Annotated in this window: 84 protein-coding genes, 1 tRNA gene and 2 pseudogenes (1 of these 87 cut by a window edge); 32 read left to right on the top strand and 55 right to left on the bottom strand. The window is 62.1% G+C overall.

What is annotated here, in order from left to right; genetic code table 11:
• The 35 genes from AC07YR_RS04275 to AC07YR_RS04105 all read right to left on the bottom strand — a co-directional run.
• On the bottom strand, positions 1-1329 hold the 5' portion of the coding sequence (locus tag AC07YR_RS04275) for an APC family permease (RefSeq protein ID WP_494733171.1). 648 nt of this gene lie to the left of the window's left edge; only the first 1329 of its 1977 coding nucleotides appear in the window; its start codon is at positions 1327-1329; its stop codon lies beyond the left edge, outside the window.
• Between the two features lie 124 nt (positions 1330-1453).
• Positions 1454-1579, bottom strand: coding sequence for a hypothetical protein (locus tag AC07YR_RS04270; RefSeq protein ID WP_494733170.1), 126 nt, complete (start codon positions 1577-1579; stop codon positions 1454-1456).
• Positions 1580-1596: 17 nt separating this feature from the next.
• Positions 1597-2334, bottom strand: coding sequence for a hypothetical protein (locus AC07YR_RS04265; protein ID WP_494733169.1), 738 nt, complete (start codon positions 2332-2334; stop codon positions 1597-1599).
• Positions 2335-2380: 46 nt separating this feature from the next.
• Entirely contained in the window at positions 2381-3118 is a 738-nt protein-coding gene (locus AC07YR_RS04260; protein WP_494733168.1) for a hypothetical protein, read from the bottom strand.
• Positions 3115-3390, bottom strand: a complete 276-nt coding sequence (locus AC07YR_RS04255; RefSeq protein WP_494733167.1) for a hypothetical protein — start codon at positions 3388-3390, stop codon at positions 3115-3117. Before AC07YR_RS04255 ends, AC07YR_RS04260 begins: the two co-directional genes overlap by 4 nt.
• On the bottom strand, positions 3387-3704 hold the full coding sequence (locus tag AC07YR_RS04250; RefSeq protein WP_494733166.1) for a hypothetical protein: 318 nt from the start codon (positions 3702-3704) through the stop codon (positions 3387-3389). Before AC07YR_RS04250 ends, AC07YR_RS04255 begins: the two co-directional genes overlap by 4 nt.
• Positions 3701-4126, bottom strand: coding sequence for a hypothetical protein (locus tag AC07YR_RS04245; RefSeq protein WP_494733165.1), 426 nt, complete (start codon positions 4124-4126; stop codon positions 3701-3703). The genes AC07YR_RS04250 and AC07YR_RS04245 overlap by 4 nt, the downstream gene beginning before the upstream one ends.
• Positions 4107-4256, bottom strand: coding sequence for a hypothetical protein (locus AC07YR_RS04240; protein WP_494733164.1), 150 nt, complete (start codon positions 4254-4256; stop codon positions 4107-4109). Before AC07YR_RS04240 ends, AC07YR_RS04245 begins: the two co-directional genes overlap by 20 nt.
• A complete protein-coding gene (locus AC07YR_RS04235; protein ID WP_494733163.1) occupies positions 4253-4537 on the bottom strand; it encodes a hypothetical protein in 285 nt (94 codons plus the stop codon). The genes AC07YR_RS04240 and AC07YR_RS04235 overlap by 4 nt, the downstream gene beginning before the upstream one ends.
• Positions 4534-4671, bottom strand: a complete 138-nt coding sequence (locus AC07YR_RS04230; protein ID WP_494733162.1) for a hypothetical protein — start codon at positions 4669-4671, stop codon at positions 4534-4536. The genes AC07YR_RS04235 and AC07YR_RS04230 overlap by 4 nt, the downstream gene beginning before the upstream one ends.
• Positions 4661-4933, bottom strand: coding sequence for a hypothetical protein (locus tag AC07YR_RS04225; protein WP_494733161.1), 273 nt, complete (start codon positions 4931-4933; stop codon positions 4661-4663). The genes AC07YR_RS04230 and AC07YR_RS04225 overlap by 11 nt, the downstream gene beginning before the upstream one ends.
• Positions 4934-5289: 356 nt before the next feature.
• Positions 5290-5493 (bottom strand): hypothetical protein, encoded by a 204-nt coding sequence (locus tag AC07YR_RS04220; protein ID WP_494733160.1) that lies wholly within the window; start codon positions 5491-5493, stop codon positions 5290-5292.
• Complete coding sequence (locus AC07YR_RS04215; protein ID WP_494733159.1) at positions 5486-5743, bottom strand: hypothetical protein; 258 nt, start codon at positions 5741-5743, stop codon at positions 5486-5488. The genes AC07YR_RS04220 and AC07YR_RS04215 overlap by 8 nt, the downstream gene beginning before the upstream one ends.
• Entirely contained in the window at positions 5740-5979 is a 240-nt protein-coding gene (locus tag AC07YR_RS04210) for a hypothetical protein (protein ID WP_494733158.1), read from the bottom strand. Before AC07YR_RS04210 ends, AC07YR_RS04215 begins: the two co-directional genes overlap by 4 nt.
• Positions 5976-6305, bottom strand: a complete 330-nt coding sequence (locus AC07YR_RS04205; RefSeq protein WP_494733157.1) for a hypothetical protein — start codon at positions 6303-6305, stop codon at positions 5976-5978. The genes AC07YR_RS04210 and AC07YR_RS04205 overlap by 4 nt, the downstream gene beginning before the upstream one ends.
• Positions 6302-6748, bottom strand: coding sequence for a hypothetical protein (locus tag AC07YR_RS04200; RefSeq protein ID WP_494733156.1), 447 nt, complete (start codon positions 6746-6748; stop codon positions 6302-6304). Before AC07YR_RS04200 ends, AC07YR_RS04205 begins: the two co-directional genes overlap by 4 nt.
• Entirely contained in the window at positions 6735-7175 is a 441-nt protein-coding gene (locus AC07YR_RS04195; RefSeq protein WP_494733155.1) for a hypothetical protein, read from the bottom strand. Before AC07YR_RS04195 ends, AC07YR_RS04200 begins: the two co-directional genes overlap by 14 nt.
• The gene (locus AC07YR_RS04190) at positions 7172-7381 is read right to left on the bottom strand and encodes a hypothetical protein (protein ID WP_494733154.1); all 210 of its coding nucleotides are present in this window, start codon (positions 7379-7381) and stop codon (positions 7172-7174) included. The genes AC07YR_RS04195 and AC07YR_RS04190 overlap by 4 nt, the downstream gene beginning before the upstream one ends.
• Entirely contained in the window at positions 7378-7755 is a 378-nt protein-coding gene (locus AC07YR_RS04185; RefSeq protein ID WP_494733153.1) for a hypothetical protein, read from the bottom strand. The genes AC07YR_RS04190 and AC07YR_RS04185 overlap by 4 nt, the downstream gene beginning before the upstream one ends.
• Positions 7752-8210 (bottom strand): hypothetical protein, encoded by a 459-nt coding sequence (locus tag AC07YR_RS04180; RefSeq protein WP_494733152.1) that lies wholly within the window; start codon positions 8208-8210, stop codon positions 7752-7754. The genes AC07YR_RS04185 and AC07YR_RS04180 overlap by 4 nt, the downstream gene beginning before the upstream one ends.
• Before the next feature lie 154 nt (positions 8211-8364).
• Positions 8365-8437, bottom strand: a tRNA-OTHER gene (locus AC07YR_RS04175).
• Positions 8438-8867: 430 nt separating this feature from the next.
• On the bottom strand, positions 8868-9173 hold the full coding sequence (locus tag AC07YR_RS04170; protein WP_494733151.1) for a hypothetical protein: 306 nt from the start codon (positions 9171-9173) through the stop codon (positions 8868-8870).
• On the bottom strand, positions 9170-9361 hold the full coding sequence (locus AC07YR_RS04165; protein WP_494733150.1) for a hypothetical protein: 192 nt from the start codon (positions 9359-9361) through the stop codon (positions 9170-9172). The genes AC07YR_RS04170 and AC07YR_RS04165 overlap by 4 nt, the downstream gene beginning before the upstream one ends.
• Entirely contained in the window at positions 9358-9600 is a 243-nt protein-coding gene (locus AC07YR_RS04160; RefSeq protein ID WP_494733149.1) for a hypothetical protein, read from the bottom strand. The genes AC07YR_RS04165 and AC07YR_RS04160 overlap by 4 nt, the downstream gene beginning before the upstream one ends.
• A gap of 162 nt (positions 9601-9762) precedes the next feature.
• Positions 9763-9954 carry a hypothetical protein gene (locus tag AC07YR_RS04155; protein ID WP_494733148.1) on the bottom strand — a complete coding sequence of 64 codons (192 nt, stop codon included), beginning with the start codon at positions 9952-9954 and terminating at the stop codon, positions 9763-9765.
• Positions 9954-10199 carry a hypothetical protein gene (locus AC07YR_RS04150; protein WP_494733147.1) on the bottom strand — a complete coding sequence of 82 codons (246 nt, stop codon included), beginning with the start codon at positions 10197-10199 and terminating at the stop codon, positions 9954-9956. Before AC07YR_RS04150 ends, AC07YR_RS04155 begins: the two co-directional genes overlap by 1 nt.
• Positions 10196-10432, bottom strand: a complete 237-nt coding sequence (locus AC07YR_RS04145; protein WP_494733146.1) for a hypothetical protein — start codon at positions 10430-10432, stop codon at positions 10196-10198. The genes AC07YR_RS04150 and AC07YR_RS04145 overlap by 4 nt, the downstream gene beginning before the upstream one ends.
• 1 nt (position 10433) lies before the next feature.
• Positions 10434-10724 carry a hypothetical protein gene (locus AC07YR_RS04140; RefSeq protein ID WP_494733145.1) on the bottom strand — a complete coding sequence of 97 codons (291 nt, stop codon included), beginning with the start codon at positions 10722-10724 and terminating at the stop codon, positions 10434-10436.
• Positions 10721-11104 carry a hypothetical protein gene (locus tag AC07YR_RS04135; RefSeq protein ID WP_494733144.1) on the bottom strand — a complete coding sequence of 128 codons (384 nt, stop codon included), beginning with the start codon at positions 11102-11104 and terminating at the stop codon, positions 10721-10723. The genes AC07YR_RS04140 and AC07YR_RS04135 overlap by 4 nt, the downstream gene beginning before the upstream one ends.
• The gene (locus AC07YR_RS04130) at positions 11101-11316 is read right to left on the bottom strand and encodes a hypothetical protein (protein ID WP_494733143.1); all 216 of its coding nucleotides are present in this window, start codon (positions 11314-11316) and stop codon (positions 11101-11103) included. Before AC07YR_RS04130 ends, AC07YR_RS04135 begins: the two co-directional genes overlap by 4 nt.
• 88 nt (positions 11317-11404) lie before the next feature.
• Positions 11405-11602, bottom strand: coding sequence for a hypothetical protein (locus AC07YR_RS04125; RefSeq protein ID WP_494733142.1), 198 nt, complete (start codon positions 11600-11602; stop codon positions 11405-11407).
• A gap of 202 nt (positions 11603-11804) precedes the next feature.
• Positions 11805-12239, bottom strand: a complete 435-nt coding sequence (locus AC07YR_RS04120; protein WP_494733141.1) for a hypothetical protein — start codon at positions 12237-12239, stop codon at positions 11805-11807.
• Between the two features lie 3 nt (positions 12240-12242).
• Entirely contained in the window at positions 12243-12485 is a 243-nt protein-coding gene (locus AC07YR_RS04115; protein WP_494733140.1) for a hypothetical protein, read from the bottom strand.
• A 103-nt stretch (positions 12486-12588) separates the two neighbouring features.
• The gene (locus tag AC07YR_RS04110; protein WP_494733139.1) at positions 12589-12966 is read right to left on the bottom strand and encodes a hypothetical protein; all 378 of its coding nucleotides are present in this window, start codon (positions 12964-12966) and stop codon (positions 12589-12591) included.
• A complete protein-coding gene (locus AC07YR_RS04105) occupies positions 12963-13184 on the bottom strand; it encodes a hypothetical protein (protein ID WP_494733138.1) in 222 nt (73 codons plus the stop codon). The genes AC07YR_RS04110 and AC07YR_RS04105 overlap by 4 nt, the downstream gene beginning before the upstream one ends.
• 830 nt (positions 13185-14014) lie before the next feature.
• On the opposite strand from AC07YR_RS04105, the gene AC07YR_RS04100 reads away from it, so the two are divergent.
• Entirely contained in the window at positions 14015-14374 is a 360-nt protein-coding gene (locus tag AC07YR_RS04100) for a hypothetical protein (RefSeq protein ID WP_494733137.1), read from the top strand.
• Between the two features lie 384 nt (positions 14375-14758).
• On the opposite strand, the gene AC07YR_RS04095 is transcribed toward AC07YR_RS04100, so the two are convergent.
• On the bottom strand, positions 14759-15043 hold the full coding sequence (locus AC07YR_RS04095) for a hypothetical protein (RefSeq protein WP_494733136.1): 285 nt from the start codon (positions 15041-15043) through the stop codon (positions 14759-14761).
• A 383-nt stretch (positions 15044-15426) separates the two neighbouring features.
• Between AC07YR_RS04095 and AC07YR_RS04090 the strand changes: the two genes are divergently transcribed.
• The 26 genes from AC07YR_RS04090 to AC07YR_RS03965 all read left to right on the top strand — a co-directional run bounded on the left by AC07YR_RS04090 (position 15427) and on the right by AC07YR_RS03965 (position 38730).
• The gene (locus AC07YR_RS04090; protein ID WP_494733135.1) at positions 15427-15891 is read left to right on the top strand and encodes an HNH endonuclease signature motif containing protein; all 465 of its coding nucleotides are present in this window, start codon (positions 15427-15429) and stop codon (positions 15889-15891) included.
• Between the two features lie 923 nt (positions 15892-16814).
• Entirely contained in the window at positions 16815-17288 is a 474-nt protein-coding gene (locus tag AC07YR_RS04085) for a pyrophosphohydrolase domain-containing protein (protein WP_494733134.1), read from the top strand.
• A complete protein-coding gene (locus AC07YR_RS04080) occupies positions 17285-17545 on the top strand; it encodes a hypothetical protein (protein WP_494733133.1) in 261 nt (86 codons plus the stop codon). Before AC07YR_RS04085 ends, AC07YR_RS04080 begins: the two co-directional genes overlap by 4 nt.
• Before the next feature lie 466 nt (positions 17546-18011).
• A complete protein-coding gene (locus AC07YR_RS04075; protein WP_494733132.1) occupies positions 18012-18272 on the top strand; it encodes a glutaredoxin domain-containing protein in 261 nt (86 codons plus the stop codon).
• Positions 18265-18516 (top strand): hypothetical protein, encoded by a 252-nt coding sequence (locus AC07YR_RS04070; RefSeq protein ID WP_494733131.1) that lies wholly within the window; start codon positions 18265-18267, stop codon positions 18514-18516. The genes AC07YR_RS04075 and AC07YR_RS04070 overlap by 8 nt, the downstream gene beginning before the upstream one ends.
• 350 nt (positions 18517-18866) lie before the next feature.
• Positions 18867-19298, top strand: coding sequence for a phage terminase small subunit (locus AC07YR_RS04065; protein WP_494733130.1), 432 nt, complete (start codon positions 18867-18869; stop codon positions 19296-19298).
• 11 nt (positions 19299-19309) lie between these two features.
• Positions 19310-21001 carry a terminase large subunit domain-containing protein gene (locus AC07YR_RS04060; RefSeq protein WP_494733129.1) on the top strand — a complete coding sequence of 564 codons (1692 nt, stop codon included), beginning with the start codon at positions 19310-19312 and terminating at the stop codon, positions 20999-21001.
• Between the two features lie 8 nt (positions 21002-21009).
• Positions 21010-22482 carry a phage portal protein gene (locus tag AC07YR_RS04055; protein WP_494733128.1) on the top strand — a complete coding sequence of 491 codons (1473 nt, stop codon included), beginning with the start codon at positions 21010-21012 and terminating at the stop codon, positions 22480-22482.
• Entirely contained in the window at positions 22469-23647 is a 1179-nt protein-coding gene (locus tag AC07YR_RS04050; protein ID WP_494733127.1) for a VG15 protein, read from the top strand. Before AC07YR_RS04055 ends, AC07YR_RS04050 begins: the two co-directional genes overlap by 14 nt.
• A gap of 15 nt (positions 23648-23662) precedes the next feature.
• The gene (locus tag AC07YR_RS04045) at positions 23663-24193 is read left to right on the top strand and encodes a hypothetical protein (RefSeq protein ID WP_494733126.1); all 531 of its coding nucleotides are present in this window, start codon (positions 23663-23665) and stop codon (positions 24191-24193) included.
• A gap of 64 nt (positions 24194-24257) precedes the next feature.
• The gene (locus tag AC07YR_RS04040) at positions 24258-25418 is read left to right on the top strand and encodes a hypothetical protein (RefSeq protein WP_494733125.1); all 1161 of its coding nucleotides are present in this window, start codon (positions 24258-24260) and stop codon (positions 25416-25418) included.
• A 9-nt stretch (positions 25419-25427) separates the two neighbouring features.
• Positions 25428-25877, top strand: a complete 450-nt coding sequence (locus tag AC07YR_RS04035) for a hypothetical protein (RefSeq protein WP_494733124.1) — start codon at positions 25428-25430, stop codon at positions 25875-25877.
• Positions 25871-26227 carry a hypothetical protein gene (locus AC07YR_RS04030; RefSeq protein ID WP_494733123.1) on the top strand — a complete coding sequence of 119 codons (357 nt, stop codon included), beginning with the start codon at positions 25871-25873 and terminating at the stop codon, positions 26225-26227. Before AC07YR_RS04035 ends, AC07YR_RS04030 begins: the two co-directional genes overlap by 7 nt.
• Positions 26227-26643, top strand: coding sequence for a DUF5403 family protein (locus tag AC07YR_RS04025; RefSeq protein ID WP_494733122.1), 417 nt, complete (start codon positions 26227-26229; stop codon positions 26641-26643). Before AC07YR_RS04030 ends, AC07YR_RS04025 begins: the two co-directional genes overlap by 1 nt.
• Positions 26640-27152 carry a hypothetical protein gene (locus tag AC07YR_RS04020; protein WP_494733121.1) on the top strand — a complete coding sequence of 171 codons (513 nt, stop codon included), beginning with the start codon at positions 26640-26642 and terminating at the stop codon, positions 27150-27152. Before AC07YR_RS04025 ends, AC07YR_RS04020 begins: the two co-directional genes overlap by 4 nt.
• 43 nt (positions 27153-27195) lie before the next feature.
• Positions 27196-27972, top strand: coding sequence for a phage tail tube protein (locus AC07YR_RS04015; protein WP_494733120.1), 777 nt, complete (start codon positions 27196-27198; stop codon positions 27970-27972).
• A gap of 8 nt (positions 27973-27980) precedes the next feature.
• Positions 27981-28175 carry a hypothetical protein gene (locus AC07YR_RS04010; RefSeq protein ID WP_494733119.1) on the top strand — a complete coding sequence of 65 codons (195 nt, stop codon included), beginning with the start codon at positions 27981-27983 and terminating at the stop codon, positions 28173-28175.
• An 86-nt stretch (positions 28176-28261) separates the two neighbouring features.
• On the top strand, positions 28262-28609 hold the full coding sequence (locus tag AC07YR_RS04005; RefSeq protein ID WP_494733118.1) for a phage tail assembly protein: 348 nt from the start codon (positions 28262-28264) through the stop codon (positions 28607-28609).
• 125 nt (positions 28610-28734) lie between these two features.
• A complete protein-coding gene (locus AC07YR_RS04000) occupies positions 28735-29067 on the top strand; it encodes a hypothetical protein (protein WP_494733117.1) in 333 nt (110 codons plus the stop codon).
• Entirely contained in the window at positions 29060-33283 is a 4224-nt protein-coding gene (locus AC07YR_RS03995) for a hypothetical protein (RefSeq protein WP_494733116.1), read from the top strand. The genes AC07YR_RS04000 and AC07YR_RS03995 overlap by 8 nt, the downstream gene beginning before the upstream one ends.
• Positions 33284-33298: 15 nt before the next feature.
• Positions 33299-34264 (top strand): hypothetical protein, encoded by a 966-nt coding sequence (locus tag AC07YR_RS03990; protein ID WP_494733115.1) that lies wholly within the window; start codon positions 33299-33301, stop codon positions 34262-34264.
• On the top strand, positions 34261-35703 hold the full coding sequence (locus AC07YR_RS03985) for a Gp37-like protein (protein ID WP_494733114.1): 1443 nt from the start codon (positions 34261-34263) through the stop codon (positions 35701-35703). Before AC07YR_RS03990 ends, AC07YR_RS03985 begins: the two co-directional genes overlap by 4 nt.
• A 2-nt stretch (positions 35704-35705) precedes the next feature.
• Complete coding sequence (locus tag AC07YR_RS03980; protein WP_494733113.1) at positions 35706-36620, top strand: hypothetical protein; 915 nt, start codon at positions 35706-35708, stop codon at positions 36618-36620.
• A 7-nt stretch (positions 36621-36627) separates the two neighbouring features.
• Positions 36628-37167, top strand: a complete 540-nt coding sequence (locus AC07YR_RS03975; RefSeq protein ID WP_494733112.1) for a hypothetical protein — start codon at positions 36628-36630, stop codon at positions 37165-37167.
• A gap of 9 nt (positions 37168-37176) precedes the next feature.
• Positions 37177-37377 carry a hypothetical protein gene (locus AC07YR_RS03970; protein ID WP_494733111.1) on the top strand — a complete coding sequence of 67 codons (201 nt, stop codon included), beginning with the start codon at positions 37177-37179 and terminating at the stop codon, positions 37375-37377.
• A complete protein-coding gene (locus tag AC07YR_RS03965) occupies positions 37378-38730 on the top strand; it encodes a GDSL-type esterase/lipase family protein (RefSeq protein WP_494733110.1) in 1353 nt (450 codons plus the stop codon).
• Here the strand turns inward: AC07YR_RS03965 and AC07YR_RS03960 are convergent.
• Positions 38727-39488 (bottom strand): SGNH/GDSL hydrolase family protein, encoded by a 762-nt coding sequence (locus AC07YR_RS03960; protein ID WP_494733109.1) that lies wholly within the window; start codon positions 39486-39488, stop codon positions 38727-38729. The two genes, AC07YR_RS03965 and AC07YR_RS03960, sit on opposite strands and share 4 nt — an antisense overlap.
• Before the next feature lie 215 nt (positions 39489-39703).
• On the opposite strand from AC07YR_RS03960, the gene AC07YR_RS03955 reads away from it, so the two are divergent.
• The 5 genes from AC07YR_RS03955 to AC07YR_RS03935 are packed head-to-tail and all read left to right on the top strand — an operon-like array spanning position 39704 to position 42166.
• Positions 39704-40147 (top strand): hypothetical protein, encoded by a 444-nt coding sequence (locus tag AC07YR_RS03955; RefSeq protein WP_494733108.1) that lies wholly within the window; start codon positions 39704-39706, stop codon positions 40145-40147.
• Positions 40144-40545 carry a hypothetical protein gene (locus AC07YR_RS03950; RefSeq protein ID WP_494733107.1) on the top strand — a complete coding sequence of 134 codons (402 nt, stop codon included), beginning with the start codon at positions 40144-40146 and terminating at the stop codon, positions 40543-40545. The genes AC07YR_RS03955 and AC07YR_RS03950 overlap by 4 nt, the downstream gene beginning before the upstream one ends.
• A gap of 8 nt (positions 40546-40553) precedes the next feature.
• Positions 40554-41459 (top strand): hypothetical protein, encoded by a 906-nt coding sequence (locus tag AC07YR_RS03945; RefSeq protein WP_494733106.1) that lies wholly within the window; start codon positions 40554-40556, stop codon positions 41457-41459.
• Positions 41459-41716 carry a holin gene (locus AC07YR_RS03940; protein ID WP_494733105.1) on the top strand — a complete coding sequence of 86 codons (258 nt, stop codon included), beginning with the start codon at positions 41459-41461 and terminating at the stop codon, positions 41714-41716. Before AC07YR_RS03945 ends, AC07YR_RS03940 begins: the two co-directional genes overlap by 1 nt.
• A gap of 3 nt (positions 41717-41719) precedes the next feature.
• Positions 41720-42166, top strand: coding sequence for a hypothetical protein (locus AC07YR_RS03935; protein ID WP_494733104.1), 447 nt, complete (start codon positions 41720-41722; stop codon positions 42164-42166).
• 84 nt (positions 42167-42250) lie between these two features.
• On the opposite strand, the gene AC07YR_RS03930 is transcribed toward AC07YR_RS03935, so the two are convergent.
• The 18 genes and pseudogenes from AC07YR_RS03930 to AC07YR_RS03845 all read right to left on the bottom strand — a co-directional run.
• Positions 42251-42514: a hypothetical protein gene (locus AC07YR_RS03930; protein WP_494733103.1), complete on the bottom strand. Its 264-nt coding sequence runs from the start codon at positions 42512-42514 to the stop codon at positions 42251-42253.
• Complete coding sequence (locus AC07YR_RS03925; RefSeq protein ID WP_494733102.1) at positions 42511-43017, bottom strand: hypothetical protein; 507 nt, start codon at positions 43015-43017, stop codon at positions 42511-42513. Before AC07YR_RS03925 ends, AC07YR_RS03930 begins: the two co-directional genes overlap by 4 nt.
• 5 nt (positions 43018-43022) lie before the next feature.
• The gene (locus AC07YR_RS03920) at positions 43023-43592 is read right to left on the bottom strand and encodes a sigma-70 RNA polymerase sigma factor region 4 domain-containing protein (RefSeq protein WP_494733101.1); all 570 of its coding nucleotides are present in this window, start codon (positions 43590-43592) and stop codon (positions 43023-43025) included.
• 57 nt (positions 43593-43649) lie between these two features.
• Positions 43650-44861, bottom strand: coding sequence for a hypothetical protein (locus tag AC07YR_RS03915; protein ID WP_494733100.1), 1212 nt, complete (start codon positions 44859-44861; stop codon positions 43650-43652).
• Positions 44858-45307 carry a hypothetical protein gene (locus AC07YR_RS03910; RefSeq protein ID WP_494733099.1) on the bottom strand — a complete coding sequence of 150 codons (450 nt, stop codon included), beginning with the start codon at positions 45305-45307 and terminating at the stop codon, positions 44858-44860. The genes AC07YR_RS03915 and AC07YR_RS03910 overlap by 4 nt, the downstream gene beginning before the upstream one ends.
• Positions 45304-45540 carry a hypothetical protein gene (locus tag AC07YR_RS03905; protein ID WP_494733098.1) on the bottom strand — a complete coding sequence of 79 codons (237 nt, stop codon included), beginning with the start codon at positions 45538-45540 and terminating at the stop codon, positions 45304-45306. The genes AC07YR_RS03910 and AC07YR_RS03905 overlap by 4 nt, the downstream gene beginning before the upstream one ends.
• A 99-nt stretch (positions 45541-45639) precedes the next feature.
• Complete coding sequence (locus AC07YR_RS03900; RefSeq protein ID WP_494733097.1) at positions 45640-46236, bottom strand: nucleoside/nucleotide kinase family protein; 597 nt, start codon at positions 46234-46236, stop codon at positions 45640-45642.
• Positions 46233-46418, bottom strand: coding sequence for a hypothetical protein (locus tag AC07YR_RS03895; RefSeq protein ID WP_494733096.1), 186 nt, complete (start codon positions 46416-46418; stop codon positions 46233-46235). The genes AC07YR_RS03900 and AC07YR_RS03895 overlap by 4 nt, the downstream gene beginning before the upstream one ends.
• Positions 46415-46675 (bottom strand): hypothetical protein, encoded by a 261-nt coding sequence (locus AC07YR_RS03890; protein WP_494733095.1) that lies wholly within the window; start codon positions 46673-46675, stop codon positions 46415-46417. Before AC07YR_RS03890 ends, AC07YR_RS03895 begins: the two co-directional genes overlap by 4 nt.
• Before the next feature lie 148 nt (positions 46676-46823).
• Positions 46824-47042 carry a hypothetical protein gene (locus tag AC07YR_RS03885; protein ID WP_494733094.1) on the bottom strand — a complete coding sequence of 73 codons (219 nt, stop codon included), beginning with the start codon at positions 47040-47042 and terminating at the stop codon, positions 46824-46826.
• A gap of 11 nt (positions 47043-47053) precedes the next feature.
• Positions 47054-47737, bottom strand: coding sequence for a toprim domain-containing protein (locus AC07YR_RS03880; protein WP_494733093.1), 684 nt, complete (start codon positions 47735-47737; stop codon positions 47054-47056).
• 34 nt (positions 47738-47771) lie between these two features.
• Positions 47772-47867 (bottom strand): annotated as a pseudogene (locus tag AC07YR_RS03875) (hypothetical protein); the annotation flags it as partial.
• Positions 47868-47965: 98 nt separating this feature from the next.
• The gene (locus tag AC07YR_RS03870; protein ID WP_494733092.1) at positions 47966-48496 is read right to left on the bottom strand and encodes an HNH endonuclease signature motif containing protein; all 531 of its coding nucleotides are present in this window, start codon (positions 48494-48496) and stop codon (positions 47966-47968) included.
• A 266-nt stretch (positions 48497-48762) separates the two neighbouring features.
• On the bottom strand, positions 48763-48981 hold the full coding sequence (locus AC07YR_RS03865) for a hypothetical protein (RefSeq protein ID WP_494733091.1): 219 nt from the start codon (positions 48979-48981) through the stop codon (positions 48763-48765).
• A gap of 11 nt (positions 48982-48992) precedes the next feature.
• Positions 48993-49544: a RuvC family protein gene (locus AC07YR_RS03860; protein ID WP_494733090.1), complete on the bottom strand. Its 552-nt coding sequence runs from the start codon at positions 49542-49544 to the stop codon at positions 48993-48995.
• The gene (locus AC07YR_RS03855; RefSeq protein WP_494733089.1) at positions 49541-49828 is read right to left on the bottom strand and encodes a hypothetical protein; all 288 of its coding nucleotides are present in this window, start codon (positions 49826-49828) and stop codon (positions 49541-49543) included. Before AC07YR_RS03855 ends, AC07YR_RS03860 begins: the two co-directional genes overlap by 4 nt.
• Positions 49829-49836: 8 nt before the next feature.
• Positions 49837-50565, bottom strand: coding sequence for a DnaB-like helicase C-terminal domain-containing protein (locus AC07YR_RS03850; RefSeq protein WP_494733088.1), 729 nt, complete (start codon positions 50563-50565; stop codon positions 49837-49839).
• A 138-nt stretch (positions 50566-50703) separates the two neighbouring features.
• Positions 50704-50979: pseudogene (locus AC07YR_RS03845) on the bottom strand (translation initiation factor IF-3); the annotation flags it as partial.

Raw genomic sequence — 50979 nt, 5'->3', positions numbered from 1 at the left:
GAGCATCCGGCGGCGAACGGTCTTGTCCCGCGCCAGTTTGAGTTCGCGCCCCCAGTGCCGGACCATGCCCAGCTGGCTTGCGGTGAAGGAGATGAAAACGCCGACGATGTAGAGCTGGATGAGCTTGGTGACGTCGGCGTTGAAGGCCAGGATGAGCACCAGGGCGCCTGCGGCGAGGGCCAGGACGCCGTTGCTGAAGGCCAGGCGGTCACCGCGCGTGCGCAGCTGGCGCGGGAGGTAGCCGTCCTGCGCGAGGATGGATCCGAGGACCGGAAAACCGTTGAAGGCTGTATTCGAGGCAAAAACCAGGATGACGCCGGTTGCGGCAACCACGATGTAGAACAGCACCGAGCCCGGTCCGAAGATGGTCTGGGCGATTTGGCTGATGGCCGGGCTCTGGATGTAGCCTTCCGGCAGCGGCTGCCCGTTGACCAGGAATTCCGTGGCCGGATCCAGCACAATGTGCACCTTGGTGGCGTTGGCGAGGTAGATGATGCCGGCGAGCATCGCGGAGGCGATGACGCCCAGCAGCAGCAGAGTGGTGGCGGCGTTCTTGCTCTTGGGTTTCTGGAAATTCGGAACACCGTTGCTGATGGCTTCCACACCGGTCAGGGCCGCGGCGCCCGAGGAGAACGCCCGGAGCAGCAGGAAGGCGCCGGCAAGCCCCACCAGCCCCTCATCGAACCCGGCCGCCGGAACTATCGTGAAGTTCGCGGACGGGGCCTCGCCCAGCTGGCCGGTCGCCGCCTGGAAGACGCCGACGGCGGTCATGCCCAGGATGGACGCCATGAAGATGTAGGTGGGAACGGCGAAGACGCTGCCGGCTTCCTTGATTCCCCGCAGGTTCACCAGCGCCAGGATGACTACGCCGATAGTGGCAATCAGTGCCTGCTGGCCGTGAAGCGAGGGGACCGCGGTGGTGAGGTAGGTTGCCGCGGACGACATCGAGACGGCAACCGTGAGTACGTAGTCAACCAGCAGCGCGGATGCCACGGTCAGTCCCGCGTGCTTGCCGAGGTTGACGTTGGCTATTTCGTAGTCGCCGCCGCCGGACGGGTAGGCGTGGACGTTCTGTCGGTAGGAGGCCACCACCGTGAGCAGCACCACCATGACGGCGAGGCCCACCCACGGTGAAAAGGCAACCGCGCTCACGCCCGCCAACGCCAGGGTCAGGAGGATTTCGTCGGGCGCGTAGGCCACCGAGGAGAGGGCATCTGAGGCGAAGACCGGAAGCGCGATCCGCTTCGGCAGCAGGGTGTGGGCTAGCCGGTCGTTCCGGAAGGGCCTCCCCACCAGCACCCGCTTCACGGCATTCAATATTGTCAGCACGATGTTTCCTCGAGACTACATAAGAGCTCCACTGCTATGGAGCACTGAAGCAACCCTACGACATTGCTCCGGCGTAAGCTCCGGCAGGTCGTCAACGACGCGGTCAATCATGGCCTGCATCTGGTCACGACTCAATGCGTACCTCCAAGTTGCGGTGCCACTCAAGGTGCTCGCCCTCCCACATCCACGGCACGACGGCCCAGCACGTGCGGCAGATGACCTTGGCCTCAGCGAGACCCTCGTCGTCCATAAACTGCTCGTCGCGACTCATGCCGCCACCAGCGTTGCCGTCAGTAGCTCGGCCTCCACGTGAGCGCCCCACTGAGATGCCATCGCATCCCCGATACCTTGGAACGTCCTGCTGCGTTCTTTCCAGCGATTCGGCCCCGGGCTCATCATGTGAACCTTGTGAGTCTCCGACTTCGGAAGTGTCTTGAACTGCTCATAGACGTTGTCGGTCGATTCGAGCGCCGGCAGATTCTTCAGTCGGAAGCCGGTTCGCTTCGTTTCGAGATGGCCGAACTGCCAGGGCTGCACGAACTGTGTCGCACGCCCATTGACCCGCTCGATGCCGTGACCATGCATGACCGGATTCTCGACTGCGATATGCGGGACATCCGCATTCCACAGCAGATTGAAGAAGTCGGCAGCTTCCTGCATGTTGGCCCAGCGCTCCGCGTCAGGGACGGGAGTGCGGCCAGTCAGTGGCTTGCCGGTAACCGCTAGGTGACTAGCCTTCTGCTCGGCCGTCCAATCCATATAGAGATGCTTGGCGCCAGAGTTGCTGAGATACGTGCATGGCGGGTGAGCCACCATCAAGTCCCAATCCTGCTCGAGCATGTCGCGGACATCTCCGACATAATGCTGCGCGCCTGAGCGCTCACTCTCCAGCAAATCGCAGGACCAGGCATCCCAGCCACGAGCCGCGAAGGCGTCGCGAACGACGCCACTATATTCGCAAGCCACCAAGATGCGTGGCCTGTAGGTCAACGCTGCGTCAGTCACGCAGTCCCCCTTTGGGCATAAGAAAAGCCGCCCTCTTCGAGGCGGCTCAAGTTGTATGTTGTTGTGGCCAAAGCTGCTCAGCAGCCCCTGGCCCGTCGCCGAAACGGCCGCCGCTCAGATAACTGCCGCGATTGACTTCACCCAGCAGCGCGACGAATCCCGCGCCCAGCTTCATCGCAACCACGCCAGCCAGCGGCGTGCTGCGAATGTCGGCCACGTCGCCCGTGCCCTTCAGCTTGCTCAGCCTGTTCAGCACGCCAACCATCAGCGTGGTGCCGGCAACCGGGTCGCCAGCCTCCCCTGCTAGATCGTCAACGCGAGACCAGATGTTGTCGTATTTGCCACTGGGGTCAGCGTCATGCAGATGCCCGAGTTGCTTGTCGCCGTAAGCCACCACCAAGTTGCCCCAGGTAGCCGCCCCCGTCTCGGGGTGAACTCCAGCAACTGCCTCCGAGTGAAGCGCAACCCCGACCCTCGCATCAGCTGCCCTACTCGACTTGCGAAGGGCCGTACTCAACTCAGCAGCATGGTCGCGGGTGATGGAGAGGCTGATCGACTCGGGACTAGGTAGTAGCCCTTCGATGACTGCCACGCCGCGACCGGCTGCGTACCTGCCACAGCCGTAGGCCAGCAGCATGCCGGCGGACAGGTCGGCACTCGGCTGGTACGCCAGCATCACGACCGGAGGATGCTCGATGCGAGCAGCTTCCTTGGAGATTTCGACGGCATTCGTCAGCAGATTCGCTAACGTGATCGGATTGATGGAGAGGCTGACGCTGGTCAATGAACGCCGTCAATCAGCGCATTGAACTCATCCCGCGACAGGCCGGCGGCTTGCGGCGGTAGCGAGGCGGCCAACTGCTTTTCGCAGTAGGCGTCGATGATCTCCATGGCGTCATCCGCCGACCCCTCGAAGCCGATGCGGAAGCCTTGGCCGTAGTTGATGACAACCATGCCGGTCGGCTTGCCGTCGAGGTCCATGTCGTCCTCGATGCCATGAATGGATGTCAGCGAGATGCGGGCACCCGGGAAGGCGATTAGGTCGTGGTAGCTCATGCGTCCACCAACTCGGCGTCGTGGCGAGCAGACAGCTGCTGCAGGGTGCCGTGCCACGAGTGGCCGGCCTGGTCACAGTCGTCGATGGTCATCGCCAGCTCGTAAGCAGACGGCGTCGCGATGTCCAAAATGATGAGCCAAGGCTCGATGCCCAGCAGTCGCGCCGGGTCGTCTTCGGTGAGCAGCTCGTCAATGATTAGCTCGAGCACGCGGTCATTGAGGGTTAGCATGCTGGCTTCGTCATTCAGCGGGCGGATGGCCCACTCGAAGGCGTCGAGGATGTCGCGGTCAGTGAACTGCAGTCGCGGGCTCATGCTGCTGCCTCGGGAGTGAACAGGAAGGTGACGTCCTGAAATCCGAGCTGCTTGATTGCCGTCGGCGAGACCGACTCATCGGCGCTGGCCTGCAGCGCTGCCTTGAGCTTCAGCAGATTGTCAGCCTGGCGATTCTCAGATGCAGGCGAGCCGGCGTTCGGTGCACAGTAGAACTTCAGCTGGTGATACCCGCCCTTGATGCCTGCGGGGACGTCGTCACTGGCGACGGGCTGCCCTGCGTCCAGGCGCTTGCGGATGATGGTGCTGAACTGGCGGAACCCTTCTGCATGATCTTCCAGCCACGCGTCGCGGGAGCCCTCCAGCTTCTCGTCGAGCTCCTCGGCGCGAGTAATGGCCTTGCCCTCCAAGTCGCGCAGCAGGTTGTCGATGCGAGTGATTAGGTCAGATGTCTTGAACTTCAAGGTGATTCTCCCCCTGCTTGATGTATTCGGTCGCGTCTAACGCGTCCAGCTCTTGGATGGTCAGCGCCCGCCAGGGGCGCCGCATGATCTCGGCTAGCGAAATGGTTGCCTGCGTGACATCGATGCTCACGGCCGCACCTTCACGAATCGCTTGAAGCTGGCGTCAATGAGGGTCGGCTTGCTTGGCGTGCCGTAACCCGATGAATTGCTGACGTCGACGCGCAGCTTCGTGGGCACGTCGGTCATGTAGTCAGAGCCCCGATATGCGGGCTTCTGGTGGGCCGGGACAATCTCGATGACGTAGCCGACGCGCAGGCCGCTGCTGCGGCCGTCAGTGGCTGCGTAGGCGATCTCGTCACCCTCTCGCACCATCTCGCCGCGAAGGTCAATTGCGTAGTCGTCCTGGCTCATCCCGTCACCGACTTGGCGTAGTTGACTGCCAACTGCTCAACCGCGAACTGCTTGAATTCCGAAGCGGTTAGCACATTCCAGATGCCACTCTTGGACTCCCAAACCGTTGCCCACGGTTTCTCATCAAGCAGCATGATCTACCTCCAACGAGTCGGCTACGTCCATGCCGATGTCGTTCGCAATGACCAGCGCGTCGGCTACTGCCGTGCGGCGGATGTCAATCGGATGGTCGGCCGGCACATGCAGCGTGTGGCCGCCGATGGAAAGCATGTAGGTGTTGCGGCCGTCGAACGCGACCGATTCGAGGTGGCCCATGACCGTGACCCCGTCAATGGACTTGGCTTGTGCGAGCTGCCCGACGTTTCTGAGCTGAATGCCCGAGGCGATGATCTTCATTTGATTCCCCAGTGGTTACGAAAAAGGGAGCCGCCTGAGTGCGACTCCCTGGTGTTACGTTGCTATTCGTGGCGGCAGCAGCATCTCGCTACCCCGCCGCTTTCTGTATCGACGATGGCGCCGCAAGCGGGCCACGTCACGTGATCTTCATGCTGCTGGCCATGAAAGTGGCCGCAATGGTTGCAGTGCCGCATCGTTGAGGCCTCTCGGCTACTTGTTGGCTTCGAGCCACTCGTTGAGATAGTCGCGCAACTGCTCAACCTCGAAGGCGTCGAGTATGGAGTAGCGACCTCTCGTGGATATCTCGAGGAAACCGTCGCCCGGCCATGCGTTGATGTCGCGACCCCGCAAGACCGTCACTTGATGCCCGTCACGTCGACAAACCTTGGCGCCTTGGTGTAGTTGGCGCGTTTCTTCGCTCGCTCCTGGCGGGTAAGTGACGTCCACTCGGCAACCGTCAACTCCCAGGCGCTGATGATCTTGAGCTCCAGAACCGACATCGGCTGCTCGGTTGCTGTCGGGCGCGGCCGGGACGGCCTGCGCCACAATGGGCTAGGCATCCGACTCCTCCTTGAAGTAGTCATGAAGCCGGCCAACGAAGTCGCGGACCTGTTCCAGCGTCCCGTCAACTCTCGCCGCGTCAACGATGCAGCTCAGCTGCAAGTGGCCATAGGCGCCCAGTTCATCGAAGCCGCGTACTGCGCCGTGAAGGAACGATGCCTGCTCGACGTTGTCCCAGTCGAAGAAGTGGCGGCCGAGCTCCCAGTGATTGATTTTCGTCGAGGTCTCAACCTCGATTGCCGCCGTCACTTACCCAGCTCGTAAATCTCGTCGCGGAGTATGGAGATGCGCTCTTTGCCGTTGGCAATGGCCGTTCCGGCCGCGTCCAGCTCCTTGAGCGCATCCGCGTAGCGCCCCAGGTCGGAGGCCAGCTTGTGTGTTGCCTTGTGAAGGTCGGCATACTTCCAGCCGATCAGCCACCAGTCGGGCTCGTTCTTTTGCTCGTCGATCATGGTCAAGCCGGTGTTTTCGTCCTGATTGCTCACTTGGCACCCCGCGTCTCGATGCCCTTGATGGCCTCGTCGATAGCCTCCCAGTCGACGGGCGCCGCTCCCTGCGGGTCCGGCGAGTAGAGGTAGTCAAGGAAGCCGGAGCGCGTCTGCGCTTCGTTGCGACGGTTAGCCTCGGCAGATACCTGCGCATAGGTCCCAACCAGTGGCCGGAATGCTGTCGGCACGAGCGGAAGCTCGTTCAGGCGGCCCTCATGCTCGGTCAGCTTGCCGAATGACTTGATGAGTCCGCGCCGTGACGCCGCCAACTCGTACACTGCCTCGCCCTTTGATTCGGGCGTCGGCTCAATTACTGCGTTCATGCTGCAATCCCCTCAATTGGAAACAACCAGGCTCTCGCCGTGGCCTTCGCTTGTTGCAATTCGTCACGCGACCATCCGAATCGGTCGCTCGTTACTGCTGGCAGCGGGCTGGTCATTCGGCGCTTGTCGGGCCTCGTGATTAGCTCGGCCAGCGGCGTGCGGCCACCGGCCTGAAGCCGGGCGTACTGCTTGCCGTCGACTTCCGCCGTCTCGTAGCCCTTGGCCTTCAAATCAATCGCCCGCGCCCCGGCACGAGTCACTACGCGCCCGACTTTCGTGACCTGGCCAATCAGAAACCAGTGACCGGGATACCGGCGCAGCTCCCGAATAACGCGGCTCAGTTGCCCCTGCTTACTGTGCTCGTCATACTCGCCGCCGAAGTCGCTTTGATACCCGTCAATCAGGCTCAGGACGCGCTTCTGTCGGCCGCTAAGCTGCTTCAAGCTTCTGCCCTCCGACCAGCCATTCGTAGGCTGTTACGCAGGCGTCTGACAGCTCGGCGATAGTCCATCCGAACTCGTCGCTCTTCAGCATCGGCAGCGGATCGTGGTAGCTGGTCGGCCTCTTGCGAGTGACCAAATCTGACAGCGGCAACCCGCTGGGATCAGCGAGCCGCCCGTAGATTTTATTGTTGACGGTCTCCGCCTCGAAGCCGTTCCTGCGCATGCTGCGCTTGTCGAGGCCGACGGTGATCGCGTTGCCCGTCTCTGTGTAGCGCATCACTTCGCCGACGATGAACCAGCGGCCAGGGTTAGCTTCCAGCCAGCCAGCTGCCAGCGTTGTAGCCTCCCCTGCTCCGCCGTCAGAGCGGCCCTCGTTATGGCCGGCAGCGCACTGCTCAACCAGCGACAGGATGCGGTAAGCCGTCACCTGACGACCTCAAACCAGTCGGCGGACTCGATCTTCATTCTTGCGGCCGGCGTGATGGTGCTGACGACCTTGGCCACCCAGTAGCCTTCTTCTTGCACGATGTAGCTAGCGGCATAACCCTTGACCTCTGCCAACTCGAGCCATTCGGGGAATGCCGGGCAGTTGCCACCAGGGCGGCGCGAGCGGAATGTGGTTGCGAATTTCATGACTGCGGCTCCGGTTCGTAAAGGACCGTTGCGGGGAGCGGAATGTCAACGCTATCCATCCAGATAGGGCCGGCGTTGTGGACCTCGCAGACGCTCGCCCACGGCTCAACATTGTCCCCATCGCTCACCCATGGCGTGCCATCCCGATCGAGGATGGCCGACTTCGCCGGCAGCGCGTCCAGCTCCTCGGCGGTCGTGATGGCGCGGGGCTTCCGGTAACCAGCGGCGAGGAGGTGTTCCGCGACCGCCTCCACGGGGGTGCCGCGCTTGATGCACGTCGTCGGTTCGTCGCTGGAATCGTTCTGGTTGTAGGAGAAATCGGCATCGCCTAGAGTGTCGGCCAAATCCTCAAACTGTTCGCCTCGGCTGCTCATGCCGCCGCCATCACAGCGTTGCTCTTGCAGGTCAACGGAGGCACCGGCTGGAAGTAACGCTCCAGCGTCGACTTGGCACTCATGTACTGGCCGACCAACCGCTCACCTTCCCGCTGATCGCGGTTGCGCTGCGCCTCGATGAGGAGCGCGTCTATGCGGTGAATCAGCGCCGTGTTGCGGGCGACAATCTCGCGGATGGCGGCAGAATGCTGCTGCTCTTTCCGAACTGCGTCCATGCTAAATCCGCTGCACTCAGCCTTTTTGCTGTAGGACGCGGCCTTCTTGCCGGGCTCACTGGTCAATCCCAGCATGCGCCTGGTCTGGCTGCGGATATTGCGAAGTACCCGGTTGTCCGACGGCGTCAGGCTAGTGAAGTATGGCGCTCCGTTTGGCAGGATGTATTTCACGTGGTCACTGCCAGTATGCCCTTCGCGGACAGCTCCAATCGAAGCCATGTACTCTTCTACTTCTCTTGACAAACTACTCATTTTGATAAGCTCCCCAGCTCTATCGGTGTGCGGCAATTTGCCGCCGTGCTGCGGAACGCGGACTGATTGCGCTCCGTGCAGTTGCTAGATGCCAGCCTCCGAATGGGCGGGTGGCATCTCGTAGGCCGCGCGAGAATCGAACTCGCCTCACTGCCGCCGTCGCGGCGTCCCGTCACCAGATGGGATAACGGCCTATCGCATGGCTAGAGCTCCATGCAAAATGCCACCCGGTTATGAGTGGCATTGATCCTGTTATGAAGTTGTTTTGATGGGCTACTCGTCGCAGCATCCGGCCGGGCCGAATGAGTATGCGGACTGTTTGCGCTTCGGGTCCCACATGACGGAGCAGTTCCCGTTTGAGCATGTTCGGCGCTCGACCCTCGCGTCCCGCTCGTCGAACCACGCGGACACTTCGGGGCTGTTTTCTCCGAATGGATTCTCGTCAGTGGGCGCAGGGCCGGGGAAATTGCGGATCAGGTCAAATAGGCGCCTGTCCTCGTTCCTTCGAACCCTCAGGTGGTCATACCGTCGCTTGCTCATGGAACCAGCACCCCTGCCAGCCAGATGACCGGAAGGCACAAGACGAATGCTGTGCAGCAGATCATGAACTGCTCCCAGCCGGCCCTACGCAATCCAGTCACTAGCCTTGGCCTCGCGCCATTCACGAGCCGCCTTCGACTCTGTGACCGGGTTATTGAGAACTGCTTGCAGGCTGGCGTGAAACTCCTTCTCCGGTTCATCGACGATCATCTCGACGGCAGCCTCAGCAGCCGCCAGCCATCCAGCTGCCGATTCGTTCGACTCAGCGTGCAAATCGAACTCGTAACCCCAGAGGCTCTTGGTGTGAGCCGCGTAGAGCCGCTGGGCTAGCTTGTCGATGTTGACCTGGCGCCATGTGGGCCGCTCGTATTCGGTCGGTTGGATCGTCATGCCGCTTCCTCCCTGATGCTGTAGTTATTGAGGCCCAACTGCTCTGCTACGCGCTCGGCGCGCTCCTTGCTGGCGAATACCGCGCCTACGGCAAAGTCGCGGCCGACGTCGATGATGAACACCGGGTTGCCGGGCGTCGGAGGATGCTGACGCGGCGTGCTGAGAATCTGCTGCTCGATCTCGTTCACGACTGGCCGCCGATCAATGCCAACAGCCGCTTGCCGTCGCCCTGATTGAATGACTCCCGAGCCGCTTCGCGCTCAGTCGGGCTCAGCCAGCCGAGGTCGGTCAGCCGGCTGAAAAGGATTGCGCGGCCGTCCATTGCGTCATCCGAGTCCGGGTTGAAGATGTCGTACTCAGTCGCCACGGTCTGGATGGTGGCCAGTGCGTCTTGAAGGTCAATGTCGATGGCCGCAAATGCGCCCATGGCTAGCTCTCTTTCGTTTCAGTTGCTTGTGCTACCGGCATTGCCAGCAGATGTGATTGATGGAGCGCTCGCGATTGTCGGCTTCGCGCTCGGCTTGGTAGTCGGCGCATGTTTTCTCGCCGTGAGTGTCTTCGCAGCGGTGGCAGTAACGCTCCGGTGGCATTACAGCCAGCCGCGTGAGTAGCCAAGCTGCAGCAACTGCCCGTAAGCGGCCACCGCGTCGGCCGGTGCCTTGGTTACGTCGATGCCCTGGAAGCCGTCGCCGTTGCGGCTAATCGCCCCGCAGACTGCAAACAACTCGTTGTAGCGTCGAATGTCGGCCACGAAGTGGGCCGGCGCAGCTAGTTGCAGCATCAGGACTCCTCCGCATTCAGCAACTCGGCGCGGGTCAGTGCGCCAGCTTCAGTCAGCCAGATCATGTCGCCGTTCTTGTCGCTGTAGTACTCGTAGGGGCCACCGACGCGGCCCTCAACATTCCGCAGTGCGAACCAGTTGCGCCGGCCGGACCCGTTGTTGCCGACGGTCCAGGAGGTTAGATTGCTCTGCCGCTCGATGTTCAGCGCCCGGTGTCGCTCTGTCAGGCTCTCTCTAGTGCTCATGCTGCTATCTCCAGTTCGGGTTGAATGTGCTCATGCCGACTGCCGTCGGCTACGCGGTGCAGGTAGTCCTGGTGCTCAGAAGTGGTTTCCCATACGCCGTCATTCCAGCGGTGCAACCACCACCAGCCGCGAGTTGGATGCTTGTCCAACAACTCCCACTGGCCAGCGCTTCCGCCGCTTAGGTTGCAGGCGACGGCCATGCCTGGCTTGATGTCCGCTGCTTTCAGTGCCATATCACGCCGCCTTTGCCGTTGTGAGCGCTTGAAACTCTTCGATTGTCCAGAGTCGCGGGCAGGCTTTTACGCGCCGTCTACCGCCGTTGCTGATGGTCGTTCGAGCCAGCGCCTTCAACAACTTGAGATCGTCGGTAACCGCTGCATTGAAGAACAGGCGAAAGCTGGTGCCGGGGATGGTGATTACGTGAGTGTGGCTGGCGTTCGGCTCCAGCTTGGCAACCGGGTGACCAAGTGGGGCGGACGCGGGACTGGTGTAATATCCATCGCGCTTAGTGTTCCAAGTGCTCATCGTTCCGACTCCTCTTCTAGCAATTCGATTAGCGGGCTCATGTCGGCCCGCAGTTGGTCTAGCACCTGGTCATATAGCCGCTGAGCTGCCTTGGCGCTGAAGCGGGTAGCGGCGTAGCTCCCGAGCTCTCTGCTCGGCATGCCGAATCCGTGGCGGCTTGCTGCGAATCCGCCCTCAAACCGCTCTTCAGAAGTGGAGAGGGTCACACGGTAGCTTTTTGACTCGGCGTCATGTCGCACGGAGAACGTCAGCTTGACGCCGTAGCCGCTGTCGTTCGGCGACTCGCCTAAGCGGTGGAATCCTTCGACGGCGCGGCCCTCAACTCTGGCGGTGCGGGCGAATGAAAGCAGGGCATTCAGCGCCTGCTGATGCACGTTCACCGGACCTGATCCTGATAGAACGCAATGCAGTCCGCGTTGCCGGGATCGGGCAGGCCTGCCCCATACAGCATGGTGGCGACGACTTCCAGGAGTCCGGCCGGGTCTTCCCACCTGTCGGCGGAGCCGAGGAGGATCGCGATGTTGCGGAGTGTGGCCGACTCGCGATCTAGTTGTGCGTCGGTGCGGTCGGGCCATGAGTTTCTAGTTGCCATGATGCTTGCCTCTCGTTTAATTGTCCCCACCCTGGGAACGACAAAGCCACCAGGCATTGCTGGTGGCTAAGTTGCTGCAAGGGTGCTGTTATGCCATATCGTCAAGCGCTTTCGCTGCACGTTCTCGCGACTCGGCGCCCTCGTAGACGAGCCGGCCCCGCTGCCATGCGTCAAACGTCTCTTGCGGCGCATAGCGGACTCGAATAGTGCCGAGTAGCCGCCCGTCGCGGTAGACGTTTGTTGTTGCGGGATCCTTGCTATCCGCGACTAGTTCAATGTTGCTCATGCTCTTACCTCTCCAAGAACTCGTACCGTTGTCAGTGGCAACAATGCGGCATCCGCGATTTGCTGCCAGCTACAGCCCTCTTCGAGGGCGGCGGCTATCTCTAGTCGCAGGTTGCCTGATGCGGCGTTGTCAGTGCTATCCAGCGGCTGATGGAAGCGGAACTGACGCCCTGCCGCCCGGAGGAATATCCAGGTGCTAGGCGTCATGCTGTGGCCCGCTCCGCTGCTTGCTCCCGGGCGATGAGCTCTAGCAGCTTGCTGTCATAGCTGCCGGCTTCGGTATCGCGAGGGTCCACAGTGTCCAGCCACTCTTCAGCCGCTGCCAGTGCCGCAGGGTAGCGGCGCTCCAGCTCGCCGGACGTTGCCCAGTGAGCCTCTCGCTGACTCTTGGTGTCCGTCCGGTAGTCCGTAGCCTGATAGCCGCGCAGATCGGCTATCAGGCTCTCCGTGGAGTAATCCTTGACCATCTCCCGCAGTCGCCTGCCAAGCTCGACGCCAAGTTCGACCATGACGCGGCTCTCGGCTTCGTCGCGGTTCGGCTTGGTGTCCAGGTCATCAGCCGCCTGCATCAGCATGCCTAGTGGCATGGCGCGGACCTTGGCAGTCAGTTGGGCTCTAAGGGTTGCTGAGTTGCTCATGGCCTATGCCTCTTCCAGGTTGTCGGCGAGCCACGTTGTGGCCAGCGCTTGCAGTTGCTTGGTGGTCAGGTAGACGGGCTGGAATGACGTAGCCGCCTGCAGTCGGTTGTCTGTGATTGTGTCGATCTCCACGCCGGTATCGTCCAGCGTGATGTAGACGCGGGCTCCGCGCTGCTGGAATGTGTAGCCGCCGCTGTGCTTGATTGTCGGTAGCGGGGTGAAGTGGCCTTGAACTCGCTTGCTCATTGTCTTGCCTCTCAGTTGCTTGGTTGCTTAGTTGATTGGCCGGTATGCCATGCCTAGCGAGGGGACGCGGAGCGTCCCACTCCCAAAGCAAGATGCACCGGAGCTATGCCCGCTGCGCTGCGACCATGTGGAATGCATGGAAGAGGCCGGGGAAGTTGTTGGATTCAATGGCGAAGTATCCGGGCGTGAACTGCGGAGCGCTGCCCTCGTATGCGGCGAAGTACTCCGGGGCCGTTGTGAACTGGCCGCTAGGTGCGGGCTCAGTGGGGAACCTGTTGCGGTAGGAGTCCCACGCGTCCGCTTCCAGCTGCGCAACAGTCAAGCCGCGCACTCCGCTGGGCTCGGAAGCGGTGGACTCCGCTACGCTCTCGGCTATCGGCGCGGCTGCTGTAGCGGAGGGAATCAAGCTGCCCGCTAACAACAGCAGGGCGACCAGGATAGCCGCCAGCGATGCGCAGTTGACCTGCTCGCGGCGGTTCATGCCGTCACCATGTCAATGCTGTAGACGGCGCCGGCGACTGTGACTGATTCGCCCGGCTTGATCTTGCAGGCTGTCTGCGCGGTGCGCTTGTCGCCGTATCCGTTGTCGTAGATCGAGTAGCTAAGGAACAGCTGCGCGTCTCTCAACGTCGGGTGAACATGTTCAATGACGCGGCCCGAAGGGTGCGCGGCTGTCAATCTAAGTGCTTTCGTTGCCATGGTGCTTGCCTCTCGTTGTGATCGACTGATCGATCAGTGGAAGTCAAAATAAGAGGAGGGCCGCATTGCTACGGCCCTCCTGGTGAGTATTGACTGATGAATGTTAGCCACGTAACAAATAGCTGCGCGGCCTTTGAATTGAGTTCATTGTTTGCCTATTCAGTTGTTATTCAGTTGTGGTTATGCAAGCGACTAGTCGCCGTGCCGCGTCCTGGCTAAGTGAGGCCAGCTACTCAATCCCGAGACCGGGGAGAGACGAAGTCTGAATTGACGGGCTACCAATTATGAAGTTATGTCAATGACAAGTCATTGATGTGTAATTCGGTGAATTGAATGCGACAGACAATGTTTACTGCCCTGCATTCAATTCGAATTCTAATTTCACTGCCGATCAAATCCCTTTACCTAATTCTGTAACATGTCCGCTTTATCGCGACTATTCTCATGTCCCTGGAATCGTGCAACTCATGTAGCCTTTATCCGCTCTTCAGCGTGGGCCGGAGTCGTATCTTCGATTTGATCCGTTGATTATTTAGTTCTCAAACAACCTGCCGTTTCAGTTCCGCTTATCCCTGGGGACTTGCTTTCCTGCCGGCCTTACCTGTCTAACTGTAATCGATTGATCGATCACCGTCAACCTGGCTGCTTCGCTTAGCTGGAGAGTTTGGCTGTTAGCCCTTAGCTACCTGCTTCGCTTGGCTTGTTCCTGCCCTGCTGATAACTCCACTGTAGTCGATTGATCGATCACTGTCTAGTGGCTGAGCACGAGAGTTGAAAACTAGGCAGCTCACTGATCGATCAATAGCCTAGTTCCGCGTTACGCTGGTGTCATGGAACCTACAGAAGTGGCACAACTGATAGCCAAGACTGGGCTACAGAAGAAGGAGATAAGCGAGCTACTCGACATACCGCCGGCTACTCTCAACCGTTACAAGAATGGCGTGGGCCACATGCCAGAGGAGAAGCTAGAGGAGCTGCGTAAGCTGGCCGGCGGAGCCAGGCCAGCGCTTAGGGCGCTGGGCACACGTAAGCCAGCTGCAGCTGTACTAGCAGAGGTGCCAGCTACGGCCCTGATAGAGGAGCTGGCAAGGCGTGCGCGTGCCGGGCGTATCAGTGAGCCTGGTGCTGGCAGCTTAGATGCACGTCGTCCACTTAGGGCGGTGGCGTTCACTGATGTTGCCGACGACTAGACCCGGGCCGTTGCCGGCCACCATCCAACCAGCCACATGAGGCGAGCTACTAACACCAACGTAGCTCGCCTCTTCTATGCCCACTGCGTGCCTCCCTGCCGCGTGCGGATAGCAAAGTGGCACCCACTCCCACACTGCCACTGCCAGGCGCTTAGAGGGGCTGTTGCGGGCTTCTCAGCGGCAATTGCGTGGCAGGGGGTGGGGGGAGCCCCCCGAGCGCGCCGGCGCCCCTCCCCGGGCGTCACAGCGCCTGACTGATTGTACGGGTTCCAGAGTCTGCGAACTGAGCGCCTCGACCCCCATTCCGGCACTCACTCCCAGCTTATGGCTGCGAGGCTGCGAGAGGTGGTGTAGAACGCCGCTGAGCTACCAGTGAGCGCAGTACTAGAACTCCTTTGGGCAGGCAGTGGACGCAGCGTAGTCGATGATCGCGTCCTGATCGGCGGACGACAGCTTGGATTCGCTGGCTCGTACCGCCATCTTGTCGATGGCCTTCTCGTCGCTCATCTTCGCCAGGTCAGAGCACAGCTGGTCGGCCATTGCCCGGCCTTCTGCGGCGCTAACGGAGGTCACGTGCAGCGCAGGCGCCGCCTTCGGCGCGCTGCAGGCAGAGAGGCAGCAGGCGGCCAGCAGGAGTGTCGCAGCGGCGGTCGACGAGAGGCGTTTCATGGGCTGATCGTAGCCTATACTCAACCGTTACCAACTCGTTACATTGGTTGATGTCGGGTTTCCCAGAAAATGACTCCCTTATCCGAGTAGAGAGTAAGTAGTTAAGAGAGTTGCGAGTTGCCAGCAAGGTTCAGCAGGCGGTGGGCGAAGCCCACTAAGCCTGTCTGCTTGTTGAGTTCAACAGAGTAACTAGCTAGCCCTTCAAGCCTCCGGGCTTCGCCCTCGGCTTGAAGCTACTGCTGACTGATTATCAGACCTCAGCCATTGCGAGTTGATTTGTCCTCGCCCATCGACCGCTTGCCTTGTCAGGGGCAAGAGCCTGCAGACGGATTGATCCCCGTCGTGGCAGGCATTTTTCATGTCCTACTGACATAGGAGATTCAATGACCTTTGCCCTTAATGACAGCCGACTACCTGCCCGCTTCTGGAAGAAAATCTCCCTGGCGCCAGGCGGATGCTGGCTCGTAACGAGGGGCCTGAATGGCCATGGCTACGGTCAGATATCCATCGACCGAATGGCATGGTATACGCACAGACTGGCCTACGAGATGCTGGTAGGGCCAATCCCCGATGGACTCTACATCGACCACCTTTGCCGCAATCGGGCGTGCTGCAACCCGGCCCACCTCGAGGCTGTAACGAACGGCGATAACGTCCCGCGAGGCGAGGCGCCGTCAGCGAAGTTTGCACGAGCCACCCATTGCATCCATGGCCACGAGTTCACTGATGACAACCTCGTAAAGTCGAAACTCCCCCATCGGGCATGCCGGACATGCTCGCTTGGCTACTGGGCCGCCGCAAACGCCCGCCGCAAGGCGGAGCGAGGGGCGCTAGCACTAGCCTGCTAAATCACCACCGCCGACTCAACCCCTCGGGGCCGTCGGCCCACCTAACCCGTCAGCGGGTTGATTCCCTGCTCAATGCTTGCTGGACCGGCGCCCTCTCCGCCGCAGCTTCCCAGGCATGTTGGTTGAATCCCCGCTGACGTTTACCAGCCAGCGCCACATGGGCGGCCGTAGAGCCGCGTCCATAGCCTGGTTGCCCCATCCCGTAGGAGTGACTGCGGAGCAGCGCAATGAGGCGTGCTCACCGGCTCCTACGGGTCTGAATTGACCGGCACCTCTGCCCAGCAAAGCGACTCGTCGCAACGCTGGTGCAAGCGCATGGCCGTCAAGGCCGGAGTAGCTAACCGGGACCGGGTCACACGATGCTGTCGCGTGGGTCTTCGGTCGACAGCGAGCTGAATGAGGCGCCACCAGGCGCTTGGCATATGCGCCCGGGTTCGAGTCCCGGGCAGCTCACGCTTGGGCGAAGGTGACGATGCCCATGGGAAGCACAAATGAGCGTGCGAAGGGTGACGACCCGAGTTCCCGAAAATAAGTGTCGCGGTAGAGGTTGCGTCCGAACCAGCGGGCAAGTTCCGGGTGCAACTCCCGGCAACCTTACGAACGCCATGCTCAAAGGCGTGCCACGCCGGCAACGGTTCCAGATGTGGCGAATATATGAGCGATAGCGAACGAGCTCCCTGGAGGTCACTATCTCCCGCGCAGGGTCACGCGCAATGGGCTCGCCGTGAGGCGCCTACTGAGCCGGCAAGTCACCGCGACCTGAAATCGCGTTGATGATACTACCGGCTTCCATTCTTTTGAGAGGGAATTAGAAGTGTTGACTTACAAATTCATTTGGTGGTTCGCAATTGCCTATTTCAAGGTGCAATTGAAGCGACTCTTCCGCATCAAATAGATTCACAATTCGCTTGAGAGGGCGGCAATTGACTACTGAACGACGCACAATAGAATTCCACGAAGCATTCGGGCATCCGGTACGCAGCAATCCCACGACGCTTTCTCGCGAAGAGGCCACGCTTGCGCTGGCCTTGATCGAGGAGGAGTTCTGGGAGCTGGCCGAGGCGCTATTCCCGAATGCCAAGGGCATCTACCTGGCCAGCCACGAGGATCACGAGACGCTTTCCGGCGAACTCGCGCTTTACCCCCACGCTTACAAGTACGAGCCGGACCTCATCGAGTCGGCCGACGCAGTCGCCGACCTCGACGTTGTCATCAACGGCTTCGGCATTCGCTCCGGCCTCGACATGCAGTCACTGAGCCGCGAGGTGTTCACCAGCAACATGAGCAAGCTCGATGCCGACGGCAAGCCGATCTACCATCCCAATGGCAAGATCGCGAAGAGCGACCTCTTCAAGCAGCCGAACATCGCAGCGGCCCTCGGCCTGGTGAACGCATGATCGCCCCGAGCGTGGGTCGCATCGTCCACTACCACTCCTACGGGACGCCGGGCGGAGAGTATCTGCCAGAGCCTCGCGCGGCCATCGTGACCGCCGTCAAGCGAGTTGACCGCAGCGGCGGAGCGCCGCCCATTTGGCACGCCTCCCTCGCTGTCCTGAATCCGACCGGCATGTTCTTCAGCGAGAACGTCTGGCACTCGGAAGAACCGAAGCCTGGCCACTGGTCCTGGCCACCCCGCGCCGTCGCAGCCGTATGAGCGACTCCGCGCCCCGAAGGCAGATCGTCCTCGTCACCGAGGGTGGCGCCGTCATAGGGCCATATGAGGTGACGCAGCTCGAGCAGTATCGGGTCGGCGTTGACATCGACCAAGTCACAGTGACCGTCAAGGGCGCTGATTGAGCTTCGAGCACTACCTCGCGGCATCGAACCAGTCTTGCCACTGGGCAAGCTCTCGCTGCGCCGCTAAGCGCCTACCAGTGTTCCACCGGGGCATGTAGCCGGGTGGCGCCAGTGGAGGTCCGCCATGGTCGCCCCTGTCGCTCGTAGTTGTCGTCATGAAGCGCACGAAAAGTAGGGCGACCAGCCCAATTAGCGCGAGCTGCCAGTTCGCAAGCAGCAGCCAGAGCACTGGTAGCACCACAAAAAGCGCTATGAGAAACATGGCGCAACTATTCCACAAGCACCGCCCCGCACCAAGGGCTCTATGCCCGAGGAGGGCTCACTTGTCTCCAATTGTCATCTACTCCAAGAAGCCGTGCGTCCAATGCACTGCTGTCTTCCGCTCCTTTGACAAGGCCGGCGTGGAGTACGAAGTACGCAACCTGCCTGATTACCTCGATGAGCTTGAAGCCTTCAAGGCCGCTGGCCTGATGCAGGCGCCCATCGTCGAATCCCCCCATGTCGAAACGTTCTCTGGCAACAACATCAACCTTGTCAAGGAGATTATCGCGGCCGTCAAGGCCGCCGAGGAGCCCAGTGAGTGAATCGACCACGGAAGTCCTGATCGTCGACAACATGCACGAAGCCAGGCTGTATCGGGACCAGTTCTCCACCCGACAGGTCGTCCCGTCGCGCATGGCCAGTCAGCGACTGCGCGGCTGCCGGCTTGAAGCGATCCATATCTCCGAACTCGTCGCCCATCGCGGAGTGACCCTCGATGCCGACAAGGCCATTGCTTATCACATCGAGCTTGGTGCAGAAGTGCGGTACGCGCACCCCGACAGGTGAGTGGCGGGTGGGCTGGCTCCGACCGCAAGAGCAGGCTGCCGGCCGACTGGCCACTACTCCGGCGAATCGTCAGGGAGCGCTCAGGCGGTCGTTGCGAAGTCGTCAAGAAGAACGGCCGCCGCTGCTTCGACAAGGCGACCGACGTTGACCATATCGTCCCGGGCGACGACCACTCGTTGAGCAACCTCCGAGACATCTGCACCTGGCACCACGCCAAGAAGAGCAGTCAAGAGGGCAACGCCGCACGGGCTGCCCTGCGAGCACAGCTCAAGCACCCCGTAGAAGCGCATCCGGGGATCATCCAGGGGCCGCCAAGGCCACCCGCAAACAAGGGCTTCTAAGGGGGCGACATGGCTGGGCCGATTCCAAAGAGAGACGCCGAGCGTACTCGCCGCAACAAGGAGCCCGAGGGCAACGTGAGCCTGGCGAAGGGCACCGCCCTTGGTGGCGACCCATTCCCGGTCAAGGACCACTGGCACGAGATGGCCAAGGAATGGTACTCGTCGCTGTCCGACTCCGGCATTGCCGCGTTCTACGAACGCTCAGACTGGGCCACCGCGATGATCGTCGCCGAGGAGCTCACTCACTACTTCAACACCTCCACCTCGCGCCGAAGCGCGCAGATGCTCACCGCCCTGTTCTCCATGATGACGTCACTCGGCGCCACCGAAGGTGACAGGCGCCGTATGCGCATCGAGCTGGAGAAGCCGCAGGCTGCGGTCCAATCCACCGGCGTCACCGAGCTGGCCAAGTACAAGTCAAAGCTCGGCGCCAAGAACTAGCCGCCGAAGGGGTGAGCGCAATAGCCGAGATTGACCTCGAAGGGGTTGAACCCTCGCTCGAGGCAGCACTCGAGCTGTTCCCGCCCACCGACATCGGGCCGCTCTGGCAGAAGGATGCCGACGGCAACTGGCTCCTCCCCGAGATCACACTCGGCTGGCAGGTTCTCGGCTGGTGCGCCGAGTGGCTACAGATGCCCGACGGTAGTCCGTGGATTTTCACCGATGAGCAAGCTCGCCTCATCCTATGGTTCTTCGCCATCGACGAGCGCGGCCGCTTCAAGTACCGGCAGGCCGTCTACCAAGCCCTCAAAGGCTCTGGCAAGGACCCTGTCGCCGCCGTGCTGTGCATCGTCCACCTGATCGGCCCCTGCATCTTCAGCCACTGGGACGAAGATGGCGAACCAATCGCCAAAGACCACCCGAGCGCCTGGGTGCAGATCGCGGCCGTGGCCAAGGGCCAGACCAAGAACACTATGAAGTTCATCCCCTCGCTCCTGCCGGAGCGGACGCGAATTGCTTTCGGCAATGTTGACGTCCAGAAGGAAGTCATCTACGCCTACCATGGCCAACGCTTCCTCGAAGTCGTGTCGAGCGCCTCGCGCTCTCTCGAAGGCAACCGACCAACCTTCCTTATCTGCAATGAGACCCAGCACTGGTTGCCCTCACAGGGTGGCGTGGATCTCTACGAGACTGCCACTGACAATGTGCTGAAGACCGGCGGACGGTTCATCTGCATCACCAACGCCTACGAGCCTGGTGAAGACTCCGTCGCTCAGCGCATCCGCGAGGAGCAGGAGAAGGTCTGGGCCGGTACGTCTACCGATTCAGGCTGGCTTTACTGCTCTCGTGAGGCTCATCCTCAGAGCCCCCTGTCCACTGCGTGGACCCCCTACATCCTCCAAATTGTGCGCGGCGACTCCGTCTGGCTCGACATCGAGACCATCGTCACCAAGATGAATGACGGTGCCAACCCCGCCAACCGCTTCCGCCGCATGTTCTACAACCAGATCACTGCAGCCAGCGACTCGCTCATTGGACCGAGTGAATGGGACGGCGCGCTAGCGGCCGGCCAGTGGTACGGCGACAAGCGTGACCTGAAGCCCGGCGACGAGATCACCCTCGGCTTTGACGGTGGCAAGACTGACGATGCGACGGCCCTTGTGGCCACTCGAATCAGCGACAAGACCATAATCCCCCTCGCCATCTGGCAGCGCCCTGACGGCGCCGCAGGCGACGGCTGGCATATCAACGAGGCCGAGGTCGATAGCGAGGTTCACCTCGCATTTCAGACCTACAAGGTGCGGGCGTTCTACGCCGACGTCGCGCTCTGGGAGTCCTACATCGCCAACTGGTCAGAGGCCTACCGCGAGCTGCTGCTCATCAAGGCCAGCCCGCAGTCAGCGACCGGCTTCGATATGCGCGGCAATCAGCAGAAGATCGCACGCGGCGTGGAGGCATTCATCCAAGCCGTCCTCGACAAGCGGATCAAGCACAACGGCCACAAGCTGCTCAGGACTCACGTCCTGAACGCCAAGCGCCGACGCAACCGCTTCGGCCTCACCTTCGCCAAGGAGAACGCAGAGTCTCCCCGCAAGGTTGACGGCCTCGCCGCCGCGCTTCTCGCGGTCATGGCCATGAACGACCTCATCGAGTCCGGCAAGCAGCCTGCCCGCCAATACTCCCGCCGACTCGTCCAAAGCTAGGAGACCCATTGCCACAGGGCAACAATATCGAGACGGTCGCCGTCGATGTGGCAAGCAGCCTCAAGGACCGCATCGACGAAGCGCTCGGCACAATAGCTCTCGACAGAGATGCTCACCTGCTCAATCAGGCATACCTCAATGGCGTGCATACGCTGCCGAAGATTCCGACGTTTGCGACGCCTGAGATTGTCGAGCTGCGCAGACGCGCAGTCTTGAACCTCATGTCGCTGCTAGTCGGCATTCCGGCGCAGATCAGCTTCGTTGACGGCTTCCGCCGCGAAGGCGAGCAGTTCCCGAAGGAATGGCAAGCCTGGCTGCGCAACAACATGGCCTCCAAGCAGACGGCCATCTATCGCGCAGCACTCACCTACGGGGCGTCCTACGTAGCACTCGAGGAGCTGGGCAAGGGCAAGCCAAAGTACGCACTGCTGTCCACCAAGGACACGGTCGCGTTCTACACGGACCCCGTAAACGACCAGTATCCGCTCTACGTCGTGACAGTAAAGTCACACCCTAGCGATAAGGCCGAAGGCCGAATCGTCTACTACGACAACGAGCGAACAGTCCACTTCCGCACCACGAAGGATGGCCAGCGGACGGTGGTCGTCAATGGCGACATTCCCCATGCGCTGGGCTACTGCCCAGTCGTGCGCTACGTCTGCTCCCTTGATGATGAAGGCTCTGTTCGCGGGGTTATCGAGCCGGCGATCCCGGTCCAGGACCGCGTCAACCAAACGGCCTTTGACCTACTGGTCACGCAGACATTCTCCTCCTTCAAGGTCCGCTGGGCCGCCGGCCTGGTCGGCGAGCCAATGGTCAACCCGGATGGCTCGTTCATGCTGGACGGCGAAGGCCGTCAGCAGTACAGGCCGGTCGAGGTCTCCCAGTCGCGGATGCTCTCCGTTGACGACCCGCAGTCGAAGTTCGGAACGTTGGACGAGACGCCGCTTGACGGCTTCATCTCCGCCCTCGAGGCAGCCATCAAGCAGTTCGCGGTGATCGGCCAACTGCCTCCCCACTCACTGCTGGGCAACATGAGCAACCTAAGCGCCGAGACGCTGGTCGCTGCCATGGCGCAGACAATGCGATTCGGCCACGTACTGAAGACCTCGTGGGGCTCCTCTCACCAGTCGCTTATGCGCCTGACTGCAGCTGACATGAACCTCGGCGAGAAGGCGGCCGACGACTTTACGTCAGAGGTTCGCTGGCGCGACATGAGCGACAACACGCTGGGCGCTGTCATTGACGGACTCGGCAAGGCTGCGACCATGCTCGGCATCCCGCAGCGAGGCCTCTGGAGCCGCGTGCCAAACACCACCACTCAGGAAATCAAGGAGTGGGAGGAGATGGCCGACGAGCAGCAGGCTGAAGCTGTTTACAACGCCGCCGACCCTGTAGCCGCAAGCCGCCGACAGCAGCCAGCCACTCCGCGAATCCCGACCCCCGCCGAAGTGTTCAGTACGCCAAGTGGCAACGCTTAGCGAGATAGAGGCCATCGAGGAAGCCCACCGCGCCGCACAAGCGCGGCTGGGCATCATTAGCGCCTACCTCGCCTTGGCCGACTGGAACACCGTAAGCGCCGTAGCTGCCGCTGAGACGGCCGCAAGCTGGCTGGCCCGGTCTCTGCGCATGATCTTCGGAATACGGCGCTACAGCAGGCGTATAGCGCAGTCCCACTACCAACTGGCGCGGGCGCTTGAAACCGGCTACACGCTGGGCCTTCCCGAGTACGCGACGGACAGCACGCCGATCACCCTCGACGGGCTCCGCCGCCACTACATTGACCTGCTGCTCGAGATCGCCACCCTTGATACCGAGCGGCCGGAGGCCAACCCCGAAGGGGCTTGGCTCCACGACCGGCTGGCCGAAGAGATGGCGGCTGCAGAGCACGACGCTAACCGCCGCAAGATTCGGCTCGAAACCTCGACACTCGATCCCTACATCCAAGACCTGCTAGACGCAGCGGAAGCGGATCGGGACATCGAGGTTGACGAGTTCGAATGGCTCGACGACCTCACGGAAGAGGAAGTCGACGCCGCTTTCGGCAAGCTACTGAAGGTCAACGCGATAGACCTCTCAAAGGATGCTGCGGCCACCGTTCGCAAGAACGAGGAGCTCACGCCCGAAGAGGCGCTGGCTGAGATTCAGGACCGCCACGCTAACGCTGGCGCCATGGGCGCGGGCAAGGTCGACAAGTATGGCATTAGCGCAGGACGCGATGCCATCAACGACGCCATCAACAGCGACGGCCGGGTTGAAATGTTCGCACGCAAATGCGGACCAAACCCCTGCCACTTCTGCGCCATGCTCGCCTCTCGCGGCTTCGTCTACACCAAGAAGACGGGGTCGCTGACCAAGCGCTCCACGACTGTCGCGGGTAACGCAGGCAACTTCGAGGAAGGCCTAGACGGCCGGCCTCTGGATGTCCGCAAATTCCACGACAACTGCCACTGCACCATTATCAGTCGATGGGATTTGCAGTCGAAGCTTCCCGAGCAGAACCAGTTCTTCAAAGAACAGTGGCCGGAGGTCACTAAGGGTCTCGGGGGAAATGCCGCCATGAACGCATGGCGCCGCTGGATATACGCACGCCAGCGAGACCAGCTCGACGCACTGCGCGTCAGAGCCAACCAACCCACTTCATAAGTCCCAGGAGGACATGTGTCAGGCGAGAACAACGCGGCGCCCCAGGCGGGCGCCATTGAGCAGGAACCAGCAGCCCCTTCGTCAGAAGCCCTCGCGGGCTTGCCCGACGAGTTCAAGTGGCTGGCCAAAGAAGTCACCACCGCCCGGAACGAAGCGGCTCGCTACCGCACCGAGCGCAATGAGCTGCGCAAGAGCCTTGATGGCGCTGTGACAGCCGAAGACTTCGAGGCCGCCAAGACCGAATGGGACGGCAAAGTCCGTGACCTCGTGCGTCAGCAGATCATCAAGGATCACAAGCTGCCGGACGACCTTGCGGAGCTGCTCAAAGGCGATGACGAGGCCGCCCTTGCGGAACACGCCGCCAAGCTCGCCAAGTACGTGCCAAAGGAAACTCCCGAGCCGACAGAGCCTGTCGCTCCGGTGGAACCGGAGGCGCCTACGCCGCCGCCCCTGCCTCCTGTAGGCGGGCGCGACCCGGGAACTTCCGCAGATGACGTCGACCCGACCGACCTGGTCAAACTGGCGAAGTCGCAGAACTTCCACTAGTCCCCCACACAAAGCTCAGCCCCGTACCTGATGGTGCGGGGCTTCTCTATTTCTAGGAGATCGCATGGCCGTTGGTCAGCACACCGTAGTTAAGCCCGAAAAGATTGCAGCAGCAGCTGTAGTCGCCATCGGCGAAGAGTCCGTACTCACCAAGACTGTCGAACGCCGTTCGTTCGACGAGTTCAAGGGTGCAGCCGGCGACAAGATCACCTTCCGCGTCGAAGGTACGCTCCCCGTTCGCACGTACGAATGGCGCAATGACCGCGCCGACCAGATCGTCACAGACACCTACGTCGAGCAGACGGTCGACCTCACGGTCGAGCCCAACAACGACTACTCCGCCGTTGCGCTCATCGACGAAGCTCTCGAGTTCGACTTCGCAGGCGCCTGGGGCAAGCTGTTCAACGCTCAGATCAAGGCCGTAACCGGCGGCCTCGACCGCCGCGTGCGGGCACAGGTGCTCAACGCACCCTACGAGCGCATCATGGCTCTCGTCGCCTCCTCGGCCAACAAGGCCGCTGCACACGCCGACGGTGAAGACCTCGTCTTCAACTTCTTCTCCGACGTGCAGGCAGAGCTCAAGGCCCTCCGCAACCCGGACACCAACGTCGTTGCCGTAGTCGGCTCAGGCTGGGCCAACCTGCTTCGCAAGGCGTCCAAGTCCACCAAGAACGAAGGTACCGGCGACGGAGCATTTGCTTCCAACGTCATCGACACCTTCGCCGGCATCACTGCCGTGGAAGACCCGACGCTCGCCAAGAACGAGGGCTACGTCTACGCAGCCTCCGCAATCCTGCTGTTCACCGCCGCACCGAAGGTGCCGCTGGGCGCCGTCAAGGGTGCTGTGTCCAACCAGAACGGCTACGCGCTGCGCTGGATTCAGGACTACGACGCAAGCCGCCAGATCGACCGCTCCACGTTCAACTCGTGGATCGCGACCGGCGTTACCAAGGACAACCTGCGCCAGATCAATTCTGACGGCACGCAGGAAATCGTCTCCACCTCGCAGTACTTCGTGCGTGGCATCAAGATCGTCCTCGCGGCCGATGCCACTGCTGCAACCGCTGCTGAGATCAAGCCGGGCGACGCCAAGGCTCGCACCAACGGCAGCCTCGGCTCCTCCGCCACCTCCGACCTGGCCAAGGTCTACAACGACCAGCCGTTCGCTGGCACGCTGCCCGCTGGCGATCCGTTCACCATCGGCCACGACGTAGCCGTTCCGTAAGGAGCTTGAATGGAGCCTCTAGGCACCGTAGCAAAGGTCGCCGCCCGCGTGGGCGAGACGATCACTACGCCCGAGGAAATCGGTCTGGCCAACGCCATGCTCGAAGAGGCCTCTGCTCAGGTTCGCTTCTACGGTCTCCCCTGGGAGAACCCTGACGCCGCACCGGCTGTCGCTGTCACCATTGCGGTGGCGGCGGCAGCCCGGGGCTACCAGAACCCGAGTGGCCTCAAGATGGAGCGCGGAGACGCAGTCTCCATTGACGTTGACATTGACTACCGCAAGGGCGCCACGCTGACGGCCGGCGAGATCACCATGCTGAAGACCTTCAGCTCGCGTGGCCGCGTCATCAGCGTTCCACTCAGCAACCCCGACCGCTTCGTTGCGACCTCGGATTCCGCTGGCGCAGTGCAGGGCCATCCAGAGTACCTGTATCTAGACGCTTACCCCCGCCCATGGTGAGGTCACGGCTTCTGGATAGGGGCAGGGAGACGCTGATTATCTACGTCGAAGAGGCGGCCACCGATTCGCTCGGCAACACCATCAAGCGGCCCTCCGGCGACGGCATCACGCTCAAGGTCACGAGCTCCGAGGATCGCTCCTCAGACGCTGAACTGGCCGGGCAGGTATCCAACAAGGTCGTCAGGATTATGGCCCGCCAGGTGCCCGCTGGCAGCTGGTCACGAGTCGTCTACAACGGCGAAGAGTGGGACCTGGCCAGCCCGCCGCGCATGACGCCGGGTGTGACCAGCCGGCTGAAGCACATCGAGTTCACGATCCGCTCCCGCAACCAACTGCAGACGGACGCCTGATGGCTGAGTGGCTCGGCTTCATCTTCCCTAGTGGTGCTGATCGGCCCCTGAAGGGCCGTGGCAGCGTCGAGGATGAGGTCTCCCACCTCCCGGCTGTCAAGACGGAATTGAAGGCGCAGGCGTCCGCTCTAGCGGCTCGCGCTCGCTCCAACCTCTCACTCCACTACCGCCTGGGCAACGCCAAGATCGCCATCGTTAGCCCGCCCAAGACGAAGCTCGACTGGCATGTTGCGCTCTACGACGCGGGTCAAGGCGACAGCGTCCCCGACCGCACCGACAACGCCAACAAGAGCGCACTCTCCATCGAACTCGGCCACTGGCAGAAGACGAAGAAGGGCCGCGTCTGGGTTGACGGCATCCACGCCCTCGGCAACGCAGTCGATGACCGAGTCAGCAAGTACGGAAAGAGCTCATGAGCAAGATCACGATCCCGGTATTCGGCTCGACCGACGGCATGCTGATGGCCATCTTCCGCGACTTCTTTGCAGGTCAAGGCATTCAGATCGGCACGCTGTTTACGGAGGGCATGGCTACGCCAGCCATTGTCGCCAGGCGCGAACGCCGCTCCGGCAACGGAGAGGCGCGCAACGCTGATGACAGGTTCCTTGAGCCGGCCGTCGTCTCCATCAACACGCTGACCTCCGGCCTTGAGGCCGAGGCTGACGGCGCCGCTTTGCAGGAGATGTGCCGCATAGCACTCCGTCAGGCGCAGTTGGAGCAGAGAGCGTTCCCCGGCTTCGGCCACATCGCGTCCATCGAGAACTCGACGTCAGCTTCCCGCGTCTCCGACTGGGCAACCAGTACGGGCGTCGTGCAGTACGCCACCCTCCCGAAGGGTGTTGCGCGCTTCGAGTCGGTCTTCCGACTACTCATCCGCCCGCCCGTCACGGGCAGCGTAAACAACCGCTTCAGGCCACTCGGATAACGGGTGGCCTTTTCTGTGGGCTGACGCCCACGAGGAGACTTACATGGCACTTGATAACACCGCCGTACTGAAGGTTGGCACCGGCCACTTCTACACGGCCCCCATTGGCACCGCCCTCCCGGCTGACCTGCGCGCCCCCGGCGTCGCGTGGACCGAGATGGGTCACACCTCCATGCAGGACATCCTGTCCTCGGCCTCCGAAGGCGGCGACACCACCACGCTCGGCTCGCTGCAGGCGAAGACGCTGCGCCAGTCGGTGGCGGCTCGTACCGAGTCCTACAACATGAACCTGCTCCAGTTCGACAAGGACAGCCTGAAGCTGTACTACGGCGCCAACGCCGTAGTCACCGGAACCGGCACTGTGCAGGTTCCGCAGGACGCCACTCCGACTGAGGTCGCCTGGCTGGTCGTCTTCTACGACGGCACCACGACTGCCGGCATCTACGCCCCCAAGGCGTCGATCTTCCGCAGCGATGACCTGTCGATCTCCGACACCGAGAACCTGGCCACGCTGCCGCTGAAGGTCACTCCGCTGACCTACCTGACGAACGCCTTCGCCATCGAGTTCATCCCGCCGAAGGCCGTCAAGGTTCAGGCAACGGCTACCGCGTCACGCTCCGCTCAGGTCGTCTCGGCAATCACCGTGACCAACCCGGGCTCCGGCTACGCCTCCGTGCCCGCCGTGACCATCTCCGGGGGCGCAGGAACCGGCGCCACGGCGACAGCCGTGCTCACCAACGGCTCCGTCACCTCCATCACCGTGAACAACGGCGGCTCCGGCTACACCACGGACCCGACCGTCGCCATCGCCGCACCGTAAGGAATTTCATGGCCCTGAAAGACGAAGTTCCCGAGTTCATCGTCGGGACTCCCGACCTTGGCGGACAGCTCCGTGCTCTCGCGGCTGTCGTATTCAAGCTGTGCGAAGCCGAGGAAGCCCGCCTAGAGGCCGCTGACGCGGCCAAGGCTGCGGCTACCACCAAGCCTGCTTCCAAGCCCGTTACGCGGGCTGCTGCGAAGTAACGAAAGACCCCGTGTGGGCAGGAGCGGACACCTGCCCACACGGCTTTTCCCCTTTGTCCGCGACACCAAAAACTTCAGGAGTTGCAATGTCCGCAATAAAACTCTCCGACCTGCAGAAGGGTGCAGAGGAGAAGTACCCCGACTTCGAGATTGAGATGGAAGATGGCAAGGTTCACGCCTTCCAGCCGATCCTCCGGCTCGACAAGGCAGGCCGTAAGGCCGTTGTCGCAGCGCTCGACATCAGCAAGCGCGTACAGGAAGCGGGCGACGACAGCGACGAGGACTGGACCGACCTCTACTCCGACGCCTTCCGGCTGACCGCACGCAGCGTCTCCGCGTTCAACGCCATCAAGAGGTGGGCCGGCGAAGATCTGACCCGCTGGTCCTACCTGTTCGACCAGTACCAGGAGAAGACGAACGCGGGGGAAGCCTAGCCCTCGCGATTGAGCTGGACGCATACGGCGAAGAGATTTGGCTCGACCTCAAAGAGTTCTGGAACTTCGACCTGGTCGAGTTCATTGGCGGGCGGTCCTACGGGACCGTCGCCCAAATCTTCGCAATGATGCGCCACCTTCCCGAGGGTTCCCGCTACGTCGCCATCATGTCCGCCCCCATGGATGACGACGCGCAGAAGCCAGAGATTGACCCGGAAACGGAAGCAGCTTACAACCGCCGCTTCTGGACGAGCGACCGCAAATTGATTGCGCAAGAGATCAACGCAATCCGCGACCTGACGCTCGTCACCGGCAGCTGGGAGAAGGGCAAGGAGCCCAAGTTCCCCGTCGTTGGCCCGCCTGAATGGCGCGGTGAAACCGCCGCCAAGAAGCAGCCAGTGACTACCAACGACGTACTAAAAGCCCTGGGGTGGAATGGAGTGAACAGCTTTGGCTGATCTCAAACTAATCGGCGCGGTCGCCGTCAAGGTACGACCAGACGCCAAGGGCTTCCGGGGGGAGACCAAGAAGCAAGTCCTCAAGGAACTCGCAGGTCAAGAGTACGACGTCGTTGTCAACCTCGACCTTGACGCAACCGGCATCAAGGAGCGCGCCAAGAAGGCCGTCTCCGAAGTCAAGCGCGAAGTCGACCAGACGCTCAAGGTCAAGATTGGCGCCGACCCCGACGCGCTACGCAAGGCGTCTGCCGACATCAACAAAGTCCTGAAGGACTTCAAGATGGGCGACGTCAAGGTCGAGATGGACCGCGACTACCTGCAACGGGCTGGCAAGCAGCTAAACGACGCGCTGAACACTGCGTCGGCGGCCGGTATCAAAGTGGACGTGTCCACCGCCGAGGGCCTCGAGCAGGCCAAGAAGGATATCGACCACTTCCTCAAAGAGGAAAACGGCAAGCCGATCAAGTTCAAGGCTGACATGACCGGGCTCGACATCGCAGCGGCCCAGCTGAAATACGCCACCCGCGACCGCAAGGTCAACTTCTTTGTCGACGTCAACAAGAAGAGTCTGATCGTTGCCGAGGGGCTCATCAAGAGCCTCGCGGGCCTCGGCGTGCTGACCTCCGTCGGCACCAACCTTGAAGACTTGATCGTCAACTTCGACAAGTTCAGCCTCAAGTCGGCCGGCTGGGCAACTGCCATCGGCGGCCTGGTCAATGCCATCGCATTCCTTGGCACCTCAGCATTCACCGTAGGTGAAGGCATGGTCCAGTCCATCGGGCTGCTAGCCACTCTGCCCACCGCGCTGGCGGCTGTCGCCGCAGGCGTCATCATCAACGTCGCAGCATTCAAAGACTTCAAGGCAGCCATCGACGGCGACGCGAAAGCACTCGCCGCCCTGCTGCCCGAAGCACGCGCAGCGGCTAACGCCTTGCGCGGCACATGGACCTCCATTCAGAAGCCTGTCCAGAAAGCCTTCTGGGAGGGCATGGGCGACTCCATACAGCGCTTTGCCAAGAACACTGTCCCCGTACTGCGCGACGGCCTTACGTCGGTCGCTAACGACGTGGGGCGGTTCAACGCAGGCATCCTCGATTCCTTCGAGGAGATCGCCAAAAACGGCGACATGAAGAAGATGTTCGGCAACCTCGAAGGCTTCTTCCAGCAGGCGTCCAACGCCTCCAAGCCGTTCTTCGACGCGCTCAACACTCTCGGCCTTCGCGGCTCCGACTACCTGCCCCGCTTCGGCGGCTTCCTGACGGACATAGCTAAGGGCTTTGACGAGTGGGTCACTAAGGCCGACGAGGCTGGCAAGATCAACGTCTGGATCGAAAAGGGCGTACAGAGCCTCAAGGACATGAGCTCCGTAGGCCAGTCGGTAGTCGACATGTTCAAGGGCATCACCCGGGCAGTCAACGACGCAGGCGGCGGCGGGCTCCCCGAGTTCCGCGACAACATGCGCGGCATCGCCGACATCATGCTGGCCGAACCGTTCCGCAGCCGCATGGCAACCATCTTCGCCGGAGCCCGCAAGGGCGCCAGCGAGCTGAACGTCGGCGTCAAGGAACTGGGCGAGACCATCGGTCGCTCCGCAGGCTACATGAGCGAACTACTCATTGGACTCGGCAAGCTCGGCGGCGGGCTGCTGTCGGGACTCGCTAAGACTCTCGGCCAGCTGCAGTTCCAGACCGGCACGCTTGAGGGCATCCGCGACATGCAGGGCGCCCTCGGCGACCTCGGCCCCAGCTTCGAGGGGCTCGGCCGAATCATCGGCAACATGAGCCGCGTCGCTGGTGAAATCTTCAAGGGCGTCGCACCGGTCATCAACACGGTGGTCGACTTCCTCGACAAGTCCGTCGGCAAGTTGACCGGCAACCTCGAGAAGGTTGCCCCGTCGCTGACGGGCCTGGTCAACGCGCTGGTCACGGCGGCCTCCGGCCCCCTGACCCTCGTAGTCGATCTGCTCAATGCCACGCTGACCGTGTTCAACGGCATGCCGGAACCGATCAAGCTGGCAACAGGCGCCCTCGCACTCTTTATGGCGCTACGCGGCCCACTAGGTTCATTCCTGACCACGGCGCAGACCTCATTCACCAAACTCAGCGACGCCTTCAAGGGCGGCGCCAAGGCAGCCGAGTCGAACAGCAAGCTCATTGGCGGCTACATTTACAGCGCCGACGGAGCCGTTCGCAAGTTCGACGGCAAGCCGATGGTCAAGCAGCTCGAAGGCATCGGCACCAAGGCACTCGCCGTCGGCAAGCAGGTCGGCAACGGACTGCTTGCCCTGGCAGGCGGCCCCTGGGGGCTCGTGCTAGGCGGCGCGGCCATTGCCATCACAGCCATGGGCGACGCTGCGGCCAAGCAGAAGGCCAAGCTTGATGACCTCAAGAGCTCGCTCGACGGCCAGCAGGGAATCAACCCTGCAACCGAGAAGGTCATCGCCAGCCAGCTGCGGGCCAAAGAGTCGTTCCTTTGGCTTGAGCAGGCCTCAATCGCCGACAATGCATCCGCCATCGGCATTAGCCTGCGGGACATTCAGAAGGCCGCCGAAGGCGTGCCAGCCTCCATTCAGAAGGTCAACGACGCCCTCAAGAAGGCAGCGGATTCCCGCAACCCCTTCGAGAAGGTGGCCGACACCCTCAAGGTGCTGGGCAGCAACCAGACCCTGGGGCCACTGAGCAACTTCGCAGACATGCTGGGCACGGTCTTCGGCTCCGCCGGAGCCAAGACTGGTGCCGGCCTACAGAAGATCAAGGACGACCTAGCGGCAGCCCGCAAGGAAGTCGAGGAGACCTCCAAGCAGCTGGGCGTTCCTGTCGGAGTTTCGGCTGGCATCATGTCGGCAATCGAGACGCTGGCAGACAAGGCGTCCACCGCAGACGAGAAGCTGCGCGCAGTCAACGACATCATCCGCCAGATGAACGGCGACCAGGCATCCATCGGCGACGCCGTCCAGAAGTCGAATGACTCGGCCCGGGACTTCAACAAGAACCTGCAGGAGATTGTCGCCACGGCTCAGGCCGAGGGCAAGTCGCTGCCGGACCTCTTCAACAGGACGACGGGCGAGATCGATACTGTCTCCAAGTCAGGCTCCGACCTTCGGACGGAGCTGACGAAGGTAGCGGACGCAGGGCGCGACTCCGCGCTCAAGCTGGCACTTGCGCAGAAAGACCCGCAGACCGCAGTCACTACGCTCCGCACGGAGATGCAGAAGACCCGCGACCTGATTGCCAAGCAGCTTGAAGTCGGCGGCGTGCCGCCCGAGCAGATCGCAGCCATCCTCGCTCAGTTGGACCTTGACCCCGCGAAGATCGAGTTCCTGCTCAATCCCGAGTCGAAAGACAAGGCGCTGGCAGACCTCGCGGCAGCCAACGGTCAGGCTCAGGCAGCAGTCAAGCCCATCGGTCTTGACATCGACGGCTCCAAGATCGGCCCCGTACTAGGTGCGGCAACCGACAAGCTGGGCGTATTCAGCAACATCCGGCCGACGCCCACGCTCGATGCTAACGACGGCCCGTTCTCGCGGATCGTCAGCCAGGCCGAAGGCCGGGGCGTCGACTTTAGCGGGAAGACGCACACGACGAGCCTCGATGCAAACAGCTCGCCCTTCGACAAGGTCATCGGCGGCGTCAATGCGGCGGGCATCCTACTGGGTGGCACGACGTTCACCACAACGATCAACGCCATCGGCAACGCGCTGAGTGTCGTGACTGACCTGTGGAACACCATCAACAAGTTCAACGGCCAGTCATTCGCGTTCAACGTCGCAGCCTCCATCGCAGCCGCCATCACTGGCGACAAGCAGGCGAACGGCTCGATCCACAACGGCCCCGGCCGCTACGACCAGCGCTTCGCGCCCAAGTTCTTCGCGAATGGCGGCATCGAAAAGCACGTCGCACAGATCGCCCGCCCGTCAAGCAACCTGCGCGTCTGGGCGGAGCCCGAGACGGGCGGAGAAGCGTACATCCCGCTGGCCAGCTCGAAGCGCGCGCGCTCCGTCGCGATCCTCGACGAGGTCGCCAAGCGGTTCGGCTACTCACTCACCTCCAACATGGCGGCCTTTGCCAACGGCGCAGTCGTCGGCGGTCAGTCAAGCGGGGGCGGAGTCAGCCTCCACATCGACGCCTCCCCGGGCGTCGCTTACCAGTACGCCCGCGAGGTGGCTGCGGAAGCAACCACGAAGCTCCGCGACATGCAGGTGCTCTACGGAATCTAACCAGTAAGGACTCACATGGCTTCGATCGCCTACGCCGCTCCCCCGGTGGACATGCTGGCAACAGCCCGCCTGCCGCAGGGGATGCGGATGACCTGGGAGTCGTGGGATGGCGAGACGTGGGACATTGCCACGGGCGCTGAGGGCGTTGCCCTCATGCCCGGAGTGCGAGGTCTGAATATGCCGCCGACAAAGCGACACACTCAGACCTCGCCGGCAGTCCACGGCTCCCGCCGCACCGGCTGGATCAGCGCCGAGCGCGAAGTGTTCTGGCCGCTACTGGTCTACCGCGAGGCTGGCCAGTACGACTGGGCCAAGCTGGACGGTGACTTCTGGCGCAGCATGCACCCGGACCGCCCCGGCCTCTGGTCAGTCACTGACCCTAGCGGCCGGACGCGGAAGTTGACCTGCGTCTTCGACAATGACGGCGGCCACGCCACCGACATCCTGCCCTCAATTCAGGGGTGGGAGAAGTACGGCATCTACCTGGCGGCCGAGCAGCCCTTCTGGGTTGGCGAGACACTGAAGCGCGGCTGGTCAGGCTCCGGCGGAACGAACTTCTTCGGCTCCGGCGCCCCGTCCTTCAACATCTCCACGGCCTCGTCAGCCTCCTCCGCCACCATTAGCAACCCGGGCGACCTTGACGCGTGGCCCAGGTGGACCATCGTCGGACCCAGCACCTCAACCACCATCGGCATCCCGGGCCGCACCATCAGTGTGCCGTTCAACGTGCCCGCAGGCAAGGCGCTGGAAGTCGACACCGACCCCAGCCGCCAGACCGTGCTCTACGGAGACTGGGTGCCGGATGCCCTCGGCGGCTTCGGGCACATTAGCAACGTCAGCAGCCGGTTCAGTGACATGGGCGCTGTCGACTTCGCTCCGGTTCCGGCCGGCGAAGCCGTGCCGCTCTCCATCACAATCAACGGTGGCGGCGTGGTGCTCATGCAGCTGACGCCCCGCCACTTCAGGGCGTGGGGCAAGTGACAACCGAGAACCCGTTCAAGATCACCGTCTACGACAAGAACCTTGTCCGCAAGGCGATCATCAGCACGCCGCTGGAGATGCGCTGCATCCCACGCCACAACATGGTGGGCACCGCAAGCTTCAGCGTCTCACTCGACCACCCGGCGCTCGGCGACTTGATGGTGGCTGGGAGCCGCGTAGTCATCCACTACAGGGGCAAGCAGGCACTTAGTGGCATGGTTATGCCTCGCAGCATCAATGGCCCCTCTATCAGCGGCTCAGCGACTTTCATCGTCGAAGATGACCTCGCCCTCCTGCGGCAGGTTCTCGGTTGGCCCGTTCCCTGGTCCGCCATCACCAATCAGGCAGGCTCCGAGAAGTATGTCGTCACAGCGCAGGCCGAGACCGTCATCAAGGCGGCAGTCACTGCCAACGCCACCAGCCGACTCGGGCTGAATATCACCACCGCTCCCAACCTTGGGCGCGGTGCAGTGGTCACGCTGGAAATCCGCATGGAGCCGCTACTCGACACGCTCATCGCGCTGGCCGAGAGCGCAGGACTCGGCATCTCCGTCAAGCAGGGTGCGACCGGCCTGGTGCTGGATGTCTACGAACCCTCCGAATACGCGCCGCTCCTTAGCGAGGAGTCGGGAATCGTGCAGGACTGGTCATGGACCAACACCCCGCCAGCGGCCACTGACGTAATCGTAGGCGGCCGTGGAGAGAAGCAGGGGCGCGAGTTCAGGCGGTTCACCGACAACACGGCAGCGGCCCTCTGGGGCCGCCGTACCGAGACGTTCATTGACGCCAGCGACGTCGGCCAGCGGCTCAACGACTGGTACTCCCGCAAGGAGAGTGCGCAGGAAGATTACGACCGCAAGGTGACGTCATTCAACGAGGACAGCGCCGAGTTTGACCGGCTGATCGGCGCGACATCAACCGCGTCGAGCGCCCGCTCGGCGGTGGACGCGACATACCCCAGCGGCTCCACGGAGCGCTCTGACGCGCTCTCAAACTACGAGACGCTCAGCGGCCAGAAGACGTCGGCTGAGTCGCAGGCGAACAGCTCGCTTGCCGCCAGGAACGCAGCAGCCGCGACGCTGACTGCGATCAACGCCGAATACCAGGCAATCCGCGACGAGTACGAAGCGCTAATCGCGGCACGCGCCAGCGAGAAGCTTGCGGAGTCCAGCGAGAAGACCGGTATCCGCATGGTGCTGAGCGAGACCGACGGCTTCCGCTACGGCGACGCAGTCTCGGTTGGGGACAGAGTCTCCATGATGGTCGGCCCCTCACTCTCAATCACCGACACGCTGCGCGAGGCCGAGCTGACATGGACCTTCGACAGTGGCGTGACCGCCACCCCCTCCGTCGGGGAAATCACCGACAACCCTGACCGCGTCTTTGCACAGGCGCTCCGAAACTCTGCAACACGTATCAGAAAAATAGAGGTGAAGTAAGCATGGCCTTCACAAGCATTGGCTATGACGGCTCCGTCAACGAACGGCAATGGGCCGAGCTTGTCCCGTCCGTCGGCTCCTCCACCTACGGCATCAAGGAAGCTGACGACCTGAAAGTCAGCTCGGTCCCCGGGCAGCCGCTGACGGTCTCCGTCGCATCTGGCAGCGGATGGGGCCACGGCGTGCTCGACACTGAGCTGGCGAACACCACCATCACCTGCGACAGCATTACCTCCGGCAGCCGCTGGGACTTGATTGCACTCCGCCGCAACTGGCAGCCGCTGGCCGGCGGCCCGACGTCGGTGGTCAAGATCACCGGCACTCCGGAGAAGAAGATTCCCGACAGCCGCAAGGTGGAGCCGGGCGTCGAAGACGACCAGCCGCTGGCGCTTGTGCAGTGGGTCGCCGGGCAGACGCAGCCTGCAACGATTGTCGACTTGCGCTGCTGGGCAGGCAACGGCGGCATGGTGGCCAAGGATGAGCTGGCGCTCACCTACCTCAACAAGCTTGGCGCTCAGGTGAAGATCGGAACCGGCAACTGGGCCTACGGGCCGCTGGTCAACGACTCGCCAGGCTGGACCAACGAGGACGGCTCCGGGCCGTGGACTGCACTGCAGCTCGGCTCCGGCTGGGCCAACATCGGCACCAGCGTCACGCAAGCCCGACTTGTCGGGCGTGGCGCCTTCCTTCATGTCATCGGCGACGTTCGCTACAACGGCCCCATGACGCCCTCTGAGGGCTGGGTAGTTGCGAGTCTTCCGGCAGGGCTGACGCCCGCCGAAACGACGTTCATCCCAGGCACCAACGACCAGTACGCGAGGGCCGCCGTCTACTACGTGACGCCCTCCGGAGTGAAGATCGGCCCCAAGCCGGTCGGAACCTACTGCCAGTTCAATGGCCTCGCGGCAATGAAGTAGGGCCAGTATGACCAACTACGCATTCGACATGCAGCTTGTTGTCGACCCGTTCAACACTTCCAACGTGGTGGCCAATGGTCAGATTTACATCTTCGACCCGGCGGACACCACCAACCTCAGCCCCCTGACGCTGACGGACCCCAACGGCCTGCCGCTGAGCAATCCGCTGTTCTCCAACTCCAACGGCTTCCTGCCCGCATTCGTCGCAACGATGCCGCAGGTCAAGTGGGTCTCCGGCGGATTCGTCGGCTACTTCAGCTCATACGAGGGTCTGCGTGACGCGGCGCTCGAAGCAGTGGCCAAGCTCGACGGCCTGAGTATCGGCGACGTCACTACCGGCGAGGCAGGCACTGACGCTGAAGCGACCGTCACTGGTGACTCGGCCAAGCAAATCAACCTCGTCATCCCACGCGGCCCCCAGGGGCCGCCGGGGTTGGCAGGCCTCTCCAATATCGCTCTGGACGAAGACGGCACCCCCTACTTCGTCGCTGGCAGCAATGCCGTCCAAATCCTCGCCGACATCGACGGCTCCCCTTACTTCGTCTAGGAGACACAAATGACCCAGCCAACAAGTAAGCGGCTGCTCACCGAGGCCAGCGCTGGCGTGCATGCAGCCAACCCGGCAACGCCGCTCGGAGCGGCACTATCTGCCACCTTTGCCCTCAAGGCAGACGTGCCATCCAACACCCTTGACGGCGGCAATGCCACGTCAACTTACGCAGGAACATTCAACTTCGACGGCGGGAGCGCTGCATAAATGGCAAACAGGATTCAGTACCGACGAGACACGGCCGCGAACTGGACGTCAGCCAACCCGGTCCTCGCTGCTGGCGAACCAGGGCTTGAGACGGACACCAAGAAGCGCAAGGTTGGGGACGGCACTACCGCATGGACCGCCTTGGCGTACCAGATTGACAAGGCCACCGCTGACGCCACCTACGCCCGGCCCCTTGCCAATACTGCTGTCCTGTTTGGGACATCTCTTGAAGCCCAGGGTGACGTCGGAGCGGACACCCTCAACCCCGCCAACCCGAACGGGGCGGTCAATGGGCGCGGCTGGTTCAACTGGTTCAAGGCATACAGCGGGCAGAAGATCGACTTGATCTACAACGCGGGCATCTCGGGGAACAACACCACGCAGATGCTCGCACGTGTGCAGGCTGACGTTGTAGCGAAGAACTCAGACTGGGTGTTCATCGGCGGGCCGGCCAACGATGCGCCGTCCGCGATCAGCGCCGCGACCACAATCAGCAACCTCACCGCGATCTACAACGCCCTCAAAGGTAAGAAGATCGTCCAGCTCAACGTGGCTCCCCGCGAGGTGCACACCACCACGCAGATCCGCCAGGACGTCTCCGACGTCAACGAGTGGCTGATGAACGTCCACACCTTGTTCCCGAACGTCGCCGTGGTGGACGTGTGGCGGCTACTCGCGATCCCGTCTACCGGGCTCATGGCTGCGAACATGTCGGTGGACGGTACTCATTACACCGAGGCTGCGGCAGCGATTGTCGGCAAGGCGGTGTGGGACCGTATCAACGCACAGGTGCAGGCGAGGCCTAAGCGTGCACTCGGGCTCTTGGACCCGCGCAACTGCATCGGCAACCCGGACTTTTCCAGCGGCACCGGCTGGACCACGCTCGTGGCCGCGGCCACGACCATCACCTACCCCCAGGACGATGACACGTGGGGCTCCATCGCGAACATTGTGGTGGCCGGCAACACGGACAACGCCGAACACGGCGTCCGGTACGTCGAGCCGATCAGCAACGGCCGCTATGCGGTGGGCGACGTAATCCAATTGTCGGCGCGCATCCGCTGGTCAGGGCTCACGCCCTACACCGCTGCCGCATACTTCTCCCACCCGTACCTTCGTATGAGGATGAGGCTCGCGGACAGCTCCTACGCCGTGGACACCTACGGGCTATTTGTACCGTCCACGTCCTACGCCACGGCAAGCCGTGTCCCAGCCTCCGGTGACGTGGTCATCAAGACACCGAAGTTCACAGTCCCCGCGAACACGGCAAACATCTACATCGACGCAGGCTGGATGGGGCTCACGGACGGGACGATCAAGGTCTCCGAACTGGCCGTATCCAAGATCGTCTAAGGCTTCTTGAACTCGGCAGGCAGGGCACGGGCCACGGCTTCGGCCAGAGCGGTGTGCCCTGCCGCGTTCGGGTGTACACCGTCAGTGATGACCATGTCCTTGTGACCCAGCAGCGGCTGACCGGAATCAACATAGGTTCCCTTGACGGACTCGACTGCAGACCTCACCTCGTCAGCCACGCCAGCCAGTTCAGCCGGCGCCTGGTCATCATCCCACCACGGGTTTAGAGCAATAATCTGTGCGGCCGGAAGCGCGGCGCGGATCGACTGGAACGTCTTGGCGATACTCTCGCCCGCGTCGCCATCAACGGACAGGTCATTGCGGCCACCACTGACGATCACGATAGACGGCTTCGACCCGGCAAGGTCAGCGATTCGGGTAGGGTACGGCGATGTTTTGGGCGGCGTGGGGCCCTGCGATGCGTAACCCGTCCCGCCCTGCCCATAGTTCGACTCGGTCCAGTTCATCGCCTGAGACAGGTGCGTGGTCCAACGGGCGGCAACAGGGTCCGCGCCCGTACCTGCGGTGTACGAATCCCCTAGGAACGCCACGGCGGGCCCGGCAGGTTTCGAGGGCTTCGCCGTGGGCAGGCTCTTATTCGCCTCATAGTAGGAAGCGACCTTGTCCGACACGGGCGGGGCGTACCGCTGGCTCGTGCTCGCGCTCACAGCCAACGCCGTCAGCAGCACGGCGGCAACCGCACCCGTACCGATGCCGGCGACTTTGAGACGAGTGCGCGTCTGACGGCTGAGCTTCAAGATTCCCCCAAAATGTGCGTGCGTGTGTGCGCTAATTCTACGGCCCCGCGAACGGTCCTAAAGACCGGTTTTGTTCCCTAACTGAATAACGACAAAAAGGCCACCAGCCAGCAAGCAATACGCCTGCGGCTGGTGGCCTTTTTGTATCCGACAACGCGTGCCGACGGCGCCCATTGACAAGAGCCGCTCGGCAACTATAACCGAAGGGAGGCCCTATGGCCTCACATGACAAGTCCCCGCCCCGGTTGCCGAGAGTCAATGGGCGCCGTGGAGCCGTCCAGCTCCTGCTCGCCGGCTTCTACTTTGTGCTCGGCATCAGCTTCCTCTTTATGCCAGGGTCGGCCTCACGCGCCAGCGCGCTGGCCTACATTACCGACGTCATGCCGATCCAACCGTTCGCCTGCCTCTGGCTGGCAGCGGCTGCCGTTGGCGCTGTAAGCGCCTTCTTCTGCCGCCCCAGGGACTGGGTCGGATTCTTCGCGCTAGTCCTCGCACCGGCCATCTGGGGCTTCCTGTTCCTAATTGGCGTCGTGGTCGCAGGTGCACCTATTCTCGGCGTCGTCTCCGGCCTCATCTATTGGGCGTTCGCCGCCGTCGTGATGGTGGTGAGCGGGATGCAAGGCCCGAACGATCGTGATGTTCGGGAAGTGATTTTGTGATCGAGCTGTGGCAGGCGATCATCCTCGCACTCATCACCATCGCCGGGTCAATCGGCGCAGCCCGCGTGGCAGGCAAGTCGAGCGTCAAGGTCAAAGAGCTGGACGTCGACGGGCAGGCCTACCTGCGGGCCGAAGGCATTACTGCCAATCTCATCAAGCAGCTCGAGGGCTCCATTGCCCGCATCGAGCAGGCGCGTGAAGACGACAAGGCTGAGCACGAGGTGGAGCTCGCCAAGCGCGACAAGCGGCTGGACCTCTTCGAGGAGCGGCTGCGAGAGGTCAGCAACCGCAACCGCGTGCTGGAGACCTTCGTCTACGTGCTCGTGGCAATACTCCGCAGGCACGGCCTTATCGAAGAAATCAACCCCCAGGATGTCCCAGACGGCATCCGCGTCTAGGAGCTGTCATGACCATCACGAGGGAAGCGTTCAACGAGTGGCTGGCATATGTGCTGGCGAAGCGCTACGTCGACATGGACGGCGGCTACGGCGCCCAATGCTGGGACCTGTTCGCCCACTTCTGTGACTGGTTCGGCATTCCGCGAGTCAACACTTATGGCGGCAAGTGGAGCGGCTGGGCGGGGGCGCTGGTTGACCAGTACTTCAGCAACGGGGCGTCAGCCAACTTCGACCTAATGCCCCCCAACTCTGTCGCCCAGTTCGGCGACACCGCCGTGTGGGGCGACAGCTACTGGTACTACCCAGCGACACATGTCGCCGTGGTGGTGGGAGACGCTGGCGGCTTGCTGCTCTGCGCCTCACAGAACTCAAGCGCATCGCTGGCCGACAACCCCTACCCGGGGGAATCCACCGGCCCAACCATTTTGCAGCACCTGCCAAAGCAGGGGCTTGTCGGCTACCTGCGGCCGAAGGCCAGCAGTATCGCCGCGCAGGGCAACACCATTCAGCAGGAAGAGGAAGACATGGGATACGTAGACGACATCAGCGACGAGGCGGCGGCCAAGATCGCCGGGCACCTCTGGAACTTCGACTACAAGACGAGTGACGGACGCGCGGCGAAGCCGCTGTGGCTGCTCCAATCGATGGACGCGATCATCAAGGAGACTATCGCCAAGACGGCCCAGGCGACAGCTCAGGTCGTCCTGTCTGCGAAGCTCCCCAACGTCCTGACTGGGGGCGATACGAGCATTGGCCTCGAGGCCTCGTGGAACGCCTACAACGTACAGGCGCTCAAGGACGACACAAAGCCCGCAGGGCTCTCGGAAGAGGAGTTCGCCGCCATCCTCCAGCAGGGCATCGATAAGGCCGTCTCCGGGCTGTCCATCACCCTCACCGCATCAAAGGAGTCCTAATGTTCGCACTGACATTCTGGAAGGCGACGCTCGAGCGCACGCTCGGCACCTTCGCCGCAACCGTGCTCGGCCTAGCTGGCACTGACACCATCGGCATGCTGTCCCTTGACTGGCTGCAGATCATCTCGGCCTCCGCCATTGTGGCGGGGCTGACCGTGCTCAAGTGCATCACGGTAGCCGTGGGCACCGACGGCACGCCGTCTGCTGGCAACATCGAGGCGCTGCCCGTCAACGCCCGCCATCGCGCAGGGGCCTAGGTTATGACGTTCCCCGCAGGCGTGACGCTGTGCGAGGTGACGCTGCCGGCCTCCGCCGTGTGGCAGGGTGGCGCTTCTGCCATCAGCCTGACGCTGACGCCTACCCGCGAAGTGTTCCATCGCAAGACTGGCGAGTTGCTGGCTGCTGTCACCGGAAACGCTACCGGCCCTTCGGGGGCCGGGGTTGCGCTGCTAGTTCCCCATGGTCAACAGAGTGGCTACCGCGATGCAGCGGGCAACTCGATTGGCAACTGGGAGTACGACGTGCTGGCCACGTACCGCGACCTTGCTAGCAAGGCGCAGGTGCTCCGCAAGCAGGTCAGAATCGCGCGAGGTGCCACCAGCCTCAATGTGCTGACGGCAATCGACTACGAGCCAACCTCGGACGTCCTGGCGCTGTCACCGCGTCTCGGCATCGACAGCGACGGCACCCCCTACGTCATCAGCTAGCAACACCGTGTTAAACGACGAAAGAGCCCCCTACCGGCAACCCATTACGGGTCACTGGTAGGGGGCTCTTTTTTGCGTTGTCGACTATTTGTCGGCGGGGTTCTTGCGAGTCCAGAGGCTCAGGCCGTTGCTGACCTTCAGTGCCCGGTAGCCGAGCATGATGAGCAGGCACTGCCAGTAGCTGAACTCGACATTGAACAGGTCGTTGAGCGCGCCAAGGAACGCTGCCCAGAGGAGCAGCGCGAACAGCGGGATGCCGATCAGGAATATCGCCCACGTACTGGCGCGGGTCTCCTTCTGGCTCGGGCGGACGATGGTCACTTCGAGGGGCGTGTTGTCGGGGATCATTTGTTGTCCAATGCGTAGGACTCCACTACGGAGCCGGCGGGAATGTGGAACTCGTAGGCATGCTTATGGTCGATGGGCCATGGCGAAATCCAGCCATTGACTCCGTCAATCTCAGAGACGGTCGCGGTAGCGGCGCTCGACCCCTCATAGATGGTCGAGTCACTGGCGTCGGCCTGCTCGACCTTGATGGCGCCAGAGTCGCTGCGGGTGATGTAGTTCAGCACGCGCTTGTCATTGATATAGCCGCCGCCGAGGAAGTATGAGCGCCCCTGAAGGGCGCTGTCGTTGCCAAGTGCGCGCAGCTGGTGCGTGGTCTGGCTTGTGACGACCGTCTCCCTTGGCATGAGCCAGCAGCACGCCCCCCAGATCATCACGCCGACAACGCCACCAATGACGGAGGTTGCGACGCCGGCCATGACGGGCTCCCCATAGCCGTCACACTCGTTGACAACGACGAGGATTACAAAGGTGGCTAGCAAAGCTGCCAGAATCCAGAAAAGCAAGTTAGTTACTCCTTGGAGATTGCGAGGTCGATGGATTCGGCGGACAGGCGCAGTCCGCTGTTGAGCCGGTGGCAGATTGACTCGACGCCGCGTGAGACGTTCTTCTCCTCGGCCTCCGACAAACTGGTCTCGCCCATGCCGTAGCGCTTGAAGACTGCCTCCGCCTGCTTGGGTGCCGACTGCTGAAGAAGCAGGAACGCTTCTTGCAGGTCAACCCGGGCGTCAATGTCGGGCACCTCTTCGAGGGGTTCCCAGGCGCAGGTGGCCAAGTAGGCAGCAACCAGCTTCGGGGTGTAGATGAACGAACCCGTCGCATACATGTGCTCGATGCGGGCCTGCGTGACGTAGGTGCGGGCTGCCCGGTTGATGCAGCTGACTACGAGCGCCTCGTCGTAGGTGGCGTACTCGGCCCAGTTCTTGAGCACATGCTCCCAGACGGCCTGCTCGATGTCTTCGACGGAGTAGATGGTCGACTGGCGGTGCTCGCGGTAAGCGACTCGCGTGACGACGGGCAGGTACTGCAGGTAGAAGGTGTCGTCCATCGTTGCAGGAACGTAAGTGTCGGTGGCGGTCATTGCCGTCCTCTCAAAAAGAAAGGGAGCCCCGAAGGGCTCCCACATGTAGGTAGGTTGCTAGAGGAAGGCCAAGTCTGACCAGCCAAGGTGATGATGCTCGCCGACGGTCAGTGCAAGAATGCCAGCACGCGAGTACTTGCCATTCATGTCCCTCAGCCACTTCGATCCACCGTCGCACGACGGGCATGAGAAGCCCGTTGCGCTGCCTAGGTCCCAGCACTGGAAGTTGTGCCGGTGGGCCGTGATCCACACCTTTACAGCGTGGGCACGAGCGTCGCCGCGCACCTGGCCATTGAGCCATTTCTCAAAGCCGGCAGCGTCGGAGCCCGGTATCTTGTGGCCATGGTTGAAGCCCATCGGGATTCCGGCGAAGTCGACGTAGACATTCATCTCGTCATGCGGAATGTGGAAGTTGACGTGGTCGAAGTCCGACCGGCCGGCGAGAATCCGCTGTAGCGTCTCAGCGAGAAACGCTCCGCCACTGTCACTGTCGCTGGTCTGATTCTTGCGGGCGCCCATGCGGCCCATCTCCGTGTGATTGCATAGCACCGAGACGAAGTCTCCGTGGTCAAACTGCGGGAACAGCTCGCGGGCGTAGGTCTGCCAGACGTCAAGAACGAAGTTCATCTGGCCACGGTGATTCAACTCGACCGTGAATAGCTGCGAGTCGTAGTTTCCGGCGACCCCTTCGTAGGGGTCGCCGTTGTTGACGATCATCAGCTTGTTGAGGTTGACGCCAACCCTGCGCTGCTTGTCGACGTAGGCCTGAAAGTTCGCCAAGCCGTCCATCAGCCGCTGCTCGGTAGCCTTGACACCGCCGCCCTCAGATTTGCCGCCCTGGATGTCGGCGAGGTTCAGCACAGCCCCAACCTCCGGGCCAAGTCCGCTGCCAGGGATGCGGCGCGGCAGCTTGTACTGCTGCAAGCGCTTGCGCGCTTCATCAATGTCAGCGACAATCGCAACGTCCTCGGCAGGGCGTGGCACGGCCGTGAACTTGAAGGCGTAGAAGGTGTCAGGTCCGGCCTTCGTCTGGACGTCCCACTCGCTGTCTGTCACAGACGTCACGCGCCACTCTGCGGGGTCGTAGCCCCTGTCCAGCAGCAGATTGTCGTGCGTCGCATTGAAGCCCGCATTCTTGGCCCCTGTGGCCGCTGTCAGCACGCCATCCTTCTTGATGGAGCCAGCGCGGAACGCGGTTGGCATCCCCTTCTCGGGGCTGATGAAACTCGGCTGGTTGGTAGCCAGCAACTCTTCCAACGACTTCGTCATAGGCTTGCTGCCCTCTCATAGTTACTAACGCGATAGAGCATCGTGTCGAAGACTGCTCGCGGGAATGGTGTTGGCGTCTTGTTGATCGTCGCTCGCTTCGCCACCGTCAGCCGGTGGCCGTCGAACTCCCAGAGCCCGCAGCCGGCCGGTATCTCGCTGGCATTCAGCAGACCCTTTGGCGTGGCATAGATGAAGCGGCGGGTGTGTGATTGCCACGCTCGCCGCTTCTCGATGGTGTCGCGACGGAAGTCGGCTCTCGTCACCTTAATCTCAATGGCCGTGTAGCCGCTGGTGTCCCGCAGTAGCGCATCAATGCGGCGGACTGGCTTGGAGGCGCTGGACTGCCTCGTGTGCAGCAGGTCGACGATGGACACCTCGCGGACGACTGCGCACTTCGGGTAGGCCAGGCGAATGGCTGCGAGTATCTCGCTGGCCGTAGCCGTCACAGGCTCACCTTGTTGCGAGCGAGTTTCTCTCGGAACAGGTGAATCTGTTTGCGGTCGACGTCATAGCCGAGGCCACGCAGCGCCTTGGCAATTGCCTCATGGCCGTAGTCGCGGACGGGCGACGTGATGATACGGCGGAACACCTCGCGGTTGTCCTTGTTCATGCCGTCGTAGGCAGCCGCCACCTTGTCGTACCGGCCGCTCGGCCGGAGGTCGAGGAGTTGCTCAGTCATTCTTGATCCTTTCCACAAGCCACTCGCCGAGGCGCGAGAGCGCCCAGCAGGCGCCGATGAATGCCAGTGCGATGTAGCTGGCGAGATAGAGCACGTCCACTAGGCGTCCTCCAGCTCTTCGACAATTGCGTCGACGATGGAGTGCAGGTCGTCAAGTGACCCGTCGTTGACGACCTCACGGTCCTCGCCGAGGTTGCCGTGCAATGCTGCCGACGCATGCATCTCGCCGACGGGGCCGACCAGCGACGGGCGGACGATGTGCCAGGCTTCGGCGGTGTTGTAGAGGCTGCTGAATGTGACGCCATCGCAGATAGCATCAACCTCGTTCTGGAAGCGGGCATCTGGGAACACGTAGCGCTGCGACTTGCTGGGGTCTGCCCTATTGATAGCCGCGTTGACCCAGAACTCGTCGTCAATTGCGCGGATGCCCTCGGTGCCAAGCTTCTCCAGCAGCCGCCGGTACTCGGGGAAGGCCTGCTTGATGACGTCTTCCGACTCGTTGGCCAGCGCCTCGGAGAGGCGCACCAGTTGCCCGGGCTTGTAGGGGTGGAAGCCAAGTATCGGGTCGGTGGCTGCCAACGCCTGCTTCAGCGGGGCTGCGAAGGAAATCTTGGTGAAGTTGTGGCGTTCAACCAGTCGGTCGGCGCAGGAGTCTTTTCCGCTACGCGCGGCTCCGGTCAATGCTATGAGGATCACTTGTAATTCAGTCCCATCTTCTTCAGCACAACCAGCTTGCTGTTATCAAGCAGGTAGCTGGCCATGTGTTCGATTGCTGGCTTCGCCAGCTCTGCGGAGATAGTGCTCTTGATTGAGTGCTCGACGTCATCAGGTCCGATCACCTTGACCTCGATGTCGTAGGAGTGCTGAGCGACACTCACTCGCCAGCCCCACGCCGCTCGACATTCACGCTGGCACTGTAGCCACCGAGGCTGGTGCGAACGATCTCGCCGCGATGGAATTCGCGCAGATTCGTAATACCCACATGCACCGCCGGGTAGCCGCTCGGGCTCGCCGCGTTGTAGTCGATGACTGCATAGAACTCGTCGAGCTTCGCTCCGAGTTCGGCAAAGGAGTTGCCCTTGAAGTCGTAGACTGCCGACTCCTGCCCGGGTGCGAGTGTGATCTTGTAGCTCATTTCGCCGCCCCAATCTCGTTGTGTCGTTGGTCATTGTGCCTGTCGGCCCACCTGGTCGCCGTGGGCTTACCGCCCTGATAGCCGTCCTGGCAGTCCTCGCACCAGGTGAGCCACCTGCCTTGCGAGTTTTTCGCTGGCAATGAAGCGCTCATTTGGCCAAGTCCCATCTGATTTCAAACGACTCAGTGTCGTAGTCGTAGACGGCTGTCATGATTGACTTCCGCAGGTCGGTGTAGCCATTAACGTCAACCGCCGCGTCGAGCACGTCCAGCAGTGCGCGGCCGAGTGGCTCTTTCACTTCGCTGCGTGGCGTCAGTCGCGGCAGGTGGACGCTCTTGGTGACTGAGCTGATGTTTGCGCGTGCCATGATCAACCTCTCTAGTCGCTGTGCTTGTCGATGCCGAAGTGGGAGCGGACGCCTGCGGCGCCGAGCTCCAGTAGTAGCGAGTTCACGTCGTGACCTTTCGGACTGAGGATCACCTTGACGTCATCCAGCTGGTCGGCGATCATCTCGCCAAACTTGGCACCCTGCCCGTCCTTGTCGTCGTTATCCGCGAGGACCAGGATGCGGCTGAATCCGCTCAACATGTTGCGGCAGTAGGGTTGCCATGACTTGACGCCCGGGAATCCGATGGCGGGGATGCCACACTGGACAGCCGACATGGTGTCGAACTCGCCCTCGCAAATGGCAATCCAGTGACCGGGATTCAGTAGCGCATTGGTATTGAATACCCTGCTTTTCGAGCCAGCGGGCGACCAGTACTTGGCCTGGTGGTCGCTATCCGGCGGCCGGCGAAAGCGCATGGACAGCACGCCCGTGGGGCTGAGGTATGGAATACTCAGCCAGCCACGCTTCGACTCGTGGTCAGGTGATACGCCTTGGCCTTGTGCGATTCCGAGGCGGAAGCGTTCTATGGTCTCCAACGTCAGCCCGCGCTCCTCCGTCAAAAAGCGACAAAGCTCGGACCCTTCGGGGCCGATCAGTTGCTGATGGTAGTTCTCCGCCAAGCCACCCAGGTGAGATTTCTCTAGCAAGGTCGGCGGCTTCAGAAAATCCGACATTCTCTCTTCTCATGATTAGGGCGAGGCCGTCGCCCCGCATGTCACACCCGTGACATGCGAAGGCTTCTAGCTGCTCGCTGAATGATGCGGACGCCTGACTGTCATCGTGAAAAACGCACTGGGTAGGCATCCAGCCGCGATGGCCGTGCAGTAGATTGGTCGCGCCGTAGTGGGTCAGCACATCGCGGATTGGGACCGGGGGGAGCTTCGCTCCCTCTACTCGACCTGCTAATATCCCGGCCATACGTCTCCGCGCTTGATGCGATACACGTGCGACGGCGAGACGTCATACTTTTCCGCAACCCGGTTGCCGAGCATGCCAGTGGCGAGATCAATCCGCATGGCGTTTGCAATCTCCAGATTGATCTTTGAGCGATTGCTCGCCAGCCCCACCCTCCCGCGCTTCCGGATATCGGGATTGCGCTCCGCCATGTCGCGCATGTTGTCGGAGTGGGTCCCGGGCTCTAGGTGCAGGGGATTGCAGCACGGCGGGTTGTCGCACTTGTGTCGAATCAGCAGGCCATCGGGGATGGGAACTGCGTAGTGGAAAACGTATGCCATCCTGCTTGCAATCCGAGGCGTGCGCGGCGCAAGCATGAACTGCCCGTAGCCACCTAACCTGAATGACTTGGTCCATGGCCAGCACTCGTCAGGAGTCCCTCTGTCGACCTTGCTCCAGAAGCGCTGGAGCATCTTCTCCGTGGGGTATCCAGCGTCGGCGAGTGGGATGGTCGCTGGATCAATCTTTGTGGCGGCCACTAGGCAGCCCCTCCCTTCGCGCTTTGCGCTCGGTCATGAAGTCACCAACGACAATCGGCCATGTCATATGCGACATGGCCGAAAGGTGAAGGAACTTCTCTAGTTGATCTGCTTCGTGCGCGGTGAGCGTCAGCTGAACCGCGCCTGTCACGTCACTGCGGTAGTCCACTAGAAGTGAACCAGCGGCAGGTTGGGAGGCGGCTGGCCCCAGATGAGCCATGCGATCAGGATGAATGCGATGACGGCCCATGCAATCTCGATGACAGTCACTCGGCCACCCGCTCCCAGGCAGCTGACGACTTCTCGATCCACGTCTCCAGCTTCGCGTGGCGATCCCACATCTGATGCTCGCGGCGCAGGGTGGTCGCCTGCCCCTTGGCTGCTGCTGCCGTCGCATACGGCCCGTAGTAGTTGACCGTCGAGCCGCTCCTCGAGTAGGTCAGCTTCTCGGCAACGCGGAATGCTTCGTCGCACTTCTCACTCATGCTGCGTGGCACTATGAGGCCTCCTTGATCCATTGCTGTGCTCCAAGGTGGAGCTTGTCGAATGCGGGCCGCAAGTTGGCCAGTGAGACGTCCCACCAGGGCCTGTGCTGCGATGCCGACTCGGGAATCTGACTCGTCAGGTAGAGGCCGATCAGCCGCAGGAATGCGGCATCCACCTCGTCGTCTCGCGGATTGTCTTCGCCGCTCCAGACCTCCCACTCGGCGCGCATCTCGGGCTTCTTGGCATTGCCGCGATTGGTCGAGAACTTCTTCAACGTCGCCGCGCTCACCAGCAGATAAGGCACGGAATAGTTCTGCAGCGTCTCGCGAATGACGCCCTGCACCTGGCCAGTGATGCCCGCGCCCATTGCGTTCCGGGGGAGGTCTTCCATGACTACGAGGTCAGGGCGGTTGGGCGGGAAGATTGCCTCGATGATCGACAACCGAATCTTGACGAGCCGATAGTCGCCGTCGGCTGGCTTCTGCTTGAGTGTTTGCAGCGAGCCGTCAGGCAGCGCCAGCCCTGTGCTGTTGAGCGACGGGTCAATCCCCATCACCTTCACTCGGCGGCTGCCAGATGCTTGGTGGCGGCCCACTGCTCGGCCGAATGCAGCGACCGGCGCTCCAGTTCGCGGATGATCGGCAACAGGTAGTCCCTGAAGATGGCGCCATTCTCGCGGGTCTGTGCGCCCCTGGCGTAGGTTGCCGCGTCCGCCACGTCGACGAGCGAGATCAGCGTGTTGACGTCGAACTCGATGGCAGCCAGGCGCTGCGGCGGGTCGCTCTCGAAGTCGACGATCCAAGTAACGCCGGGGATAGTGTCGTGTGAGTCTGTGTCAATGTTCATGCGGCTCCTTAGCCAGTGAATGACATCCTGGCGAGGTCGATGTTGATGGGAAGTGACCAGTTGCCGGAGGCGTCTGCGGTGCCTCCACGGTTCTTGACTGGTGAGACGCGGAGCTGCTTGCCCTCCGCGTTGCGATGTAGCGTGAGGACGACCGACGGCGTCTTGGATACCTTGCCGCGCAGGCCGCTGAGTGGGACGGGCTGGAGCCCGTCTTCGAGGCTGCCGACAATATGGTGAAGTGCGATGACTGCCGCGTTGGTGTCCTTGGCTAGGCCATTGAGGAACACGCAGGCCTCTTCGAGCTGCTGGAACTCGCCTTCGCCGACGCCCATCTTGATGTCCTTGAGGTTGTCGAAGACCAGGACGCTCGGGAACCCGCCGAAGGTGGCGGCGTAGGCCTCGATCTCCAGCAGAATGTCTTCCTCGGACGGGCTGCTGTCGAACGACCAGCGCATGTGACCAGTGGCCGCCGCGACCGCCGCCTCCAGCCCTCGCCTGTCGCCGGTCTCCATGATTTCCTCGATGGCCGACTGCTCCCAGTTGGAGTGAATGGCTGCGGCCCGCTTGAACATCGTGCTGCTGTCGGAATCGAGCGAGAAGAATAGTGTCGAGTTCAGGTTGCCGCGATCATCGCCGCGCTGCAGGATGGATTGCAAAATTGCTGTCTTGCCACAGCCCGGGCCTGCTGCGATGAGCGTCAGCTGGCCGCGTCGGATATGCGTCTTCGTGCTGGTCATGCACGCAAACGGCGTGTAGATGGGCTCACCAGCCGCAATGTTCTTGCGCCGGCTCTGTCCTATTGTCTGGATAGCAACTCCTCGTCGCTCGAAACGAAAGGCCGCCAGCGATTGCTGACGGCCTAACTGCGGCAGTTGCTATGGCTTCTTCCAGGCCGGCGCAGCGGGGAACCCGCCTGCGGCCGGAGCTGCAGGCGGGGGCTCGCTAGCCTCCCGCTTGGGGGCGGGGGTGGCTGCAGGCGGCTTAGCTGCGGCCGCCTTGCCGAACGCGGGGAACTTCTTCGGCGCAACGGCGGGCGTTGCTACGGCGGGTGGCGTGGTTATTGCTGCAGCAGGCTGCGCAGCCGCCACGTTGTCGAAGCTGCCGCCATCCGTGGCGGGATTCAGTGGCGCGGCTTCCAGCCCCCCCCCGCA

Source organism: Arthrobacter sp. GW460-12-1-14-TSB2, assembly GCF_059423525.1.
This window is presented reverse-complemented; position numbering and strand designations above follow the sequence as displayed.

Bases quoted from the DNA above. Each gene is read 5' to 3' on its own strand.
- AC07YR_RS03955 (WP_494733108.1), top strand. From the start codon at position 39,704: ATGGCCTCACATGACAAGTCCCCGCCCCGGTTGCCGAGAGTCAATGGG.
- AC07YR_RS03905 (WP_494733098.1), bottom strand. From the start codon at position 45,540: ATGACTGAGCAACTCCTCGACCTCCGGCCGAGCGGCCGGTACGACAAG.
- AC07YR_RS04030 (WP_494733123.1), top strand. From the start codon at position 25,871: ATGGTGAGGTCACGGCTTCTGGATAGGGGCAGGGAGACGCTGATTATC.
- AC07YR_RS04120 (WP_494733141.1), bottom strand. From the start codon at position 12,239: ATGAGCAACTCAGCAACCCTTAGAGCCCAACTGACTGCCAAGGTCCGC.
- AC07YR_RS04230 (WP_494733162.1), bottom strand. From the start codon at position 4,671: ATGCTGCTTGATGAGAAACCGTGGGCAACGGTTTGGGAGTCCAAGAGT.
- AC07YR_RS03980 (WP_494733113.1), top strand. From the start codon at position 35,706: ATGGCCTTCACAAGCATTGGCTATGACGGCTCCGTCAACGAACGGCAA.
- AC07YR_RS03865 (WP_494733091.1), bottom strand. From the start codon at position 48,981: ATGAGTGAGAAGTGCGACGAAGCATTCCGCGTTGCCGAGAAGCTGACC.
- AC07YR_RS03920 (WP_494733101.1), bottom strand. From the start codon at position 43,592: ATGACCGCCACCGACACTTACGTTCCTGCAACGATGGACGACACCTTC.
- AC07YR_RS03945 (WP_494733106.1), top strand. From the start codon at position 40,554: ATGACCATCACGAGGGAAGCGTTCAACGAGTGGCTGGCATATGTGCTG.
- AC07YR_RS04220 (WP_494733160.1), bottom strand. From the start codon at position 5,493: ATGCCTAGCCCATTGTGGCGCAGGCCGTCCCGGCCGCGCCCGACAGCA.
- AC07YR_RS04020 (WP_494733121.1), top strand. From the start codon at position 26,640: ATGAGCAAGATCACGATCCCGGTATTCGGCTCGACCGACGGCATGCTG.
- AC07YR_RS04180 (WP_494733152.1), bottom strand. From the start codon at position 8,210: ATGGCTTCGATTGGAGCTGTCCGCGAAGGGCATACTGGCAGTGACCAC.
- AC07YR_RS04000 (WP_494733117.1), top strand. From the start codon at position 28,735: ATGATGCGCCACCTTCCCGAGGGTTCCCGCTACGTCGCCATCATGTCC.
- AC07YR_RS04190 (WP_494733154.1), bottom strand. From the start codon at position 7,381: ATGAAATTCGCAACCACATTCCGCTCGCGCCGCCCTGGTGGCAACTGC.
- AC07YR_RS03850 (WP_494733088.1), bottom strand. From the start codon at position 50,565: ATGACCAGCACGAAGACGCATATCCGACGCGGCCAGCTGACGCTCATC.
- AC07YR_RS04235 (WP_494733163.1), bottom strand. From the start codon at position 4,537: ATGAGCCAGGACGACTACGCAATTGACCTTCGCGGCGAGATGGTGCGA.
- AC07YR_RS04155 (WP_494733148.1), bottom strand. From the start codon at position 9,954: ATGCTGCAACTAGCTGCGCCGGCCCACTTCGTGGCCGACATTCGACGC.
- AC07YR_RS04205 (WP_494733157.1), bottom strand. From the start codon at position 6,305: ATGAACGCAGTAATTGAGCCGACGCCCGAATCAAAGGGCGAGGCAGTG.
- AC07YR_RS03880 (WP_494733093.1), bottom strand. From the start codon at position 47,737: ATGTCGGATTTTCTGAAGCCGCCGACCTTGCTAGAGAAATCTCACCTG.
- AC07YR_RS04140 (WP_494733145.1), bottom strand. From the start codon at position 10,724: ATGAGCACTTGGAACACTAAGCGCGATGGATATTACACCAGTCCCGCG.
- AC07YR_RS04255 (WP_494733167.1), bottom strand. From the start codon at position 3,390: ATGAGCTACCACGACCTAATCGCCTTCCCGGGTGCCCGCATCTCGCTG.
- AC07YR_RS04250 (WP_494733166.1), bottom strand. From the start codon at position 3,704: ATGAGCCCGCGACTGCAGTTCACTGACCGCGACATCCTCGACGCCTTC.
- AC07YR_RS03975 (WP_494733112.1), top strand. From the start codon at position 36,628: ATGACCAACTACGCATTCGACATGCAGCTTGTTGTCGACCCGTTCAAC.
- AC07YR_RS04065 (WP_494733130.1), top strand. From the start codon at position 18,867: ATGGCTGGGCCGATTCCAAAGAGAGACGCCGAGCGTACTCGCCGCAAC.
- AC07YR_RS03930 (WP_494733103.1), bottom strand. From the start codon at position 42,514: ATGATCCCCGACAACACGCCCCTCGAAGTGACCATCGTCCGCCCGAGC.
- AC07YR_RS04100 (WP_494733137.1), top strand. From the start codon at position 14,015: ATGGAACCTACAGAAGTGGCACAACTGATAGCCAAGACTGGGCTACAG.
- AC07YR_RS04040 (WP_494733125.1), top strand. From the start codon at position 24,258: ATGGCCGTTGGTCAGCACACCGTAGTTAAGCCCGAAAAGATTGCAGCA.
- AC07YR_RS04185 (WP_494733153.1), bottom strand. From the start codon at position 7,755: ATGAGCAGCCGAGGCGAACAGTTTGAGGATTTGGCCGACACTCTAGGC.
- AC07YR_RS04130 (WP_494733143.1), bottom strand. From the start codon at position 11,316: ATGGCAACTAGAAACTCATGGCCCGACCGCACCGACGCACAACTAGAT.
- AC07YR_RS04125 (WP_494733142.1), bottom strand. From the start codon at position 11,602: ATGAGCAACATTGAACTAGTCGCGGATAGCAAGGATCCCGCAACAACA.
- AC07YR_RS04105 (WP_494733138.1), bottom strand. From the start codon at position 13,184: ATGGCAACGAAAGCACTTAGATTGACAGCCGCGCACCCTTCGGGCCGC.
- AC07YR_RS04170 (WP_494733151.1), bottom strand. From the start codon at position 9,173: ATGACGATCCAACCGACCGAATACGAGCGGCCCACATGGCGCCAGGTC.
- AC07YR_RS04080 (WP_494733133.1), top strand. From the start codon at position 17,285: ATGATCGCCCCGAGCGTGGGTCGCATCGTCCACTACCACTCCTACGGG.
- AC07YR_RS04160 (WP_494733149.1), bottom strand. From the start codon at position 9,600: ATGGGCGCATTTGCGGCCATCGACATTGACCTTCAAGACGCACTGGCC.
- AC07YR_RS04095 (WP_494733136.1), bottom strand. From the start codon at position 15,043: ATGAAACGCCTCTCGTCGACCGCCGCTGCGACACTCCTGCTGGCCGCC.
- AC07YR_RS03935 (WP_494733104.1), top strand. From the start codon at position 41,720: ATGACGTTCCCCGCAGGCGTGACGCTGTGCGAGGTGACGCTGCCGGCC.
- AC07YR_RS03915 (WP_494733100.1), bottom strand. From the start codon at position 44,861: ATGACGAAGTCGTTGGAAGAGTTGCTGGCTACCAACCAGCCGAGTTTC.
- AC07YR_RS03885 (WP_494733094.1), bottom strand. From the start codon at position 47,042: ATGGCACGCGCAAACATCAGCTCAGTCACCAAGAGCGTCCACCTGCCG.
- AC07YR_RS04110 (WP_494733139.1), bottom strand. From the start codon at position 12,966: ATGAACCGCCGCGAGCAGGTCAACTGCGCATCGCTGGCGGCTATCCTG.
- AC07YR_RS04025 (WP_494733122.1), top strand. From the start codon at position 26,227: ATGGCTGAGTGGCTCGGCTTCATCTTCCCTAGTGGTGCTGATCGGCCC.
- AC07YR_RS04090 (WP_494733135.1), top strand. From the start codon at position 15,427: ATGACCTTTGCCCTTAATGACAGCCGACTACCTGCCCGCTTCTGGAAG.
- AC07YR_RS03855 (WP_494733089.1), bottom strand. From the start codon at position 49,828: ATGAACATTGACACAGACTCACACGACACTATCCCCGGCGTTACTTGG.
- AC07YR_RS03990 (WP_494733115.1), top strand. From the start codon at position 33,299: ATGGCTTCGATCGCCTACGCCGCTCCCCCGGTGGACATGCTGGCAACA.
- AC07YR_RS04035 (WP_494733124.1), top strand. From the start codon at position 25,428: ATGGAGCCTCTAGGCACCGTAGCAAAGGTCGCCGCCCGCGTGGGCGAG.
- AC07YR_RS04015 (WP_494733120.1), top strand. From the start codon at position 27,196: ATGGCACTTGATAACACCGCCGTACTGAAGGTTGGCACCGGCCACTTC.
- AC07YR_RS04225 (WP_494733161.1), bottom strand. From the start codon at position 4,933: ATGAAGATCATCGCCTCGGGCATTCAGCTCAGAAACGTCGGGCAGCTC.
- AC07YR_RS04145 (WP_494733146.1), bottom strand. From the start codon at position 10,432: ATGGCACTGAAAGCAGCGGACATCAAGCCAGGCATGGCCGTCGCCTGC.
- AC07YR_RS03970 (WP_494733111.1), top strand. From the start codon at position 37,177: ATGACCCAGCCAACAAGTAAGCGGCTGCTCACCGAGGCCAGCGCTGGC.
- AC07YR_RS04270 (WP_494733170.1), bottom strand. From the start codon at position 1,579: ATGGACGACGAGGGTCTCGCTGAGGCCAAGGTCATCTGCCGCACGTGC.
- AC07YR_RS03940 (WP_494733105.1), top strand. From the start codon at position 41,459: ATGTTCGCACTGACATTCTGGAAGGCGACGCTCGAGCGCACGCTCGGC.
- AC07YR_RS03965 (WP_494733110.1), top strand. From the start codon at position 37,378: ATGGCAAACAGGATTCAGTACCGACGAGACACGGCCGCGAACTGGACG.
- AC07YR_RS04150 (WP_494733147.1), bottom strand. From the start codon at position 10,199: ATGAGCACTAGAGAGAGCCTGACAGAGCGACACCGGGCGCTGAACATC.
- AC07YR_RS04115 (WP_494733140.1), bottom strand. From the start codon at position 12,485: ATGAGCAAGCGAGTTCAAGGCCACTTCACCCCGCTACCGACAATCAAG.
- AC07YR_RS04005 (WP_494733118.1), top strand. From the start codon at position 28,262: ATGTCCGCAATAAAACTCTCCGACCTGCAGAAGGGTGCAGAGGAGAAG.
- AC07YR_RS03890 (WP_494733095.1), bottom strand. From the start codon at position 46,675: ATGAGCTACAAGATCACACTCGCACCCGGGCAGGAGTCGGCAGTCTAC.
- AC07YR_RS04010 (WP_494733119.1), top strand. From the start codon at position 27,981: ATGGCCCTGAAAGACGAAGTTCCCGAGTTCATCGTCGGGACTCCCGAC.